The sequence below is a fragment of the Clostridium ragsdalei P11 genome (genome assembly GCF_001675165.1).
Taxonomy (GTDB): Bacteria; Bacillota; Clostridia; order Clostridiales; family Clostridiaceae; genus Clostridium_B; species Clostridium_B ragsdalei.
In genome coordinates, this window is sequence record NZ_LROS01000019.1 from 1 (window position 1) to 57,671 (window position 57,671).

The 57,671-nt window shown below is 31.5% G+C and carries 59 protein-coding genes; 17 read left to right on the forward strand and 42 right to left on the reverse strand.

Translation table 11 applies throughout. The features are described from left to right. Positions 1–317: 317 nt before the first annotated feature. The gene (oxlT, locus tag CLRAG_RS09345) at positions 318–1,607 is read left to right on the forward strand and encodes an oxalate/formate MFS antiporter (protein WP_065078194.1); all 1,290 of its coding nucleotides are present in this window, start codon (positions 318–320) and stop codon (positions 1,605–1,607) included. A gap of 301 nt (positions 1,608–1,908) precedes the next feature. On the opposite strand, the gene dinB is transcribed toward oxlT, so the two are convergent. Together dinB and lexA are read right to left on the reverse strand one after the other, a co-directional pair. Beyond that, positions 1,909–3,123, reverse strand: a complete 1,215-nt coding sequence (gene dinB / locus CLRAG_RS09350; protein WP_065078195.1) for a DNA polymerase IV — start codon at positions 3,121–3,123, stop codon at positions 1,909–1,911. A 45-nt stretch (positions 3,124–3,168) separates the two neighbouring features. Continuing rightward, positions 3,169–3,786, reverse strand: coding sequence for a transcriptional repressor LexA (gene lexA, locus CLRAG_RS09355; protein ID WP_065078196.1), 618 nt, complete (start codon positions 3,784–3,786; stop codon positions 3,169–3,171). Between the two features lie 123 nt (positions 3,787–3,909). Here lexA and CLRAG_RS09360 point away from each other — a divergent pair, with 123 nt between their 5' ends. Further along, entirely contained in the window at positions 3,910–4,329 is a 420-nt protein-coding gene (locus CLRAG_RS09360; RefSeq protein ID WP_065078197.1) for a hypothetical protein, read from the forward strand. A gap of 45 nt (positions 4,330–4,374) precedes the next feature. Here CLRAG_RS09360 and CLRAG_RS09365 read toward each other — a convergent pair whose 3' ends face one another. After that, positions 4,375–5,361: a tyrosine recombinase XerC gene (locus CLRAG_RS09365; protein ID WP_065078198.1), complete on the reverse strand. Its 987-nt coding sequence runs from the start codon at positions 5,359–5,361 to the stop codon at positions 4,375–4,377. Between the two features lie 879 nt (positions 5,362–6,240). On the opposite strand from CLRAG_RS09365, the gene CLRAG_RS09370 reads away from it, so the two are divergent. The 3 genes from CLRAG_RS09370 to CLRAG_RS09380 are packed head-to-tail and all read left to right on the forward strand — an operon-like array spanning position 6,241 to position 9,174. Continuing rightward, the gene (locus CLRAG_RS09370) at positions 6,241–7,140 is read left to right on the forward strand and encodes an acyl-CoA dehydratase activase-related protein (protein WP_065078199.1); all 900 of its coding nucleotides are present in this window, start codon (positions 6,241–6,243) and stop codon (positions 7,138–7,140) included. Beyond that, a complete protein-coding gene (locus CLRAG_RS09375) occupies positions 7,137–8,234 on the forward strand; it encodes a 2-hydroxyglutaryl-CoA dehydratase (protein ID WP_065078200.1) in 1,098 nt (365 codons plus the stop codon). The genes CLRAG_RS09370 and CLRAG_RS09375 overlap by 4 nt, the downstream gene beginning before the upstream one ends. Further along, the gene (locus CLRAG_RS09380; protein WP_065078201.1) at positions 8,215–9,174 is read left to right on the forward strand and encodes an acyl-CoA dehydratase activase; all 960 of its coding nucleotides are present in this window, start codon (positions 8,215–8,217) and stop codon (positions 9,172–9,174) included. Before CLRAG_RS09375 ends, CLRAG_RS09380 begins: the two co-directional genes overlap by 20 nt. Before the next feature lie 319 nt (positions 9,175–9,493). Here the strand turns inward: CLRAG_RS09380 and CLRAG_RS09385 are convergent, their stop codons facing one another. The 12 genes from CLRAG_RS09385 to CLRAG_RS09440 all read right to left on the reverse strand — a co-directional run bounded on the left by CLRAG_RS09385 (position 9,494) and on the right by CLRAG_RS09440 (position 18,269). Continuing rightward, positions 9,494–9,706: a DUF3006 domain-containing protein gene (locus CLRAG_RS09385; RefSeq protein WP_065078202.1), complete on the reverse strand. Its 213-nt coding sequence runs from the start codon at positions 9,704–9,706 to the stop codon at positions 9,494–9,496. Between the two features lie 85 nt (positions 9,707–9,791). Beyond that, positions 9,792–10,580: an SDR family NAD(P)-dependent oxidoreductase gene (locus CLRAG_RS09390; RefSeq protein WP_065078203.1), complete on the reverse strand. Its 789-nt coding sequence runs from the start codon at positions 10,578–10,580 to the stop codon at positions 9,792–9,794. A gap of 233 nt (positions 10,581–10,813) precedes the next feature. Beyond that, positions 10,814–11,020, reverse strand: a complete 207-nt coding sequence (locus CLRAG_RS09395; protein WP_065078204.1) for a DUF1657 domain-containing protein — start codon at positions 11,018–11,020, stop codon at positions 10,814–10,816. 20 nt (positions 11,021–11,040) lie between these two features. Beyond that, the gene (spoVAE, locus tag CLRAG_RS09400) at positions 11,041–11,394 is read right to left on the reverse strand and encodes a stage V sporulation protein AE (protein WP_065078205.1); all 354 of its coding nucleotides are present in this window, start codon (positions 11,392–11,394) and stop codon (positions 11,041–11,043) included. 17 nt (positions 11,395–11,411) lie between these two features. After that, the gene (spoVAD, locus tag CLRAG_RS09405; protein ID WP_065078206.1) at positions 11,412–12,410 is read right to left on the reverse strand and encodes a stage V sporulation protein AD; all 999 of its coding nucleotides are present in this window, start codon (positions 12,408–12,410) and stop codon (positions 11,412–11,414) included. After that, positions 12,411–12,890 carry a stage V sporulation protein AC gene (spoVAC, locus tag CLRAG_RS09410; RefSeq protein WP_065078207.1) on the reverse strand — a complete coding sequence of 160 codons (480 nt, stop codon included), beginning with the start codon at positions 12,888–12,890 and terminating at the stop codon, positions 12,411–12,413. An 11-nt stretch (positions 12,891–12,901) separates the two neighbouring features. Then, positions 12,902–13,762 (reverse strand): DUF421 domain-containing protein, encoded by an 861-nt coding sequence (locus tag CLRAG_RS09415; protein WP_065078208.1) that lies wholly within the window; start codon positions 13,760–13,762, stop codon positions 12,902–12,904. 16 nt (positions 13,763–13,778) lie between these two features. Continuing rightward, positions 13,779–13,985, reverse strand: coding sequence for a DUF1657 domain-containing protein (locus tag CLRAG_RS09420; protein ID WP_065078209.1), 207 nt, complete (start codon positions 13,983–13,985; stop codon positions 13,779–13,781). Positions 13,986–14,169: 184 nt separating this feature from the next. Beyond that, the gene (locus tag CLRAG_RS09425; RefSeq protein WP_242872125.1) at positions 14,170–14,802 is read right to left on the reverse strand and encodes a HutD/Ves family protein; all 633 of its coding nucleotides are present in this window, start codon (positions 14,800–14,802) and stop codon (positions 14,170–14,172) included. Between the two features lie 64 nt (positions 14,803–14,866). After that, positions 14,867–15,757 carry a potassium channel family protein gene (locus CLRAG_RS09430; RefSeq protein WP_065078210.1) on the reverse strand — a complete coding sequence of 297 codons (891 nt, stop codon included), beginning with the start codon at positions 15,755–15,757 and terminating at the stop codon, positions 14,867–14,869. Positions 15,758–15,842: 85 nt separating this feature from the next. Further along, entirely contained in the window at positions 15,843–17,258 is a 1,416-nt protein-coding gene (gene cysS / locus CLRAG_RS09435) for a cysteine--tRNA ligase (RefSeq protein WP_065078211.1), read from the reverse strand. 93 nt (positions 17,259–17,351) lie between these two features. Next, positions 17,352–18,269: a patatin-like phospholipase family protein gene (locus CLRAG_RS09440; RefSeq protein WP_065078212.1), complete on the reverse strand. Its 918-nt coding sequence runs from the start codon at positions 18,267–18,269 to the stop codon at positions 17,352–17,354. 138 nt (positions 18,270–18,407) lie between these two features. Between CLRAG_RS09440 and CLRAG_RS09445 the strand changes: the two genes are divergently transcribed. Further along, on the forward strand, positions 18,408–18,803 hold the full coding sequence (locus tag CLRAG_RS09445) for a hypothetical protein (RefSeq protein WP_065078213.1): 396 nt from the start codon (positions 18,408–18,410) through the stop codon (positions 18,801–18,803). Positions 18,804–18,892: 89 nt separating this feature from the next. Here CLRAG_RS09445 and CLRAG_RS09450 read toward each other — a convergent pair whose 3' ends face one another. Both CLRAG_RS09450 and CLRAG_RS09455 read right to left on the reverse strand, forming a co-directional pair. Beyond that, complete coding sequence (locus tag CLRAG_RS09450; RefSeq protein WP_065078214.1) at positions 18,893–19,282, reverse strand: hypothetical protein; 390 nt, start codon at positions 19,280–19,282, stop codon at positions 18,893–18,895. 116 nt (positions 19,283–19,398) lie between these two features. Next, on the reverse strand, positions 19,399–20,370 hold the full coding sequence (locus CLRAG_RS09455) for an ROK family protein (RefSeq protein ID WP_065078250.1): 972 nt from the start codon (positions 20,368–20,370) through the stop codon (positions 19,399–19,401). Between the two features lie 195 nt (positions 20,371–20,565). On the opposite strand from CLRAG_RS09455, the gene CLRAG_RS09460 reads away from it, so the two are divergent. Next, positions 20,566–22,416 carry an APC family permease gene (locus tag CLRAG_RS09460; protein WP_065078215.1) on the forward strand — a complete coding sequence of 617 codons (1,851 nt, stop codon included), beginning with the start codon at positions 20,566–20,568 and terminating at the stop codon, positions 22,414–22,416. 117 nt (positions 22,417–22,533) lie between these two features. Here the strand turns inward: CLRAG_RS09460 and CLRAG_RS09465 are convergent, their stop codons facing one another. Beyond that, entirely contained in the window at positions 22,534–23,859 is a 1,326-nt protein-coding gene (locus tag CLRAG_RS09465; RefSeq protein ID WP_065078216.1) for a cation:dicarboxylate symporter family transporter, read from the reverse strand. A gap of 307 nt (positions 23,860–24,166) precedes the next feature. Here CLRAG_RS09465 and CLRAG_RS09470 point away from each other — a divergent pair, with 307 nt between their 5' ends. Both CLRAG_RS09470 and CLRAG_RS09475 read left to right on the forward strand, forming a co-directional pair. Then, on the forward strand, positions 24,167–25,471 hold the full coding sequence (locus CLRAG_RS09470) for an ATP-binding protein (RefSeq protein WP_207644808.1): 1,305 nt from the start codon (positions 24,167–24,169) through the stop codon (positions 25,469–25,471). Between the two features lie 7 nt (positions 25,472–25,478). Then, on the forward strand, positions 25,479–26,405 hold the full coding sequence (locus CLRAG_RS09475) for a response regulator (protein WP_065078218.1): 927 nt from the start codon (positions 25,479–25,481) through the stop codon (positions 26,403–26,405). 61 nt (positions 26,406–26,466) lie between these two features. Here CLRAG_RS09475 and infC read toward each other — a convergent pair whose 3' ends face one another. From infC to CLRAG_RS09490, 3 genes are all read right to left on the reverse strand, one after another. Next, entirely contained in the window at positions 26,467–26,985 is a 519-nt protein-coding gene (infC, locus tag CLRAG_RS09480; RefSeq protein ID WP_065078219.1) for a translation initiation factor IF-3, read from the reverse strand. Between the two features lie 131 nt (positions 26,986–27,116). Beyond that, positions 27,117–27,962, reverse strand: a complete 846-nt coding sequence (locus tag CLRAG_RS09485) for a purine-nucleoside phosphorylase (protein ID WP_083985652.1) — start codon at positions 27,960–27,962, stop codon at positions 27,117–27,119. A 45-nt stretch (positions 27,963–28,007) separates the two neighbouring features. Then, a complete protein-coding gene (locus CLRAG_RS09490) occupies positions 28,008–28,643 on the reverse strand; it encodes a cobalamin B12-binding domain-containing protein (protein ID WP_065078220.1) in 636 nt (211 codons plus the stop codon). Positions 28,644–28,832: 189 nt separating this feature from the next. On the opposite strand from CLRAG_RS09490, the gene CLRAG_RS09495 reads away from it, so the two are divergent. Both CLRAG_RS09495 and CLRAG_RS09500 read left to right on the forward strand, forming a co-directional pair. Beyond that, complete coding sequence (locus CLRAG_RS09495) at positions 28,833–30,386, forward strand: PucR family transcriptional regulator (protein WP_065078221.1); 1,554 nt, start codon at positions 28,833–28,835, stop codon at positions 30,384–30,386. A gap of 49 nt (positions 30,387–30,435) precedes the next feature. Continuing rightward, positions 30,436–32,289, forward strand: coding sequence for an ASKHA domain-containing protein (locus CLRAG_RS09500; protein ID WP_065078222.1), 1,854 nt, complete (start codon positions 30,436–30,438; stop codon positions 32,287–32,289). Positions 32,290–32,336: 47 nt separating this feature from the next. Here the strand turns inward: CLRAG_RS09500 and CLRAG_RS09505 are convergent, their stop codons facing one another. The 8 genes from CLRAG_RS09505 to CLRAG_RS09540 form a co-directional block, all read right to left on the reverse strand. After that, complete coding sequence (locus tag CLRAG_RS09505; RefSeq protein WP_065078223.1) at positions 32,337–33,449, reverse strand: uroporphyrinogen decarboxylase family protein; 1,113 nt, start codon at positions 33,447–33,449, stop codon at positions 32,337–32,339. A gap of 1 nt (position 33,450) precedes the next feature. Continuing rightward, on the reverse strand, positions 33,451–34,077 hold the full coding sequence (locus CLRAG_RS09510; protein WP_065078224.1) for a cobalamin B12-binding domain-containing protein: 627 nt from the start codon (positions 34,075–34,077) through the stop codon (positions 33,451–33,453). 195 nt (positions 34,078–34,272) lie between these two features. Next, complete coding sequence (locus CLRAG_RS09515; protein ID WP_065078225.1) at positions 34,273–35,070, reverse strand: methyltetrahydrofolate cobalamin methyltransferase; 798 nt, start codon at positions 35,068–35,070, stop codon at positions 34,273–34,275. A 203-nt stretch (positions 35,071–35,273) separates the two neighbouring features. Continuing rightward, on the reverse strand, positions 35,274–35,828 hold the full coding sequence (locus CLRAG_RS09520) for a DUF2284 domain-containing protein (protein ID WP_065078226.1): 555 nt from the start codon (positions 35,826–35,828) through the stop codon (positions 35,274–35,276). A gap of 39 nt (positions 35,829–35,867) precedes the next feature. Then, positions 35,868–36,320 (reverse strand): hypothetical protein, encoded by a 453-nt coding sequence (locus tag CLRAG_RS09525; RefSeq protein ID WP_065078227.1) that lies wholly within the window; start codon positions 36,318–36,320, stop codon positions 35,868–35,870. Further along, positions 36,313–36,921 (reverse strand): GTP-binding protein, encoded by a 609-nt coding sequence (locus CLRAG_RS09530; RefSeq protein WP_065078228.1) that lies wholly within the window; start codon positions 36,919–36,921, stop codon positions 36,313–36,315. The genes CLRAG_RS09525 and CLRAG_RS09530 overlap by 8 nt, the downstream gene beginning before the upstream one ends. Before the next feature lie 47 nt (positions 36,922–36,968). After that, the gene (locus CLRAG_RS09535; RefSeq protein WP_207644809.1) at positions 36,969–37,649 is read right to left on the reverse strand and encodes a DUF1638 domain-containing protein; all 681 of its coding nucleotides are present in this window, start codon (positions 37,647–37,649) and stop codon (positions 36,969–36,971) included. Next, positions 37,642–38,439: a methyltetrahydrofolate cobalamin methyltransferase gene (locus CLRAG_RS09540; RefSeq protein ID WP_065078225.1), complete on the reverse strand. Its 798-nt coding sequence runs from the start codon at positions 38,437–38,439 to the stop codon at positions 37,642–37,644. The genes CLRAG_RS09535 and CLRAG_RS09540 overlap by 8 nt, the downstream gene beginning before the upstream one ends. A gap of 435 nt (positions 38,440–38,874) precedes the next feature. Here CLRAG_RS09540 and CLRAG_RS09545 point away from each other — a divergent pair, with 435 nt between their 5' ends. The 3 genes from CLRAG_RS09545 to CLRAG_RS09555 all read left to right on the forward strand — a co-directional run bounded on the left by CLRAG_RS09545 (position 38,875) and on the right by CLRAG_RS09555 (position 42,500). Further along, the gene (locus tag CLRAG_RS09545; protein WP_065078229.1) at positions 38,875–39,408 is read left to right on the forward strand and encodes a DeoR/GlpR family DNA-binding transcription regulator; all 534 of its coding nucleotides are present in this window, start codon (positions 38,875–38,877) and stop codon (positions 39,406–39,408) included. Then, on the forward strand, positions 39,408–40,316 hold the full coding sequence (gene pfkB / locus CLRAG_RS09550) for a 1-phosphofructokinase (protein ID WP_065078230.1): 909 nt from the start codon (positions 39,408–39,410) through the stop codon (positions 40,314–40,316). The genes CLRAG_RS09545 and pfkB overlap by 1 nt, the downstream gene beginning before the upstream one ends. 285 nt (positions 40,317–40,601) lie before the next feature. Beyond that, a complete protein-coding gene (locus CLRAG_RS09555; protein ID WP_065078231.1) occupies positions 40,602–42,500 on the forward strand; it encodes a PTS fructose transporter subunit IIABC in 1,899 nt (632 codons plus the stop codon). An 81-nt stretch (positions 42,501–42,581) separates the two neighbouring features. Here the strand turns inward: CLRAG_RS09555 and CLRAG_RS09560 are convergent, their stop codons facing one another. From CLRAG_RS09560 to CLRAG_RS09585, 7 genes are all read right to left on the reverse strand, one after another. Further along, the gene (locus CLRAG_RS09560; protein ID WP_065078232.1) at positions 42,582–43,724 is read right to left on the reverse strand and encodes a uroporphyrinogen decarboxylase family protein; all 1,143 of its coding nucleotides are present in this window, start codon (positions 43,722–43,724) and stop codon (positions 42,582–42,584) included. Positions 43,725–43,968: 244 nt separating this feature from the next. Further along, entirely contained in the window at positions 43,969–44,505 is a 537-nt protein-coding gene (locus tag CLRAG_RS21075; RefSeq protein ID WP_065078233.1) for a uroporphyrinogen decarboxylase family protein, read from the reverse strand. After that, positions 44,495–44,800 (reverse strand): hypothetical protein, encoded by a 306-nt coding sequence (locus tag CLRAG_RS21080; protein ID WP_065078234.1) that lies wholly within the window; start codon positions 44,798–44,800, stop codon positions 44,495–44,497. Before CLRAG_RS21080 ends, CLRAG_RS21075 begins: the two co-directional genes overlap by 11 nt. 4 nt (positions 44,801–44,804) lie before the next feature. After that, a complete protein-coding gene (locus tag CLRAG_RS09575; RefSeq protein WP_065078235.1) occupies positions 44,805–45,428 on the reverse strand; it encodes a cobalamin B12-binding domain-containing protein in 624 nt (207 codons plus the stop codon). A 292-nt stretch (positions 45,429–45,720) separates the two neighbouring features. Further along, positions 45,721–47,082, reverse strand: a complete 1,362-nt coding sequence (locus CLRAG_RS09580; protein WP_065078236.1) for an MFS transporter — start codon at positions 47,080–47,082, stop codon at positions 45,721–45,723. 150 nt (positions 47,083–47,232) lie between these two features. Further along, positions 47,233–47,394 carry a hypothetical protein gene (locus tag CLRAG_RS20165; protein ID WP_242872126.1) on the reverse strand — a complete coding sequence of 54 codons (162 nt, stop codon included), beginning with the start codon at positions 47,392–47,394 and terminating at the stop codon, positions 47,233–47,235. 201 nt (positions 47,395–47,595) lie between these two features. Beyond that, complete coding sequence (locus CLRAG_RS09585) at positions 47,596–48,114, reverse strand: DUF2284 domain-containing protein (RefSeq protein WP_207644810.1); 519 nt, start codon at positions 48,112–48,114, stop codon at positions 47,596–47,598. A 311-nt stretch (positions 48,115–48,425) separates the two neighbouring features. On the opposite strand from CLRAG_RS09585, the gene putP reads away from it, so the two are divergent. The 3 genes from putP to CLRAG_RS09600 all read left to right on the forward strand — a co-directional run bounded on the left by putP (position 48,426) and on the right by CLRAG_RS09600 (position 52,508). After that, positions 48,426–49,898 (forward strand): sodium/proline symporter PutP, encoded by a 1,473-nt coding sequence (putP, locus tag CLRAG_RS09590; protein WP_065078237.1) that lies wholly within the window; start codon positions 48,426–48,428, stop codon positions 49,896–49,898. A gap of 160 nt (positions 49,899–50,058) precedes the next feature. Further along, positions 50,059–50,421, forward strand: coding sequence for a BlaI/MecI/CopY family transcriptional regulator (locus tag CLRAG_RS09595; protein ID WP_065078238.1), 363 nt, complete (start codon positions 50,059–50,061; stop codon positions 50,419–50,421). 2 nt (positions 50,422–50,423) lie between these two features. Next, positions 50,424–52,508, forward strand: coding sequence for a M56 family metallopeptidase (locus CLRAG_RS09600; protein WP_065078239.1), 2,085 nt, complete (start codon positions 50,424–50,426; stop codon positions 52,506–52,508). Between the two features lie 50 nt (positions 52,509–52,558). Here CLRAG_RS09600 and CLRAG_RS09605 read toward each other — a convergent pair whose 3' ends face one another. The 6 genes from CLRAG_RS09605 to gabT all read right to left on the reverse strand — a co-directional run bounded on the left by CLRAG_RS09605 (position 52,559) and on the right by gabT (position 57,521). Then, positions 52,559–53,050, reverse strand: coding sequence for a DUF1097 domain-containing protein (locus CLRAG_RS09605; RefSeq protein WP_065078240.1), 492 nt, complete (start codon positions 53,048–53,050; stop codon positions 52,559–52,561). 14 nt (positions 53,051–53,064) lie between these two features. Next, on the reverse strand, positions 53,065–53,832 hold the full coding sequence (locus CLRAG_RS09610; protein WP_065078241.1) for a 5-oxoprolinase subunit PxpA: 768 nt from the start codon (positions 53,830–53,832) through the stop codon (positions 53,065–53,067). A gap of 15 nt (positions 53,833–53,847) precedes the next feature. Further along, on the reverse strand, positions 53,848–54,066 hold the full coding sequence (locus CLRAG_RS09615) for an acyl-CoA carboxylase biotin carboxyl carrier protein subunit (protein WP_065078242.1): 219 nt from the start codon (positions 54,064–54,066) through the stop codon (positions 53,848–53,850). Positions 54,067–54,101: 35 nt separating this feature from the next. Then, the gene (locus CLRAG_RS09620) at positions 54,102–55,085 is read right to left on the reverse strand and encodes a 5-oxoprolinase subunit C family protein (RefSeq protein ID WP_065078243.1); all 984 of its coding nucleotides are present in this window, start codon (positions 55,083–55,085) and stop codon (positions 54,102–54,104) included. 27 nt (positions 55,086–55,112) lie between these two features. Continuing rightward, a complete protein-coding gene (locus CLRAG_RS09625) occupies positions 55,113–56,096 on the reverse strand; it encodes a 5-oxoprolinase subunit B family protein (protein ID WP_065078244.1) in 984 nt (327 codons plus the stop codon). A 66-nt stretch (positions 56,097–56,162) separates the two neighbouring features. Next, positions 56,163–57,521 carry a 4-aminobutyrate--2-oxoglutarate transaminase gene (gene gabT, locus CLRAG_RS09630; RefSeq protein WP_065078245.1) on the reverse strand — a complete coding sequence of 453 codons (1,359 nt, stop codon included), beginning with the start codon at positions 57,519–57,521 and terminating at the stop codon, positions 56,163–56,165. Positions 57,522–57,671 lie beyond the last annotated feature (150 nt).

Sequence of the window (57,671 nt, forward strand, 5' to 3'; positions counted from 1 at the left end):
ATATATTAAATATCAAGGGAGATTTAGTCACCTGCAGCCAGAACATATCCAAAAGCTTCAACAATTTGCAAATCAACGTTTGAAGGAAGTTGGAGTAGAAAATACTATATCCCAAACAATAGAATAACATTTTTCAAATTGAGGGTATACTATACGTCTTGATTTCGCAAGGTCTTCAACAGCACTCAATTGTTGTGTAACCCCGGGCCAATATAACGGATCCGGGGTTATTTAACTAAGTAAATATATTTAATGTTAAGATATGTATTATTTTACATTAAATATAATTAAATATATATTTAAAGGGGGAGAAATGTATGTCTGATTTTAACAAAACTGAGTTTATAGCTAAAAATCAAAATGCATATGGGTCAATTTTAGGTAACCGTTGGGTTCAATTGATTTCTGCTTGTTTAGCTATGGTAATGATTGCCAATCTTCAATATGCATGGACTTTGTTTACTACTCCGTTAGTTAAGTCGTTACACTCGTCTCTAGTTGCTGTTCAGTACGCTTTTACTTTGTTTATAATGTTTGAAACCTTTGTTCAACCAATAGGTGGATTATTGCTTGATAAGTTTGGCACAAAACTGATGTTTGGTCTTGCAGGTATACTGATTGGTGGCGGATGGACTATGCTTGGTCAAGCAACTTCTGTTGCTAGTTTGTATTTCTTCTATGCTATGGCAGGTGTTGGAGCTGCAATTATTTATGGTGGATCTGTTAGTGTTGCAGTTCGTTGGTTCCCAGATAAACGAGGCCTTGCATCAGGTTTAATAGCAGGAGCTTTCGGAATAGGATCAATGCCTTTTGTTCCTGTAATTCAGAAAGTTTTAGATGCTAGTGGTGTTGCACAAGCTTTTGGTTTTACAGGTATACTTCAAGGTGTTATCGTTGTAATTATTGCATTCATTTTACGCTATCCTGTTGGTTCAAAAATGCCTAGCCAAAAAGCAAAGGCTGCTAAAGCAGATCCATCAAAAATTGGATTTAGCCCTAGTGAAGTGTTAAAAACTCCACATTTCTGGCTTATATGGACAATGTTCTTATCTATCAGTGTTGGTGGACTTATCATTACAGCAAACACAAAACCTTTTGGTAAACAATTAGGAATGGCTTCCTCAATTATTGTACTTGCAGTTATGATGAACAGCCTTGCAAATGGTGTAGGAAGAGTTTTTTGGGGATCAGTTTCAGATAAGTTAGGTCGTACAAGAACAATGTGTTTGTCCTTTGGTTTGAATGCAGTCTTCCTATTCTTGTTACCTATCTTAGGAAGCAAAAATAGTGTGTTGTATATAATTCTTTTGATGTGCGTAATGTTCACATGGGGTCAACTATTTAGTTTATTCCCATCATTAAATGCTGATATGTTTGGTTCAACTTATGCTGCTACTAACTACGGATTTATATATAGTGGTAAAGGATTTGCTTCTATTTTAGGTGGCGGTTTAGGAGCTGCTCTCGCTGCTCACTACAGTTGGTCTGTTGTATTTACAGTTGCAGCGTTGTTTTCACTGTATGCATGCATAATGTCTGTAATTTTACCTAAGATACCAAAGCCTACAAGGAAACAAATTAAAGATACAACTCCTATAGCTCCATAATATTTGGTATACAGCTACTAATCATTACATTTTAGCTAATTAAATTTCTCTCTAACAGAGGAAATATTTTGCCGAATACTTCCTCTGTTTCTTGTAGTATATCACAATATGGAAGTTATTACAATAGTATTTGGTATACCAAATACTATTGTAATATATAAATATTATATTAAATAGGAGGTAATTGACAATGTTGAAAAGATTAGACGATAACAATTTTCAAGGCTTCATAGAGGATAGTTTTTATTCTGCAATAGGTTTTTATTGCCCTTCTACACAAAACCAGGATAATCCTAAAAAACTAATCTTTATTATTTTTCTTCATTAATATTGCACGATTAATTATTGAATAGCCGTACTTTTTTCGTATACTATCAATGGCATTTTCTATTTTGTCAACTTTATCCGCAGATCTCATACAACTTTCTTCACGTTTGATTTTTTTCATATTAAAAATTGATATTTGCTGTATACTAGTATCTCCACTAAATCCACTAAGACTTATCCCTAATAATCGTATTGGCAATTGTAGGTCCCAATTTTTCTCAAGAAGTTTAATTCCTGTAGAATAAATTTCCTTAACTAAATAAGTTGCAGGTACAGTTGTTTGCCGAGTAATAGTTTGAAAATTAGAATATTTGATGCTAATTTGTATTGTATGGCCTTTTTTTTCGTATTTACGTGCAGTCATTCCAACTTCATCGGAAAGTTTCATCAAAATAATTTTTGCACGTTCCATGTCTGAAATATCTTCACCTAATGTAGTAGACTTACTAATTGATTTTATATCTTTTTTAAAATGTGGTTTTATAGGAGAGATGTCTATACCATTTGCAAGTTGATGAATCTCAGCACCTATTTTGCCAAGCTTTTTTATAAGATGTTGTCTACTAAAAAGTGCAAGATCACCAATAGTCTTAATTCCCATTCTTTGAAGCTTTTGTGCAGTTTGTCTACCAACTCCATACATAGATTCAATAGGAAGTGGCCATAGCTTTACTTTAATGTCCTGCCTCCAAAGTTCTGTAATGCCTGAAGGCTTTTTCATATCAGAAGCCATTTTTGATAAGAACTTATTTTGAGATATACCTATAGAACATTTTAAATCTAGTTCATGGTTAATGTGCTTCATAATTCTTTTAGCTGACTCAAATGGCTTCCCAAAGATTCCTTCGCAGCCTGTCATATCAAGCCAGGCTTCGTCAATACTATTCTGCTCAATAGAAGGAGTGTACTGCGAAAGTATACTCATAACTTCTCTGGATTTTTGCTTATAAAATTGATGATCTGGGGGAATAATAGCCATATCCGGGCAGAGTTTTAAAGCTTGATGTAGAAGCATAGTTGTTTTAACCCCAAATTTTCGTGCTTCATAATTTGCAGTTAAAATAATACCTGCTCGATTTTTAGGATCCCCAGCTACTGCAGCAGGCTTATTTATGATTTCAGGATGGCGTGTTGCCTCACAACTTATGAAAAAAGCATTCATATCTACAAGAAAAATAACTTTCTGCATATTTACACCTGTACTTTACCACTTTATATATTTGCATAAAAATATCTAATACCTTCTATATATTCCTACTAACCTACCAATTATTTTACAATCATTCACTATAATAGGAGACATACTTTTGTTTTCAGGCTGTAACCTTATATGGCCTTTTTCTTTAAAAAATCTCTTTAAAGTAGCTTCATTATCAATTAAAGCTGCTACTATATCTCCGTTTTCAGCAAAATTAGTCTGTTCTATTATAGACATATCTCCATCCAATATACCTGCATCTATCATACTTTCTCCTTGTACTTTGAGTATAAATAATTGATTTTTATTTTTTACATACTCTATTGGAAGGGGAAATACATCTTCTATATTTTCTACTGCTAAAATAGGCATTCCTGCTGTTATAGTTCCTACAATAGGTATATCTATTAGTTCTTTTTTAGTAGTTTTAGGAACGGATTTCTTAATAATCTCTATGGTTCTAGATTTTGAAGAATCCCTTTTTATAAATCCCTTTTTTTCTAATTTTTCTAGATGACTATGAACAGTAGAAGTAGATTTTAAGCCTACACCTGCACATATTTCTCTAACAGAAGGGGGATATCCTTTCTCCCTAATTTGAGTCTTAATAAATTCATATATTTGAAACTGTCTATCTCGATTGTGTTCTGTCATTAAAAACACCCCTCTAATTTACTTATGTGAATTATATCATATAAGTTGACAAATATCAAACTTATGTTCTATACTGATTTTATTAATATACATATTTATATAAAATTTAAAGGAGTACTATGTATGAATAGAGAATACTGCATATTTGATGAAAAAAAGCCCTGCAATAATTGCGGCGAATGTGAAATCTGCGATTTAGATTCAAACAAGAAGTGTGACAACTGCGGCAAATGCCTTGAAATGGAAGGGTACGATATGAAGGCCATAAAAATTGACCAAATTATAGATGATAAAGAGGAAGTAAAAGAGTATCAGGATGAAGATTTAGAAAACAGCACAGAAAATAATGATGACTCTCATTCTCAATTAGATGATGATGAAAATTCACAAGCAGATCTAAAAGACGACGAAATTGATGTTCAATTCATTGATGACATAGATGGATTAAAAGAAATTTTAGACGATAGAGAAAAATATCAAGATATAACTCATGAAGACTATCCTGGCCTTATAAGAATTAAAAAGAAAAAAGAAACTAAGTAAGAAGTACGTCTGTTCTTTGAAAGAGTAGGGAACAGACGTACTTCTTTATTCTTCTTCATTGCTTAAAGGATTTGAATTCACTGCTTCTCTCAATTGTTCATCATCTACATGAGTATAAATTTGAGTAGTAGATACATTTTCGTGGCCCAATATTTTTTGAAGGCTTCTAATATCTACATTTCCGTATTTGTACATAAGAGTTGCAGCTGTGTGTCTCAATTTATGTGGCGTATATTTGTTGCTATCAAGGCCTGCATTTTTTAAATATTTCTTGAGCATCATTTCTACAGACCTTTTATTTATTCTGGTGTGATTTTTACTTATAAAAAGGGCATCTTTATCTTTTATTTTATCACAATCCTTATTTCTAATTTCAAGATAATTATTTAAAGCCATTAGGCAGGCCTTGTTTAAATATATAGTTCTCTCTTTATTTCCTTTTCCAACTACAGTTAATGTGTCTTCCTTAATTTTTGATATATTTATGCTGCAAAGTTCTGAAAGTCTCATTCCACAGTTTAAGAAAAAGGTTATGATGCAATAATCTCTTTCTTTAAATTTACCATCTATAGAATTTAAAAGGACTTTGCTTTCCTTCAAACTTAAATAAATAGGGTTCCTCTTATCTATTTTAGGAGATTCTAGTTCTAAAGCTGGATTTGTATCTACTAGTTTAGCTTTGCTAAAAAGATACTTAAAAAATGATTTTAAGCAGGCTACTTTTCTAGCTCTGGCATAATTGCCATTATTTCTATAGTTTTCGGCAAAGGATATAAATGCATATAAATCGCTTAAAGTTATTTTACGTATAAAATCCGTATTTATATCACTTATATCTATATTTTCAAATTCATAATTTTCCTTAATAATTCCTCTGTAAATTTTTAAAAATCTAAAAAACATGGTCAAATCAACCTGATATCCATCCTGTGTATTTTTTGATTTACCTCGAATAGTTCCAAGGTAATTTAAAAAGTCATTCAGACATTGTGGAAGCTTAGGATTATAAATATTGCTTAAATTATACTGCATACGTCCATTCCCCTCTCTAAAATTAAGTGTAACTTCGCTAAATGGTTATTTAACGAAGTTAATATTCTATAAAACTAAGTCAAAATCCTCCTTATATGCCCTTATATTGTATGAATAATTTGTTAATTATATTTTATTCTTATATTTTATGATGATTAATGTCACAAGTTTTCTTTAAATTACGTGCTATTTCATGCTGCATGCTTTCTATGTATTAATTTGTAAAAATATATCCTATGCATTAAATTTATATTTCAATTGATAATATTCTCAATTTATATTTCAAATTTTGAAAAAGAATATTTCAAATTAAAATAATTCATTTTTTATTTAGGAATGTATGTATCTTATTGTATGAAAAATTAAATTTTTATCAAATTGAAATATTTCCACAATATGGGCATAACTTTGTGGATTCATTTTTCTACTTTATTCTTTCCTATTTATTGCCATTAATCTTTCTGCGTAATATTTGCAGAATTATGATTTATTTTCAGATATTATATTCCCTCTTATCTATAAAATTAGAAAATAGAAATACTCTCAACTTGTATTTTATAGTCGAAAACTTTTTTAAAAATATTTTTTTCAGTACAATCCGCATATTAATCAAGTGATTCTTAGACTCAGCTGGAAGATTAGAGTGTTGCGGATGGTAGCCATCGGATAACTTACAAAATAGCCTTTTTATAAGTTCATCTTTTAATTTACATAATATTTATTCCGCAAAGTAAAAAAATAATATTTTATAAGAATTGAATAAATTAAAGGAATTATGGCAAAATATACAAATGTAAATATTTAATCATAAAAGATTGGAGGAATCGCTGCTTATAAATTTCTATTTACTACTCCCCTATTAAAAGCAGCAACTTATATATGAAACTAGGTATTCCTAAAGGATTATTGTATTGTAAATATCACACTTTTATAGAAACGTTCTTTAAAGAACTTGGAGCTGAAATAGTAACATCCCAAGATACAGATAAATATATACTTAACCTTGGAACAAAATATTGTGTAGACGAAGCATGCCTCCCAATAAAAATATTTCATGGTCATGTAGCTTCAATAAAGGATAAATGTGACATCATGCTTATTCCTAGAATAATGCAAATACAAAAAAGAGAATTTATATGTCCAAAATTTTGTGGTCTTCCAGAAATGATAATAAATGACATTCCCAATATGCCCCTATCGTTAAACTACCCTATATATGCTTTTTCTAAGGTAAAACGTAGAAACTGGTTATTAAAATCTGGCTTGATATTTACTAAAAACATTTTTAAAATAAATGCTGCCTATAAAAAAGCTTTAAGTGCCCAAGAGAATCATAAGTTATTACTAGATACCAGTGGTTTTCCTATAAAAACTGCATTAGTAAGTCACCCTTACAACTTATATGACACTTTTATCAATATGAATATAGTAAAAAAATTAAACAAACTTGGTATGGGCATAGTTACAGAGGAAAGTATAAATGAAAGCATAATAAACAGTGAGGTAGACCATCTATTTAAAAAACCATTTTGGCATTTTGCTAGAAATTCTTATGGTTTTTCCATTTATGCAGCAGAAAATAAAAAAGTAGATGGCATAATATACATCTCTTCTTTTGCCTGTGGAATAGATTCCGTAGTAATTGAACTTATTAAAAATAGGTTAAAAGATTTTCCTATGCTCATATTAAAAATAGATGAACAAACTGGAGAAGCAGGCTTTAATACTAGATTAGAAGCCTTTTCAGATATGCTTAAAAGGAGGTGTGCAAATTTATGAAAGTAACCTTCCCCCACCTTGGCAATACCTGTTTTGCAGTAAAGGCTGTATTTGATGGACTTGGAGTTGATTATATAATTCCACCATTGAGCAACAGGAAAGCCTTAGAAATTGGATCATTTTATTCTCCAGAGGAAATGTGCCTTCCTTTTAAAATAATGATAGGAAATTATATAGAAAGTATAAAACAAGGTGCAGATACAATATTAATAGTTGGAAGCTGCGGTCCCTGCAGATTTGGAGAATATTGCGAACTCCAAATGAATCTATTGAAAAAATTAGGCTATAACTTAAATTTTATAGTTCTAGATTATCCAAAAGATATAGGATTGAAAGAACTTATGAGAAGACTGCTTTCTATTGGATCAGTTAGCAAGAAAAATGCCATAGAAAAGTTAAAAGTAGTACATCAAGGACTTAAAATAATAAACCTAATGGATAATATAGATAAAAAGGTAAAGTTATTATCAGGTTATGAAATAAAAAAAGGACAATGCAAAAATATATTAAAAGATTGCAAATTAAAAGCTTTTAAAACTACTTCACCAGAAGAAATGATATTTACTATAAAAAAACATATGGAACAGTTAAGCAAAGTACCAATCTCTAAAAATAAAAAGCCTTTAAAAATTGCTATAATCGGTGAAATATATACTATAATAGAACCTTTCTCAAATCTTTTTATAGAAGAAAAGCTTATGAATTATGGGGTATCTACAGCTAGATATCTTTCTCCAAGTTGGTGGATTAAAGACATGGCTCTATCTCCATTAAAGTTGAATTCACTTAGTTTGAGAAGGAATTCTAAAAAATATTTGCCTTATTATATAGGTGGTCATGCAAGGGAATGTATAGGAGAAGCTGTTTTAGCAGATAAAAACGGGTTTGATGGTGCTATACAGATTTTCCCTATGGGATGTATGCCTGAAATTGTATCAAAATCCATACTTCCAACTATATCAAAGGATAGAAATTTCCCTATACTTACATTAATAGTAGATGAAATGACCGGTGAAGCTGGATATATAACAAGAATAGAAGCATTTTTAGATTTACTTGAAAGGAGAAAAAAAAATGTATTATATGGGAGTTGACGTAGGCTCAGTTAGCACAGATATTGTAATAGTTGATGAAAATATGAACTTACTTGAATCACTTTATTTGAGGACAAAAGGAAGGCCTATAAGTGCAATTCAAGAAGGATTTAAATTACTGAAAAATAAATATAGAGACACGGACATAAGCGCAGTTGGAACCACTGGAAGTGGAAGACAAATTGCTGCTTCTATTATAGGTGCTGATATAATTAAAAACGAAATAACTTCTCATGCCGTTGCTGCCTTAAACCTAGATAAAGATGTTAAAACCATAATAGAAATAGGCGGTCAGGATTCTAAAATAATACTTTTGCAAAATGGCATTGTGCTAGATTTTGCAATGAATACAGTATGTGCAGCAGGAACAGGTTCCTTTCTAGACCGTCAAGCTGAAAGATTAGATATCCCTATTGAACAATTTGGAGAATATGCTTTAAAGTCTACTTCTCCTGTAAGAATAGCAGGGAGATGTGCCGTATTTGCTGAATCAGATATGATACACAAACAACAATTAGGTTATAGTAACTCTGATATAATAAAAGGCCTTTGCAATGCTCTTGTAAGAAATTATTTAACTAATGTGGCCAAAGGCAAAGATATAAAATCCAAAATATTTTTTCAAGGAGGAGTTGCTGCAAATATAGGAATGAAGACTGCTTTTGAAGAAATACTGAATAAAGAAGTAGTAATACCTCAAAATTTTAAAGTAATGGGTGCCATTGGTGCAGCTATTTTAGCAAAGGAAACCTTGGGAAAAGGTAATAAAATCACTAACTTTAATGGATTTAATTTAGCAAATGCTAGTTTTACATCTAAAAGCTTTGAGTGTGGAGGATGCCCTAATAGATGTGAAGTTGTAAAAATATCGGGTACCAAAAAAATTATAGGTTTTTTTGGTGGAAGATGTGAAAAATGGAATAAAACTATTTCTGCATAAATGCAGAAATAGTTTTATTCCATAAAATAAGGCATTTGAAAGAAAATAACAAGTCAAAGATACGACGAATATTTTTTATCCGATGACTACCCACTCTAATACTTACACTTTTCCAAGTGTGAGCAAAGAGTGGCTATGTCCCTGGATAACAATTTCTAAGCATCAGATGAAGTTTTAAACTTCATCTGATGCTTAGAAATTTGTTTATCAGACCCGCAGATAGTGAATCCTATCTAAGGGTTCTACCAACGCAGTATGATAAAAAATAGGCTAGCATACTGACTAGTTATTTCTTTGAAAATGCCTAAGTATATGAAAATTAATTCCACATATCTTTAGTTATATATTCCATATGTTTTTTCCTATTTTGAGTTTCTTCTAGATCTATAGTTATTTCATCTCCATATACATCAAGTACATATCCCTCTTTTGCCTCAATGGGTAAATTTATTCGTTTTATATCCATCATAGTTTTATCTTCTTTTTCACAAACGGCATAAGGTCCCTCAAACCTATCTATTATAACTTTCATAAAAATAATCCCCCATTTCATAGTATTATGCATTACCATTATATTACTATTATACTACCTATTTTTTAACTTTAAAGTGTTTATTTTAAAAATTTTTAGTTGCCTTTTCCTGTATTTTTCTAACAATGACCGCAGAAATTTTGCCTGGCAATAGCTTACAAAATAAAACAGCTATTTTATTAAAAAATCCTGGTATTATAATAGATTTATTTTTCATAAATCCTATATAAGCTATCTCAGCAGTTTTTTCAGCACTCATAGCAGTTTTCATATCTTTTTTACCTGCATTTTTAGAAAATCCAGTTTTAGTAGCTCCCGGGCACAGAGTACATACTTTTATGCCATATGGCTTTAGCTCATTTTCAAGGGCTTGAGAAAAGGATAGTACATATGCTTTAGAGGCATAATATACTGCAGTATAAGGTCCTGGTTCATAAGAACCCGTAGATGCCACATTTAATATACTCCCCTTTTTTAACTTTATCATCTCTTTTGAAAATAATTTCGTTAAATAAGTAATAGCTTCAATGTTTAACCCTATCATTTCTTCATCTTTGTCTATATCAATTTCATGAAAAAGTCCACAGTAACCTGTACCTGCATTATTAACAAGAGTAGTTACCCTTATGCCTAGTTGTTGTACTTTCAAAAATAGATCTTTTACAGATTCTTTTTTTGAAAGATCTTCTTTTATTATATGTACATTAATATTATATTTTTTTATTAAATTTTTTGCTATTTCTACTAATTTGTTTTCACTTCTAGCTACAAGTATTAAATTATACCCATCCTTAGAAAATAGTTTTGCAAGCTCAAGTCCTATTCCGTTTGAAGCTCCTGTAATTAGAACAGTCTTTTCATTAGTTAAAGTCATAATAAATCTCCATTGTATTTATTGCTAGTTTATATTTTTCATTTTAAGTAGTTTTGTTTCTATTTGCAACTGGTGTTTGTTATTATTTTTAGTTTACTTTATTTTTTATTTACATAATATTTATTATTTTAACAATTTATATTACATTACATCTTTCTTTAAATAAAAGTCATAATTATCACATTAATTGATAATTATGACTTTTAAGTCTTCTCTTAATTATATTTTTGTTATTAACATTGTTTATACTGTGGTTCTTCTTGCTGTATGAACTTTTGTCTTCCTTGAAGTATTTGAAGAGCGTCATCCAAATTTGTTGCTATTTGGTGAAAATCTTTTTTAGCACTTTTGTCCTGTGTCTCCAGTTCAAATGTCTTCATAGTTGCAGCCGCACTTTGAATTCCTGCTATTGCTTGCTGCATTTGAGTTCCAACTGTCATTTATTATCACCTCCTTTAAATTATCCTTTAGGTTTAAATATTAAAGCCCCTATAAATCCAAAAATCACAGCAGCAGAAATACCAGCACTGGTAATCTCAAAAATTCCTGTTAGCACACCTATTATTCCATATTCATCTGCTTCCATCATGGCTCCTTTAACCAACGAATTTCCAAAACTACTTATTGGTACAGAAGCACCGGCACCAGCAAATTTTACTAAAGGATCATATAATCCTAGCCCTCCAAGGATAGCTCCTACTACTACAAGAGTAGTTGTTGTATGTGCCGGTGTGAGCTTAAATACGTCCATCATTATCTGACCTATTACACATATTCCTCCACCTACTAAAAATGCCCAAAGAAATTTTTCCATATGAATGCACCTCTTTTCTATGCTTCTATAGATACTGCATGAGCTACAGATGGTATACTTTCTTTTTGTTGATATGACATAGGTGACATAAGGGCTCCTGTTGCCACTACCAATATTTTATTTAACTTTTTTTTCTTCATTTCCTTAAAAAAATGTCCATAGGTTACTGTAGCAGAACATGCACATCCGCTGCCACCTGAAAATACAGGTTGATCTTTGTTATATATTAGCTTTCCACAGTCTTTAAATACTCCTTCTTGAAACTTAAATCCATCCTTTTTTAAAATTTCTTCTGCTATGTCATGGCCTATTTTCCCTAAATCTCCTGTGGCTATTATGTCATAATAAGAAGGATCTCTATTTAAATCTCTAAAATGAGCTTCTATTGTATCTACTGCCGCTGCTGCCATAGCAGCACCCATATTAAATGGATCAGAAATTCCCATGTCTACTACTTTACCTATAGTAGCTGATGTAACTTTAGGTCCAGTACCTTTTCCAACTACTGCAGCTCCTGCTCCTGTTACCGTCCATTGAGCTGTAGGTGGCTTCTGTCCTCCATACTCTGTAGGGTATCTAAACTGTTTTTCTGTAGCAGCATTATGGCTGGATGTTCCACAAAGAACGTATTCTGCTGCACCATTATCTATGAGCAACGACGATATAGCTAACCCTTCCATAGAACTTGAACAAGCTCCAAATATACCTAAATACGGTATGCTTAAAGTTCTAGCAGCAAAACTACTGATAACTATCTGATTCATAAGATCTCCACTTATGAAAAAATTTATACTTTCTTTTTTTACTTTTGCATTTTTTATAGCAATCTGACAAGCTTCCTCCAATAACTTTTTTTCAGATTTTTCAAAACTATCCTGACCAAGCCATATATCTTCATGAAGCAAGTCAAAATCTTTAGCTAAAGCACCTTTTGCTTCAAACGGTCCTCCTACTGCACCACATCCAAGTATAGTCGGTTTAGATTCAAATACCCATGATTGATGACCTTGAATCATTTACATCCCACCTAACCATTTAATAATTACTTTTATAGTACCAACTACAAAAGCAGAAAAAACTCCAAAAGTTATTACAGGACCTGCAATTTTAAACATATTTCCTCCTACACCAAGAACGAATCCTTCGCTTCTATGTTCTATAGCAGCAGATGCAATGGAATTTGCAAAACCAGTAACAGGAATAGATGTTCCTGCCCCAGCCCATTGTGCAATATGATCAAACACTCCAAACCCTGTAAGTAATACAGCAATTATTATTAAAACTGCAGATGTCGGATTACCAGCGTTGGCTTCTGTAAATTTAAAATACTTTATAAATATAATTTGAAGTCCCTGACCAAAAGCACAAATACTTCCGCCAACCAAAAATGCCTTCAGACTATTTTTAAGAACATTTCTTTTTATCTCTTTTGTTTTAGCCAAGTTTTGATACTCCTGTTGTACAGGAGTCAGCTTTTTATTTTTTTTATTAGACATTTTATCACCTTCTATTTCAATAAATAGGGTTTTAACTTTATTAATACATTCTTTAAAATATCAGAGTCCTTTTTATACATATCTTTTACCTTTTTATCCTGAGTTTCAAGTGCAAATGACATCAAATCTGCCTGAGCCTTTTCCAGATTGGCATAGAGAATTTTTCTAACATTTGATTGGGGAGTTTGAATTAAATCATCAAATAAATCTATGTAGAGCTCGCCTTTTGAATTAACCTGACCTATAAATACATTATCCAAAGATACACCTTTAGATTCTAACTGTACATCAAGCCATCCTTGATTTAGTCCTAAATTGCTCAAAGATTCATTTATTACATTTCCGTCCAATATTACAGTCTGCGGTGCTCCTTCTTGACATACTTCTATCTGAAGATCATTTGGGGTAAGTGGCCTTTTATCTGATTTCATCAGTATATTTATATCTCCTGTAGACTCCATCATGGCAAATTCCACATCTGCTAAATTAAATACATTTTTTGAGCGAAGTTCCCTTAATAAGTCTTCACCGCTGCATCCAATTTTACTTAAATTTTCTTCCATTACTTTTCCTTCTTTTACAACTACAACTCCTTCACCCTTTAGCAAATTGCATATAAACTTACTTTTCATAGAAGCATATTCTAAAATTAATGGGAGTAACATCCATACAGCTATAGCCAGAATACCAATTACCCAGTTATATATAACATTTGTACACGTTAGTGCTATTAAAACCGCTATTACACTATAGTTTATAAAATTAAAAGGGGTTATCCTCCTGGGATGCTTTTTCCCAACTATTGTTATAAAAAATAAGGTAACAAAAAATAGTACCGTAGATTTTAACAAAATTATAATCCAAATTTTCATATATTATTCCCCCAAATCAGTTCTGTTTATATTGAGGCTCTTCATATTCTAAATATTTCAATCTATCATTTAGATTCTTTGTAACACCATCTACAGCATCCAGTGCCTCTTTGTACACATTCTTTACTTTTTTATCCTGTTCTTGAAGAGAATATACTCTCAAAGTACTTTCAGCACCTTTAAGAACAGCCAGTGTCTGTTTTACTTGAGATCCTACAGTCAATTTATTAAGCCCTCCCTCACATTTCTTATAAAATTGCTAACCAACTTTTCTAATATAGTTTTACCCTGTTTAAATAGAATTATTACACATAATTTATGTACACTTATATTTAAATTTTTTAAATAAAAAAAGGCCCAAAAAATAATAATATTTTTAAAGGCCTTTTTTTATTTAGTACATATAACTAATACGCTATTTCTGTCTTTATAACTTTAATGTCTTCTTCACCTTTATTGCAAAGTTTAATATTAAAAGGATCACCATTAACCAAAGTGGTTACAGCTAATGTATCTTTATTGTTAAGATACACCTTCATATCACTAATATAAGCTTCCACTTTTTCACCCAAAATATAAAATACATATGTAATTTGTTTTATATCTTTTTCTCTATTAATATGTTCACCTGGATTAAGTTTTTCTTCATACATTTTTTTACCTTCAAAAATGTATGTTTCTATTTTTCCCTGGCATCCAGGAGCCATCATTAAGTTAAAATCTGTTACCTTTCCAAAACTTTTAGTATTCCAATCGCCCATAAAATTATCCTGTTCAAAAGGCTTTAAATCTTTTTCATAGTGTCCCTCATGATGAAGAGTTAAATTCCCGTCTATACTCATTATGATTCTAGCAATTCCAGGTAAATGAGTGAATACAGATTCTTCATCTATAACCTTTGCAGAACTTAATCTCCATTTAAAATTTCTTTCAGCATATTTTGCTTCATAAGGATATATTAAAAGCTCTGTAGTAGTCCCTCCCGACCATCTGCTTGTCTTATATTCATCCGACCTTATAATTTTTACTGTATTCATCATATTACGCATCTCCTCATACATATAGATTTAATTCTAGATAAAGTATATCACAACAAATTTTATTTTAATTTCTATTCCAAAATAAACAGGAAGTAAATGTGCCTACTATTATTATCCCTAGTATGGTTTCCATAATTACCATAAAACGCACTATAATAGAATTAGGCAAAATATCACCATATCCCAGTGTGGTTATAGTTACAGCACTAAAATATATAAAATTCTCTATTGGATATTTGAAGTTTCCACAAACCACTGATTTAAGTACTAGAGGACTATTGTCCAAAAATGATATAGAATTTTCAACAAGCTTTGAAAAATAAAAGCTTAGTGGATAATAATAGTATTCTTCTTTGAAAAATTTACTTTTAAGCATAGTATAATCATTTACCCACATATATTTAGTATCCACTTTTCTTAACTGATTTGCTTGACTTTTTTTATAACACTTAAAGCTTTTATAGATTTCATTTTCATTTACTGTATAAAAGCATATTTTTAATTTACAACTGCTAAATTTACTATTAACCCTATCTTCTCCCATATCTTCTACACTTATATGGGTTACGCCCTTATCTTTTAACAATGTACTATAATAATTGGCCCATAATTTTCCTAAAGATTTATCAAAGGAAAATACCTTTATAGAAGAACCTGAATCGTCTACAATTTCTAAATTTGCAAAAGGTCTTTTGTATTCATCAGAATTTATTAAATCTTCCACAGTGCTTTTCAATTCTTTGCTTTTAATTTTAATGTTTAGATTTTTTTTAAATACATCTACTTTTGTAGTCATATTTACATCTTTTTGAAATACAAAAAAATCTCCCCTAGAATTATTTGCAATGCTCCAATAGATAAGCCCAAATAGAAATAATACAGTTACATAGGAAAATGCCAATACAGACAAAATGGTTTTCTTTTTAATTTTATATATACTAATAAACTTCTTCATAAACATACCTCTATCTATTGTATATATATTTATACTTTTTGAAAAAGTTTATTATCACATTTTCCTATTAATTTTTCACCCTAGTCTAACTGTTTCTAACCTTCACCTTAGTCCCTTCTTTTGAGTCTATTATATCTATTCCCATGGATTTAAGTTCATCCCTAATAACATCTGCCTTATGCCAATCCTTGTTGTTTCTTGCATCATTTCTTTCACATATGAGTCTTTTGATATCTTCTGAATCCAACTTTTCTAAATTATGATTGCTTAGCTTTAAAAGATCCAGTGAAAAAACAGTATCAAAACTTTCTATAAGTAAGCTTTTTTCCTTACTTGTCAATTCATTATCTTTTATAACTTCAAATAACACAGTAAATGCATTTGGTATATTCAAATCATCACTTATCTTTTCCTGAAATTTATTTTTATACTTATTAACAAGTTTCTCATCTGCCCTTTCATTTTCTTTTACATTTGAAACTATATCTGCAACTTTCTCCTTTAATTTTTTATAAGCTAACTGTGCCTGCCTTAATGCATCAAAACTAAACATAAGTTGTTTTCTATACCTAGATTGAAGACAAAAGTATCTATAATCCATAGGTGAGAAGCCCTCCTTTTCAATTTTAGAAAGAGTTAAAAAATCACCTTTTGATTTAGACATTTTGCCATCAGATAATACTAAAAATTCTCCATGCATCCAATAATTCACCCATTTGTGTCCAAGTACTGCTTCTGATTCAGCTATTTCATTTGTATGATGTACTGGAATATGATCTACTCCGCCGCAGTGTATATCTATTTTATCTCCTAAGTATTTTATTGACATAGCAGAACATTCTATATGCCAGCCAGGAAAGCCTTTTCCCCAAGGGGAATTCCACTGCATTATTTGATCTTTAAATTTAGAATTTGTAAACCAAAGTACAAAATCCAGCGGATTTTTCTTATTCTCATCCACATCTATTCTAGCTCCTGCCTCTAATTCTTCCATACTTAAATTAGCTAGTTTATTATAATCTTTAAATTTATCAATTTCATAATACACATTTCCATTTGATGTGTAGGTATATCCCTTTTCCTCCAGTGTCTTAATTATATCTATCATGTCTTGAATATGATCTGTGGCCTTACAAACTATATCAGGTTTTCTTATATTAAGTTTATGACAATCCTTAAAAAAAGCATTCTCATAAAATTTAGCAATCTCCCATACAGTTTTATTTTCACGTTCAGCCCCTATTTGCATCTTATCTTCACCTGTATCTGCATCAGATTGCAAATGTCCTACATCAGTTATATTCATAACATGCTTAACTTTGTAGTGACCATATTCAAAAGCTTTCTTTAATATATCTTCAAAAATATATGTTCTTAAATTCCCTATATGAGCATAATTATAAACTGTAGGACCGCAGGTATAAATTCCAACTTTTCCTTCATTTACAGGAACAAATTTTTCTTTTTTTCTACTCATTGTATTATAAACGTAAAAATTCATAGTATATCTCCCCTTACTAGGCATAAACTGTTAAAATTGTGTTATAAATAAATATTATCACAATTTTAATATAATTCAATAATCTCACATGTCCTATTTTACATAATCCCTTATATAATTGTGAAAATCCCAAAGATGCAAAAACCTTTCTGAACTACTATATCCTGATTGGAAAAGTTTCATCCTCATTTTACTGGATATATTAAATTCTGTGCTTCTAACTCCTAATGTTGGAATAAATACAGTTCTAACTGCATATTTATCCTTCACATACACTTCTTCATTTTTATCTACCATAGTCCCAAATATATCAAATAAGTAAGAAATAAAATCCATCTTTTTTGATTCTCCATAGCTTATATCCTCTTCCGCTAATTTAAATCCTATTGTAGGGAACTCCGGGACTTCCTCTGTATCAAATATCCATATTGGAAAATTACTGAGTATGCCCCCATCAACTATATAGCTGCATTCGCCTTTATAATAAAATTTTACCGGTTTAAAATAAAGGGGGATACTTATACTCATTCTAACTGCTTCTGCTATTTCAAACTTCATAGGATCTATACCGTATTCTTTTAAATCATCTGGTAATATTATCATTCTCTTTTTAGTTATATCTGATGCTACTATTTTAAGAGGTGACTTTCCATCTACACTTATATCTCCAAAAGTTCTTTTTCCCTTTTTAGATATGAGTTCTTCAATATATTTTTTTACAGCATCTGAAGAATATATTCCCTTATCTTTAAAAAGTGTAAAAGACTTTTTAATTAAAGAAAGTTCTCTTATCCATTTTTTTTTAAAGAATATATCTCTGTCTAGATTCATAGCTATGTTTTTCAACTCTTCTCCACTATACCCTACTGCTAAAAGTGAAGCTATTACCGCTCCAGCAGAAGTTCCTGCAAACTTGTTCCACTTATATCCCATTTTTTCAAAACAACATACTGCTCCTATAAGTCCTATTCCCTTCATTCCTCCACCTTCAAATACAGCATTTGCTATCATAAAACCACCTCAATATATAAATATGTAAATTTTCATATATTGGATACTTAAAAATCAATTATAGAATATTATTCAAAATAAGTGGGAAGCTATAATTATAATTATTGATGTTATATTAAAAGAAGGGAGATTGTCAAAATGCGAATTGAAATTTACTATAAAGGCATTAAAAACGCCAATGAAGCTGTAAAAAAACTTAAAAGTGAAGGATTTAGCCATACTGCTGTGGATTTAAATGACAATTATATAGACCCCTTAAGCTCTAATTCAGATTTTGGTATAAATTTTTCAAATGTAATAAATTCCTCAGGAGTTTCCTATACTTCATCCGGAAGGACTCTTCCATCTACAAGTCCTATGATAAGTGGTTTCGGTAGTTTTAGAGACCTTGAAAACACATCTTATAAAGTAATTGTAAATTCTAATTCTTTAGATAATGAAAAATTGAAAGAAACCATAAAAAAAACTGGTGGAAAAATCAAAAATTATATTTCAAATAATGAAAGTAAAATTGGAGATAATAGTTTACTTTAATTTTAAGTAAACATAATAATTTTTACGTTAATTAAAAACCTCACATAAGTATCTTAAAATTTTATAACTCATTATGTGAGGTTCTCTTTTTAAATTTTCTGATTATCATTCTGTGGAATTTTATCTTTGTCCTTATTTATTTCCCCTGCAACAGATTGTCTTAATTGTTCTATTTGAGCAGTAGTCAAATCAGGCAATATTTTTAATATTTCTTCTTCAAATTTTTTTTGTTTGTTAGAAATAGTACTTTTTATGTTTGAATTTATCCTAAAATATTCATCTACAACCCTCCACACTTCCCTGGCAACTTGCAGCCATCCATTATATCTATTAATACGTATTTTTTGTATAACCTCCTCTTTTCTTTTCTCAACTAATACTACAATGGCATCTCCAATAGCTTTAATTACTGCAACTAACACCCCTACTATGACAGTTATAGCTATAGGAACAATTCCATTAATAATACTCTGTAACATTTACAAGTTCCCCCTTAAATTTACTTCAAATGTCTGTTACCAATTAGTTTATTAATGTAATACACGTAATGTTCCTATTATTGTATACGTAAACATATATATTGATAAAAAATAGACTAGCATACTGACTTGTTATTTCTTTGAAAATGCCTTATAGCAAGAGCTGCAGCTCCAATAGCCCCAGAATCTTCTCCTAAAAGTGCAGAAAGTATCTTAGTGTTTTCACTTATAGATTGAAAACATCTTTTTTTCACAACCTGTTTTACTTTACTTAAAACTATACTTCCACCCTTGGAGACCCCTCCTCCTATTACAACTACTTCCGGATCAAAGCAAGTGACTACATTTGCCACACATATTCCAAGATAATTTAAAGCTATGTCTAATATATTTTTAGATACTCCATCTCCAAGTTCTGCCTCTTTAAACACTTCTTTTGAAGTTATATTCTTATATTTAGAAAGAGAAGTACATTCTCCTGTTTTTACTGCTTTTTTTGCTTCTCGTGCTATAGCAGTACCGGATGCAAGTACCTCTGCACATCCATAATTTCCGCAGTTACATAGGGGACCTTCTTTTTCTAAAGTCATATGCCCTACTTCCAGTGCATTTTTAGTATTACCTCTATATATTCTACCATTTAATATAGCTCCTCCCCCTATTCCTGTAGAAACTGTTATGAATACCATGTTTTCACTGTCCTTGCCTGAACCAAACATATATTCCCCTAGTGCCGCTGCATTTGCATCATTATCTAAATATACGGGAATCTTAAAATTATCCTTTATAGGTTTTACAATATTAAAATTTCTAAAAGGCAAATTTGGGGTGCATATTATCTCGCCTTTATCTATATTAAGCGGACCTGGAGATCCGATTCCCACGCCTACTATTGCTTTTCTGTCAACTTTACACTCCTCAATTACCTTCTCAATAATCTCTATCATTCTATTTAATATGAAGTTTTCCCCTTTTTCCGCTTCCGTTGGCAAAGTAGCCTTACATATTACTTGTCCCATGAAGTTTACAACAGCAGCACAAATTTTGGTACCACCTAAGTCAATTCCCACTACATATTTATCTTTCAAGTTATCTTCTCTCCTCTCCATATAATATCTCCATCAAAATATAATATATCACATATTTATATCATTAACTAATTTTTATAAAAAGGTATATATCTACATAAAGTTACTCAAAATAACTTAAATTAGAGTTATTAAGTTGGATTAATATACACATATTATAGATATGTATTTTTTATATATTTTGGAGGAAGTATTATGTTAGAAAAATTTGTAGATGTTTTAATTGGTAAACCACTGCCAAATGAACAAACATCACATGAAAAATATAATATTTTGTTTGGATTAGCAATTATGGCTAGTGATGCTATTTCATCAGTTGCATATGCAGCAGAAGAAATTTTAGTCGTATTAATAGGCGTATTAGGTTTAGTTGCCTACAACTGGCTTGGATGGGTTTCATTAATGATTATAGGCTTATTGTTTATTCTCACCATATCATATGTTCAAATTATCAGAGCATACCCTCAAGGTGGAGGCGCCTATATAGTTGCCAAAGAAAATTTAGGGATAAGACCAGGATTAGTTGCTGCATCTGCATTATTAATAGATTATATATTGACGGTTGCAGTAAGTGCTAGTGCTGGAGTTTCAGCAATAATCTCAGCTTTTCCTACTTTAGGAATTCATAAGATTTCACTAGTAGTGGGATTAATTATCATACTTACTATCTTAAATTTAAGAGGTGTTAGTGAATCATCTAAAATATTTAGTATACCTACTTATCTCTTTATACTGGGTATGATAACTATGATTATATATGGTTTTATAAAATACTCTATATATGGTGCAGCTGCACCTATGATAAATACTTCTATTAAGGCAACGGGAACATTAAGTATATTTTTAATTCTTAGGGCTTTTTCTTCAGGTTGTTCAGCGCTAACGGGATTAGAAGCAGTAAGTAATGCAGTTCCTAATTTTAAAGAACCTAGCCAAAAAAATGCTAAAATGGTTATGATATTATTATCAAGTTTAATATTGTTTATCTTTGGTGGCACTTCACTGCTTGCTAGATTTTATCATGCTGTACCAACAAAAAATGTTACAGTTCTATCCCAAATAGCACTTGGTGTATTTGGCAGAAACTTTATGTACTATTTTATACAGATTACTACATCCATAATATTAATAATGGCATGTAATACAGCTTTTACAGGATTTCCTATGCTAATGTACGTTGTTGCTAGAGATGGATTTGCACCAAGACAATTCACTATGAAAGGTAAGAGATTAAGCTTCTCAATAGGCATTGAAGTATTATCCTTTATTGCAGGAATATTAGTACTTATATTTAAAGCAGATGTTCATAGCCTAATCCCTCTATATTCAGTAGGTGTTTTCTTGTCCTTTACTTTAGCACAAACGGGAATGGTGCTGCATTGGAAGAGTAGTACTGAACCTGGATGGAAAAAGCGTGCTTTAATTAATGGTATAGGTGCCATAGTAACTATAATTACAACGCTTATAATTATATATGAAAAAGCATTAGCTGGTGCATGGATAGTTATTGCTTTAATTCCTATACTAGTTATTATTATGGCATCTATAAAGAGACATTATGATAAAGTGGCAGAACAGCTGAGGGCATCAAAAGAAGATATATTAAATATAGAGTTAGGTAAAAAATTTACACATATTTGCATAATTCCTATTGCAAGTTTAAATAAAGCAACGTTAAACGCTTTACAATATGCTAGGAGCATAACACCAGATGTAATAGCTTTAAATGTATCTATTGATAAAACTTCTACAGAAAAACTAAAAACTAAATGGGCTGAGTTAAATACAGATATATTACTAGTAACTAAGTATTCTCCTTATAGACAAATAATAACTCCATTACTTAAGTATATAGAGATCATATCAAATGCAGCTTCTGAGGATGAGAAAGTAACTATAATATTGCCACAATTTATAACACATAAGTGGTGGGGAAATTTTCTTCATAATCATACAGGATTTTTGCTTAGAGAAAACTTACTGAGAAATAAAAATATTGTAGTATCAACTTATCCTTATCATTTAAATGATGAAGAATTAGATTAACTTTAAGTGCCTGGCACCTAATGGGAACATTTTTATCCCACGGTGACAGGCACCATTATATAAAAAGTGCTTTCACGATTTCGTGAAAGCACTTTTTACAGAGACTATATATGACAACTATGCCTCTACACTTTTTAATTTATCTTTATGATCTGTATGATCTTTATGATTTATAATGGATTGGTAATACTTTTCACCTTTTTCTTTATCATATACATGCTGCCAATTAGCAACAAATATGCTAGCTAGAGAGTTTCCAACAACATTTACTACTGTTCTTCCCATATCTAAAAGACGGTCAATTCCAGCTATAAAAGCAAGACCTTCTATTGGAATACCACAAGTTCCAAGTGTAGCTAACAGTACTACAAAAGAAGCTCCTGGGACACCTGCTATTCCCTTTGAAGTTATCATAAGTACTATTACTAAGCTTATTTGAGCTCCAATGGAAAGATGCATACCATATAACTGTGCTATAAATATAGCTGCCATAGATTCATAAAGCGTGGAACCATCAAGGTTAAAAGTATAACCTGTAGGAACTACAAAAGATACAGTAGCACTTGGACATCCGTACTTCTCCATTTTTGACATCAACCTTGGAAGTACTGTTTCTGAACTAGCTGTACTAAAAGCAAGCAAAAGCTCATCTTTTAATATTCTTATTAGTCTAAATATACTATTTCCAACCAATTTTGCTGCTATTCCCATAAATACAAGTATAAAGAAAGCCATACCTGCATAAACTAATATCATTAGCTTTCCCAATGGAATGAGTGATTTAAGGCCAAAATTACATACAGTACAACCAATTAATGCAAATACACCTATAGGTGCAGTCTTCATAATCTGGTTAGTTACCCAGAACATTGTATTTGCTACACCTTGGAAAAAGTCCAATATAGGTTTTCCTTTTTCTCCAATAGATGCAACTCCAAGTCCAAACATAACAGAGAAGAATATAATTGGAAGCATATCTCCTTTACTTAAAGAATCCATAATATTCGTAGGGAAAATATTTATTATAGTATCTACAAATCCCTTATTAGTAGCCTTTTTTGCAGTATCAACGTAACTAGCAATGTTTGTCTTAGTCAAGCTGCTCATATTTACACCCGTACCCGGATGGAATATGTTTGAAAATAAGAGTCCAACAATTAATGCAATAGTAGTCATTATTTCAAAATATATTATAGTCTTTAATGCAAGAGCTCCTACCTTCTTCATATCACCTACTCCTGCAACACCTACTATAAGACATGATACTACAATAGGTATAACTATCATTTTAATCAGCCTTAAAAATATAGTTCCAAAAGGTTGAAGATATTTAGGTAGATTTGGATTACCATAAAAAATAGCACCAACTATAACTCCAAGTATAAGACCAATTAAAATTTGGGTGGCTAGTCCACCTTTAAGCTTTCTTTTCTTCTTTTCCATTTTAATCCCCTTCCCATATTTAAATAATTACATTGTTACTTTGTAAACGATTAATATATGCACATATTTCCAACACCTCAATATTACAACTTAACATACAAAAAACTATATTATTATACTGAAATATATAAAAATTTTTTATCAATTTTATAAATAAAGAATATATTTGAATATACTAACTTAAATTTCAAACTAATTAAAATATATAATTAATAATATTTTTGTAGAAGTTTGTCAATCTTATTTATTTAATTTATAATATATGGGGCTTTGTTTTTATAATATAATTAAAATGAGGTGTGTTTACTTGAGAAATACTACATCTGCCTTAAAAGAAGATTTATTTATTTTAATATTAATAATAGTTTCAATACCAATAGTTGGAGAATTTAAATTTTTTCCACTAAATAGTACTTTTCGTGTTAGCTTCAGTCCTGTACTATTTTTGTTTTTCCTATTTTGGGTTAAAAGGCTTCCCATACCTCTATATGGAATTGTAGCTGGTATATCTACCGTTATATTTAGAGTTGTTCTCGACTGCGTACTTCAAAGTGGATTTGAATTTCATCAAGCTTTTTTGATAAATTCTCCTGCATTTTTTTACTATTTAGTTTTTTCATGTTTATTTTATCTAACAAAAATAAATAACTTACACAATAATCCTCTTTTGATGGGTACTTTAGCTGCCTGTATAGACATACTTTCCTCAACTTGTGAACTTGTAGTGAGGTTTTTAGTACTTAGAAATTCTATTTCAGTTTATGCCTTTGGTTTGGTTTCCGTAATTGCAATTATACGATCTTTTTTTGTACTCGGGTTTTTCAACATAATACAATTAAATGAAATAAGAACAGCCGCTAACCAACAAAAAGAGCAAAATAGATATATGCTGTTGCTTATTTCAAACTTGTATGCAGAATCTGTACAATTAAAGAAATCCTTAACGTTTGCGGAAAGTATTACGAGAGACTGTTATAATTTATATGAATCTCTAAAAAACAATTATTCAAAATTAAATGAAGATGAATTGTCACAAAGTTTATTAAAAATTGCAGGTCAAGTGCATGAAATCAAAAAGGACAACCAAAGAATATATTTTGGACTTTCTAAAATGATTTTATCTGAAAATTCTAAGGACTATATGAATATTGAGGAGATTGGCAATATAATAATAGATACAAATAAAAAATATTGTGTGGCTCTTGGAAAAAACATTGATTTTTCAATAAATATAGCATCTGGCCACATTCCTGATCTTCATATTTATACTGTACTGTCACTTATAAATAACTTAGTATCAAATTCTGTAGAATCCATAGAAAATGCCGGTACTATAAAAATCTATATAAGCAAAATAGAAGACTTAATTAAATTTCAGGTCTCTGATAATGGCATAGGAATACCTGAAAAGAAAAAGGATCTCATTTTTAAACCCGGCTATACAACAAAATATAATAAGCTAGGAAAGCCGTCAACAGGAATAGGTCTTTCTTATGTAAAACAAACAGTTACAAATTTGAAAGGAAGAATCCTGCTTGAAAGCACATATAGTTCAGGTGAAACTACTTTTACTATTGAGCTTCCAATTAAAAGTTTGATAAAGGAAGGATGATACAACCATGAAATTTTTTATTGTAGACGATGATGAAGCTATTCGTTCAATGTTATCTGAAATAATTGAAGACTACAATTTGGGAGAAGTTGTTGGTGAAGCAGCAAATGGTGTTCCCATATCAACTAGCTTTCTATGTAATAAAAAAATAGATATACTTATAATTGATCTTTTAATGCCAATTAAAGATGGTCTTCAAACTATAAGCGAACTTGACCCTTCTTTTAAAGGTAAATCAATAATGCTATCCCAAGTAGAGAGCAAAGAAATGATAGGAAAAGCTTATTCTTTAGGCGTACAGTACTATATTACAAAACCAATAAACAGACTTGAAGTAATTGGCGTTATAAAAAAGGTAATTGAACAAATAAAGATTGAAAAGTCCATAAATTATATTCAAGACACCTTAAACTTTTTAAAAACGGATACACTTGATAATAAAAATAGTTCAAAATCAAATAAAGGTATTTTAGAATACAGTGAATTTATATTAAACCAATTAGGTATAATTGCTGAAAGCGGTAGTAAAGATCTACTGTCCATTGTAGAATACTTATATACGCGTGGAAACAAAAAAACTATTGAAAAGGATTTCCCATCTTTAAAGGAAATATTTATTAAAACCTCTGAAAAAAAACTTGGACAAAGTTCTTCTTCAATTGATATAAAAAAAGAGATAAAAGCGTCAGAGCAAAGAGTTAGGAGGGCCGTACTTCAGTCACTAAATTATATAGCCTCCCTTGGGCTTACAGACTATTCCAACCCAAAGTTTGAAGAATATGCTGCTGAGTTTTTCGATTTTACAGAAGTGAGAAAAAAAATGCTAGAATTAAAAAATAATACTCCCCTTAGTCAACCTATACATATAAACGTTAAAAAGTTTATCAAGGTTTTATACATAAAATCAAAAAACTATAAAAGCAATGATATATAAAAAATAGTATCAGAATTTTTACTAAAATTCTGATACTATTGTTCTATTTTTACTAAGTACTCTATTTCTTAGGGGCTAAAATCATAAACATATTATTCCCTTCTAATTTAGGTGCTCTTTCCACTACTGAGTTTTCATCTAATTTACTTAAAAATGTGTCGAAAACTTTCCTACCTAAACTTGTATAATTATTTTGTCTCCCCCTAAACCTTATAGAAACCTTCACTTTATTTCCTTTGGTCAAAAATTTTCTCGCATTATTTGCCTTGATTTCTATATCATTTTCCTCAATAGTAGCACTTAATCTAACTTCCTTTAATTCTACAATTTTTTGATTCTTTTTAGCTTGTTTTGCTTTTTTAGATTGCTCATAAAGAAATTTACTATAATTCATTATCTTACATACAGGCGGTTTAGCCTGCGGCGAAACTGCTACTAAATCCATACCCTGCTCTCTTGCCATATTTAATGCATCTCTGGTATTTACAATTTCGCTTTCTTTTTCTCCTACCAATCTAACCTTTTCTGCCCTAATTTCTTCATTTAAGTTATTTTTTTTATTAATAGTATACACCTCCACAAATTAAAGTTTACCTATTTACTATTATATATAAGCATTCAATCTTGTGCAACCACAAAATATGGTTATTCATCTCATTTTCTCAATATTTTTCAATTATAATAATAAATATGCTTTTTAGTTTTCCCAATCTATATACTTCCTATTACTGCTTTAATCAGTCTTGTAAATTTTTCACTTGCATAGAGGGAATTTTTTATAACTTCTTCATGATTTAAGGGTTGTTTCAATATTCCTGCTGCCATATTAGTTATGCAAGATATTCCAATAGTTCTCATATCACTGTGATTTGCCACAATCACCTCAGGAACTGTGGACATTCCCACTGCATCCCCTCCTAATACACTTAACATTTTTATTTCAGCTGGCGTTTCATAGCTTGGCCCACTCATGTAAGCATATACTCCTTCTTTAATAGATATGTGCAATTCACCTGCCACCTTTTTTACCATTTCTCTAAGATGACTATCATATGCATCAGACATATCTGGAAACCTAGGTCCAAATTTCTCAAAATTCTGTCCTATTAAAGGATTTTGTCCTGATAGATTTAGATGATCCCTTATAAGCATCAGATCTCCACTTTTATAACTTTTATTTATTCCCCCTGCAGCATTAGTTACTATTAGATTGTGAATTCCCAACATTTTCATAACTCTAATAGGAAAAGTCACTTCTTTCATTGAATATCCTTCATAATAATGAAATCTGCCCTGCATTGCAGCTACTACCTTACCTTGAAGCTTTCCTATAACAAGACAGCTTTTATGACCTTCCACTGTAGAAATAGGAAAGTTTGGTATTTCACTATAAGGATAAATTTTTTTGTCTTCAATTTCATCTGCAATATGTCCAAGACCCGATCCAAGTATAAGTGCTATCCCTGGCTTTACCTTTATACCAGAGCTTATATAACTTGCAGCTTCCTCTATATTTGAGTTTAAATCCGTACCATTTTGTTTAAACATTAAATGCATTTCACTTCCTCTCTGCTAAATTTTATTATAGCACAAAATTTTCAACTATTTTATAGATTTCATCCCATATATTTCTTTACAGTATTGTACTGTTTCATGAATAGTTCTAGGAAAAAAGTCTGCCTTTACATATTCACAAACCTGTTTATCCAATACTCCCCCTCCAATTAATATCTTAATCTCTTTTCCAAACTCTGTATTCCTTATAGATTGTATGCATTCCTTTAAATTTTCAAAGCAATTCGTCAAAAGACATGAAATGGCTACAACCTTAGGATGATATTCTTTAATTGCTTTAATAAATTTTTCAGTTGATACATCCGTTCCTAGATCAATTACTTTAAAATCATTACTGCTCATGGCAGTACATACTATGTTTTTACCTACATCATGTATATCTCCGTAAATAGTTCCCATAACAAATACTCCATGTTTAGCTGTGCCAGATGGCATTAAATCTTTAAGTATTTGTGAAACTTCTTTAAATATTTCTCCTGATATAATAAGTTCAGACATAAAGTATCTTTTTTCTTGAAATCTTTTTCCTACAATTTCAATACCCTTTTGCAAATAGCCTACAATATCCATTACAGGTATATTTGCTTTTATAAGAGCCTTTACTTCTTCAATGACTAAATCTTCATCAAGTTCTGCCATTGCGTCTATAAGTACCTTGCTCATAAAAAATATCCCCCTCATAATTTATACTTATGTATATAAACTACCATAAATACACCCATAAAGCATCATACAATATGAAGAAATTTTAACTTAAAAGTATACAATATGTATAAAACGTTTTTCTAATAACAAATTAGCACTTTTATTATGTCAAATAATAGGTTATTATGATATTGAGAGGTGTTTAATATGGGAATGAACCTACATACTTTCCTAGGCAAAATAAAAAATTATAATCCTAGGTTATATATTTCACAAACAGAAGGAATAACAATTAAATATGTTAAACTCCTTGAAGAAAATCAAACTTTATTTGAACCAGACCATTTATACGTATGTGAAACCTTTAATTTTAAAAAAATCCCACCGCAAAAAGGTGCTATAAATATACTTTGTATTAAAACTGACGATCTTCAATATAAACCAGATAAAAATTCCATAGTAAATTTAATAGTGTTGAATACTAATATGGATATATTTAAAACTTTCAATGAAATACAAAGCATCTTAATAAAGTATCAGGAATTTAGTATAGCTTCAACAAAACTATTAGATGCTTTAATAAGTGGAAAGGGGCTTGAATATATAGTAAATACGGGATGTGAGATTCTTAAAAACCCTATATGTATTCTAGATCTTAGCTTTAAGCTCATTGCATCTTCTAAAGATATTAAAGTAGAGGATCCTGTATGGATTGAACTTTTAACTAAAGGCTACTGTTCCTACAACTTTGTACCTATGTCAAATGTTCGAAATTTTATTGATGTAGTACATAAAAGCAGTTCTCCTATTTTTATAGGAAAAGATAAATTTAGAATTCCACGTATAATATCAAATATTAAAATTAACGATAAAGTAGTTGGATATGTAACTGCGTTGGAATGTCAAAAACCATTTTCTAGAAATGACATAGAATTTATCTTTCTTTTATGTAAAGTAGCTGCTTCTGAAATGCAAAAAAACGGTTCCCTGCAAAACATAAAAGGATTGAAATATGAAAATTTTATCATGGATTTACTCAATGGAAAAGAAACTGACACACGGGTTATTGAAGAAAGGTCAAAATTTTTAGATTTACATTTCAAACCTAATCTCTATATACTTGTAGTAAATGTACCTCAAAATAATTTTGTAACCATCCCTCTTCACAGGGTAAGAGATGCTATTGAATATATGCTAGTAGGAAGTAAGTCTGTCATATATGAAAATTCTGTTGTCATACTAATAAGCCAAAAAAATAAAATATCAGATATTGAGCACAGTTTTAGTAAAGTCATAGACTTCTTTAAAAAAAATAATATACATGGCGGTTTAAGTAGATGTTTTCATGATCTAGCTAATACTAGGAAATACTATGAGCAATCTTTAAAGGCTATTACACTTGGTATGGGACTGAAAATAAATAAGTTTCTTTTTTTCTATGAAGATTTAGCAATATTTCATTTATTGGAAACATGTTCTTCAAAAAGTGATTTGAAAAATTTTTGTCATGATTCAATATTTAACTTAATGAGATATGATAAATCCCACAATACCAAATATTTAAAGTGTCTTCGTTTTTATTTGTCAAATGAAAAAAATCAGTTAAAAACATCAAAAACTTTAAATATTTGCAGGAGTACTTTAGTCCATCGTATAGAAAAAATCCAGGAAATTATGGGTGTTAATTTAAATGATGTAAAAATTACATTTCATCTCAATTTAAGTTTTATTATACTTGAATATATTGATGAATTTAAATAAGTTGTTTATATTTATCAATATAAATTTTATATTATTGGGGGGATATTAAATGAACAATTACACAGTTACTTTTAAACATGAAAACCGCAAAATATCTGTCTGTGAAGGAACTACCCTTAAAGAAGCTATCACAGCTGAAGGATTAGATTTTGATTTTCCCTGCGGTGGAATGGGCACTTGTGGTAAATGTAGAATTAAAATATTAGATAAAAACTTAAAGGCTACAGAAAAGGAACTTAAATTTTTAGAAGGAAAAGAACTTAAAGAAGGTATACACCTTGCTTGTGAAACTAAGGTATACAGCGATATAACCGTTCAACTAAATCAAAAGAAAAATGAAGTCTATAATATACTACAATCATCTACAGAAAGGACTTTTACTATTAAACCTCTTATTGAAAAAGTTTACGTAGAAGTAGACTTGCCTTCTTTAGACAAGCAGAAATCTGATTTAAAACGTTTAAAAGAAAAATTAATGCAAAAAAAACCAAATTATAAAAATATTAAAATGAATATTTCTGTTCTAAGGGAACTGCCCGTGAAACTTCGTGAAGCAAACCACCATATAACTGCAGTTATCCACGGCAATGAGATTATTGGTATAGAAATGGGAAATACTGAAAAGAGTATGCTTGGTATAGCTTTTGATATTGGTACTACTACTATTGTAGCTTATCTAATGGATCTATATACTGGAAAGAAACTTGCTGTTTCTTCAGCAATGAACCCTCAAATAAAGTTTGGGGCAGACGTAATCTCACGTACAACTTTTGCCAATCAAAATGAAAATGGTGTTAAACTAATGCAATCTACTCTCTTGGATGTATTAAATAAATTAATTGAAGATAGTGTACATAAAGCAACCATGTTAAAGGAAAACATATATGCAATTACCATTGTGGGAAATACCTGCATGCACCATCTATTTCTAGGTCTTACTCCAAAATATATTGCATATATACCTTATGTTCCTGTAATAAGTGAAACACTAGAAGTAAAATCATCAGATCTTAACCTTCACATTAATCCATCAGGTAAGGTATTTGTGCTTCCAAATATCGCTGGGTTTGTAGGGGCAGATACTGTAGGTGTAATTTTAGCCTCAGAAATGGATAAAAGTAAGGATATAAAATTAGCTATCGACATAGGTACTAATGGCGAAATAGTCCTAGGATCTTCAAAGAAACTTGTCTCCTGTTCTGCAGCAGCAGGCCCCGCTTTTGAAGGAGCTCAAATAAGCAGCGGTATGAGAGGGGCAAAAGGTGCTATAGATCATGTAAGCTTTGGTGAATCTCTAAACTACACTGTTATAGGAAATGAAAAACCTGAAGGTATTTGCGGATCTGCTCTACTTGATATTGTGGCAGGACTTGTGAGACTTGGAATAATAAATAAAAGAGGAAAGCTTTTATCCCCTGACAACTTTACAAATCCAAATGCACTTCCATTTAGAAATAATATAGTAACTTATGAAGGTACAAATGCTTTCTTAATAGTTCCTCCGTCGGAAACAGCACATGGACGTGCTATTATGCTTACTCAAAATGATATAACTTCACTTCAGCTAGCAAAAGGAGCTATATCTGCAGGTATAAGCATACTTGTGAAAAAGTGTAATATAAATACATCCGATATAAAAGAAGTAATCTTAGCTGGTGCTTTTGGTAACTATATGGACCCACATAGTGCCTGTACAATAGGTTTAATTCCACCAGAGCTTGAAAATAAGATACAATTAGTAGGGAATGCTGCTGGTACAGGCTCAATGCTTGCCCTACTGTCAAATGACGAATATGAGCATTCTAATGCTATAGCTAGTAAAGTAACCTACATTGAATTAGGAGCACAAAAAGATTTTAACAGGGAATTTGCTCATGGAATGCAATTTCAAGATTATAAGTAGAATAAAAGAATTCACCAGTTAATTTAAACTGGTGAATTTTTTTATTTCTATCTGCCTGTAGCTGCAGAAATCATTGCTTTTACATTTTCAACTTTTGCATTTGGAGGTACACTACATCCACTTGCTAAAATAAATCCATCTCCCATATCTTTAACAAGTTTAGAAGCATAATCATACACTTCATCAGGAGTACCAAGAACAAGCTTCCCAGCAGGTACATCTCCTTTAATGCACATACGATCTCCAAGCTTTTCTTTTATTTTATAAATATCTGTTACACCATCTGTTTCAAATACAATCTTTCCCTTTGGAAAATCTTTAAAGTAGTCAAGGTCACGCTCCCAGTTTCCATCAATGTGGATGCTACATATTGTACCTTCTTCTATAACAGCATCTGCTGTCTCCTTAATATATTTCCATACAAAACGCTCCCATAACTTAGGAGAATAGAATTCACTAGCTCCACGTGCTGGAGAAAGGAAAAGTACATCTGGTTTAGTAGCTCTTATTTGCTTCCTTATTCCTTCAACTACTTCTGCCTGAATAACATCCAAAGTTTCCTCAACTTTATCGGGCATTCTAAATAAATCTCTCATAAATTTTGCCATAGAACGTCCACCACTTAAATATTCATTTACAGTTATAACTGCAGCAGGACTATATACTACAAATCCAGCATCTTTGACATTCTGATCGGCTTGTGGAGCATAAGCTGCATCTGCCATAATTTCATCAACATTAATTCCCAATCTATCTTTTAAGTAACTAGGCATAAAATTGTTCCAGCCTTTATTTATAATGGTATCATAATCCTCTGGCTTCATCATTTCTGCTTCATCAATTTGCCAAAGCATGTCATCTGCAAGCTCTCGTCCTGGAAGCTTAACTCTTGACATAAATTCTAATGGAAATAAAGGTCCTACAGAGTAGGATGAATTAACTCCATCCACATCTCCCAAATCTTTTAGAGAATCTATTATAACTTTATTCGATACTTTAACACTATCTTTTCCACAAATATCTGCCAACTTCAATCCCATATGTCTAGCGGCAAAAGAATCGTTCATAAGTATAACAGGTGTTCTATCTGTTTTTTCTAATGCTAATGTTTTTCTAAATCTATTTAAACGTTCATCATATAACTCTTTTGTAGTTTTCAACTTACTTAACCCCCATAGCTTTTTTACAGAAATCTACTGTCTGCTGTGCATCTTTGCAAACTAAATCTGCACCCATGTATTTTCCTGCATTTTCATCTACAGGACCACCTCCAACTAGAATCTTTAAATCCTTTCTAAGTCCTGCATCTTCTATTTCCTTTATACATTGTTTTACATTATCAAAGCAAGTAGTCAAAAGGCAAGATATTCCTATCACCTTAGGCTTGTATTGCTTTATAGCTTCAATATATTTTGATGTAGGTACATCAACTCCAAGGTCTTTTACGTCAAAGCCATTGCTTTTCATTACAGTAGTTACAATATTTTTTCCTATATCATGTATATCATCATAAATAGTTCCCATTACAAATATTCCGTTATTTGGTCCTGAAGCTTCTCCTAATCCTCCAATGATCTCTGATGCTTCATTAAACACTTCTGCCGACATTATAAGTTCAGATAAAAAATATTCTTTTTTTTCAAATCTGCTTCCTACAATTCCCATTCCTTCCTGTAAATCTGCTATTATATCTAATACTGGTGTTCCGTTTTCCTTTTGTGCTTTTACCTCTGCTAAAACAACATCTTCGTCCAAATCTGCCATTGCATCAACTAACTTTTTATTCATTTTCATATCCTCCCTTTTAATGCTAAAATAAATATAATATCTTTCAAGCACCTCATTATTTGTTAAAACAAATGCTTTGAAAGTTTTTTCTAATCTCTAAAATAAAAACATATCTATTTAAAATAAATCGGTTTCACTAGTTGTCCTATTCAATTATTATTAATAATCCTGCATACCACTACAACAGTTCTTATATTACTCATATAATCCCTCACGGAATGCTTTAATGAACTTTCTTGAGAACCTATCTTGTCCAAGTAATGTTTGTGATGCAAGTAAAGCACCCCTCATTTCCTTGTTTGTTGGATCCATAATGTATGAGTCCATTCCACGAGCCATAGTTTGAACCATAAATAATCTATTCAATACTTTTCTTGCTGGCAAGCTATAGGATATATTACTTAATCCACAGGTAGTATGTACTCCTGGATAGCTTTCCATTATTTTTTGTATTGCAGACAATACTTCTATTCCATTGTTTTGTCCTGCACTTATTGGTTTTATAAGTGGATCTATATATATATCATCAAGAGCTATTCCTTCTCCAGTAAGTTTTGTTATAAGAGAATCTGCTATCCTAAGCCTGTCTTCCTGTGTCTTTGGCATTCCTGTGTTGTCAATACAAAGTGCTATTATTTTGGAATTAAACTTTTTTACCAGTGGAAGTATTGTATTCCACCTTTCATCCTCTCCTGTTATCGAATTGATCATTGGTTTTCCATTTTTTACTTTTTTTAATCCAGCTTCTAGAGCTAGAGGGTTAGGACTATCTATACATAATGGAAGGTCTGTTGCCTGAAGAATATTTTCAACCAGCCATTCCATGGTTTCCACTTCAGTTTGCATAAATGTTCCACAGTTTACATCTATATAAGTTGCCCCTGCTTCTTCTTGTTTTTTTGCAATTTCCTGTATGTAGTTTCCATCTTTCTTTTCTACAGCTTCACGTATAAGCTTTCTGCTTGTATTTATTAATTCTCCTATAATTAACATACTTTAACCTCCTTTTATTTTTACATCATTTTCATAATTTCCTAATAAACAATTTAATTAAAACATTTACAATTTAACTTATAATAATTATTTCTTTTAACATTAAATAGCAAATAGCTGCTTACAAATCGTTATCCAGGGACGTAACTGCTCACAACGTACACTTGGAGAAGGAGTATTAGAGCAGGTAGTCATCGAATAAATCATTCATTAAAAAATATAAGTCCTACATAAGAAAGTGTATTTAAACCATTGTAATATGGAATTCCTGCACCTTTTTCAAGTGCCATAACATCAATTCCATAAGCCTCAACAGATGAAAGTGCTTTATCTGGGTACCTGCACTCTTTTCCATCAAGATAAGTACATCTTTTACACACTGTACAACATCCTGCATTTAGAGATAGAATATCCTCAAACTCATATTTGTCTTTTATGCTGTTAACAATGTTTCTAAATATTTTTTCATGAACATCTTTAGAAGAAGCCATACCCCTCCAGTCAAAAGAATTAGACAATTTATGAACTGTCTGTATTAAAAGTCCTTTTCTATACTGTTTAACTTTCTCCATTAATTCTGAGATAGGGCCAATAGCTGGTGGACCCATCCAGTTGGTGTCATAATTGCCACAAACATTTTTCTCACAGGCTTTTCTGTAATCTTCGTGAAATTTAATTTTTGATGTATCTATAACTGCCGCATAACTTGCATCTAACTCAAGTGCATCTTTGACCAAATCGTCAGAATTAATTTTCATATATTAGCTCCTCCTAAACTAGAAAATATTAAAATATATTTAATTTATGTAGCACAAAAGCTCTTCATCTAATTTTTTTAACACTACAGATTTTAAAGTTTCTTCATCAGTTCCAAAAACAATGGCTGTCATATTCACTGTAATATTTTTTATATCATAATCATTATTTTCAGAAAAGGTTTTAACGTTAATTTTCTTGCCTGTAGTAGCAACCCATAAATTAAACTCCTTTTCATCCTTTACAAAGATTTTAATATGACCTATAAAATACTTATTTTCTATAGCCCACTGTCTTAAACTTTCAATCCAATGTACAAAAGATTCCTGTAACTTATCTCCTTTAGCTTCTTTTTCAAGTTCAAAAGACTCTGTATATGAAAAAACAGCTGGTACTTCATTTAATTCTCCATATAAATCTTCTTCAGTTTCATCGCAATGATGATGGTGGTGATGTTCCTCACAATGGGAATGGTCATGTTCATAATTATTCATTGCTTTTAGCCACCTCTTTCCATATACTATCATTTATATTTTTATTTGCAGATACCTTATATAAAGTAGCCTTTGGATTAACTTCTTTTACAGAATGTTCTATATTTTTTAATTGCTTATCTGTAACTAGATCTATCTTATTTACAAGAATTGTATTTCCATCTGATATCTGTGATTTTATAAGTACCGGTGCTATTTCAGTAAGTTCTTCAAATCGTTCTGCATCAACTACACTTACAATCCGTATGCTTTCTATTCCCTTACCATATTTATTAAGTGTACCTAAAATCTTACCAGGATAAGCTAGTCCCGTAGTTTCAATAATTACCCATTCGGGATCAACTTTTTCACGAAGATCATTTAAAGTAATTACGAGATCAGATGAAAGCTGACAACAAATACACCCAGAAAATAATTCTTTTACACTTAATCCTTTACTTTTAAGCACTTTGTCATCAATACCAGTTTCTCCAACTTCATTTTCAATTATCACAAGATTTTGCTTATTAGGACTTTGCTTTTCAACTAAAAAATGTGCTAGTGATAATATTAAACTTGTTTTACCAGAGCCAAGAAATCCTCCAAAAATAATTAAATTCATTTAATTACACCATCCTTTTCATTGGAACTAGAGTTCAAATTATTTTTTTAAACTTCAGACCTACCATATATATGTTCCATTGATACCGTTTCATAGGGGTTAATTACTACAAATTCATCATTATTCCAAGGACCAGTTAAAAGCTTTTTAATATAGCTAATTGTTCCAGGAATTACTTCCTGTGTTAATTTTAAATCTGCTGCAATCTGATGAGTTATTTTTATAAAGTCTTCTGATTCATCAGTTTCTGTTTCAATAACTCCAAGTCTTTCATAATTTCCTAGCATTATTTTATATACCTTATCTGCTTTAGCTTTCCCAAATCTTTTTACTGTATCCTTGTACTCAGCCCATATGTTTCTTTCAGAATTCAGCCACCCTTTAGTGAGAAAATAAGTTTCCTTTTCTTTTGAAATATTTTTTCGTCTTTCACTAGAACCAAGTAATAAAGTAATACAATCATCTGCTCGTGGAAAAATAACTTTATAATCTAGTGATTTTAATCCAATGACGGCATTTCCGCAGTAACCAAAAGCTAAAAGCACCTGATCTACATTTGATATACTATCTAATTTTTTTTGTATACACTCTCTTAATTCTCCTGTATTAAGGTGCAGCCCTGATTCTATCCATAATATAGGATAATCACAATGAATTTCATTAATTACCCTTTCTAATTCCTCTTTAATAGTCCTGCATGCCACCACAACAGTTCTTATATTACTCATATAATCCCTCACGGAATGCTTTAATGAACTTTCTTGAGAACCTATCTTGTCCAAGTAATGTTTGTGATGCAAGTAAAGCACCCCTCATTTCCTTGTTTGTTGGATCCATAATGTATGAGTCCATTCCACGAGCCATAGTTTGAACCATAAATAATCTATTCAATACTTTTCTTGCTGGCAAGCTATAGGATATATTACTTAATCCACAGGTAGTATGTACTCCTGGATAGCTTTCCATTATTTTTTGTATTGCAGACAATACTTCTATTCCATTGTTTTGTCCTGCACTTATTGGTTTTATAAGTGGATCTATATATATATCATCAAGAGCTATTCCTTCTCCAGTAAGTTTTGTTATAAGAGAATCTGCTATCCTAAGCCTGTCTTCCTGTGTCTTTGGCATTCCTGTGTTGTCAATACAAAGTGCTATTATTTTGGAATTAAACTTTTTTACCAGTGGAAGTATTGTATTCCACCTTTCATCCTCTCCTGTTATCGAATTGATCATTGGTTTTCCATTTTTTACTTTTTTTAATCCAGCTTCTAGAGCTAGAGGGTTAGGACTATCTATACATAATGGAAGGTCTGTTGCCTGAAGAATATTTTCAACCAGCCATTCCATGGTTTCCACTTCAGTTTGCATAAATGTTCCACAGTTTACATCTATATAAGTTGCCCCTGCTTCTTCTTGTTTTTTTGCAATTTCCTGTATGTAGTTTCCATCTTTCTTTTCTACAGCTTCACGTATAAGCTTTCTGCTTGTATTTATTAATTCTCCTATAATTAACATACTTTAACCTCCTTTTATTTTTACATCATTTTCACAATTTTCTAATAAACAATTTAATTAAAACATTTACAATTTAGGTTATAATAATTATTTCTTTTAATATTAAATAGATGCTTACAAATCATTTATTAAATATAATATAGCACATATTTTTTTCAAATTCACCTTACATAATGCAGAATTTGACATTGTTAATTTATACACACTGTGTACATACTTAGTTTTCTAAGTAAAAATAATTCATCCATATTAAATATTTTATTAAATTTAGAGGAAGAATTTCTCTTTATGATTGCTTTTGAAATATTTATGAATTATTTTGAATGTTTTTGAACTAAAATGATTGTTTTTTAGAAAATTTTATATTATTATGTTTACATAAAATACATTTAATGATTAATAATAAATTTTATCTAGGAAAGAAGGTGAGCAATTTTGCTAACAGAACAGCGCCATAAGATAATATTAGAGAAATTAAAGCAAAATGGAATTGTAAAGGTTAACGATTTAGTAAACCTTTTAAATACATCTGAGTCTACTATAAGACATGTAAATAAAAAATCTTTGATAGTAGTAACTAATGGATTAAATCATATAAATGCTATTATTGAAAACAATATAAATGGATATATACTAGGAGGAAAAGTTAAAAATAGTACAAAAGCTGTTATAGGATGCGATGCACTTAAAAGTATTGAAAAATTTAGATTTGACAAATGCTTTTTAGGTATAAATGGCATTCATCTAAAATACGGATTTACTACTCCCGATTCTGAAGAAGCTATACTTAAAGAAAATGCCATTAAACATTCAGATCAAAGCTACATCCTTGCAGATGAGAGTAAATTTGGAGAAGTAAGCTTTGTAAAAGTAGGAAATTTAGATCAAGCTTCTATAATTACAGACTGTAAAATAGAAAATTATGAAAAATATATACAAAAAACTAAAGTAAAGGTTGTGACAGATTAATGATATATACAGTAACCTTAAATCCTTCAATAGACTATGTTATACAAACTGATAACTTAATTTTAGGTTCCATAAATAGAGTTGTAAATGAAAAAAAATATGCCGGTGGAAAAGGAATAAATGTGTCCAGAGTTCTAAACAATCTTGGATCATCAAGTAAAGCATTGGGATTCATAGGTGGATTTACTGGCAAATTTATAGAGGATTCTCTTAACGACTCTGGTATCCTTACAGATTTTATACAAGTTAATGAAGACACAAGAATAAATATAAAACTTAAATCCAATAAAGAAACTGAAATAAATGCTGCAGGGCCACATATAGATAGCTGCAATTTAAATGAATTATTCAAAAAAATAGAAAATTTAGGACATGAAGATTTTATAGTACTTGCAGGAAATGTACAAAAATCTATACCATCCAATATATATTCTATAATTCAAGAAAAATGTAAAAACAGTAAAGTTATAGTAGATACTACTGGAGATGCCCTTACTTCTACATTGAAATATAAACCATTTTTAATAAAACCTAATATACATGAACTTGGAGACATATTTGATGTAGAAATTAAAGATATGAAAAATTGTATTTATTATGCCAATAAATTAAAAGATATGGGTGCCCAAAACATAATAATTTCAATGGGAAAGCATGGTGCCCTGCTTTTATGCGATGAAGGTATTTACACTGCTTCTGCACCAAAGGGAGAAGTAAAAAATTCCGTAGGTGCTGGTGATTCCGTTGTAGCTGGTTTTCTTGCCCAATATACAAGAAATTTTAACATAGTTGAAAGTTTTAGATATGGTGCTGCTTCAGGAAGTGCAACTGCTTTTTCTAAAGACTTGTGCAAAAAAGAGGATGTTGAGAATTTACTTTCTGATGTACACATAGCTAAACTTTTTTAGTTGAAAGTTGATATTGGACAATTGACAGTTAAGGTTGATTTTTGGCTATCGCAAAAAATCTTTAAATTTATACAAATCAACTCCAGTGATGTTTTGCTTTAGCAAAACCAGCTTTCAAAAATTTAATTAAAGATTTTTTGTAGTGTAACGGAAAAAAATCCACCTTCACTGTCCACTATCAATTGTCAATTTTCAACTAATCAAATTGTTTCACAATTTTTTATATTAAATCAAAATTTTATATGTGCAAAAGTTGAAATATTAATTTACAATGGAGGTAAAATTATGAAAATCACTGAACTTTTAGAAGAAAGTACAATAAAGCTTAAATTAGACTCAAACACCAAATTAGAAGTAATAGACGAACTTATAAACATACTTGATTCAGCTGGAAAATTAAACAATAAAGAGGAATATAAAAAACAAATACTTAAAAGAGAATCTGAGTTTTCTACAGGAATAGGAGAAGGTATAGCAATTCCCCATGCAAAAACAGCATCTGTAAAAATTCCTTCCTTAGCTTTTGGAATAAAAAAGGAAGGATTAGACTACGAATCCTTAGATGGAACCGATGCCAAATTATTTTTTATGATAGCAGCAAGCGAAGGTGCTGATAATGAACATTTAGATACCCTTGCCAGATTATCCAGTATGCTTATGAATGAAGAATTCAAAAACAAACTTATAAATGCAAAGTCTAAAGATGAAGTATTAAATCTCATAGATAAACAGGAAGCTGAATATGTAAAATCTAAAAATCAAAGCACTGTATCTAAAGAAAACAATGTAAATGAATCCCCTAGTAAATTAGTATTAGCAGTTACAGCTTGTCCTACAGGCATAGCACATACATATATGGCAGCAGACGCTTTAAACAACAAAGCTAAAGATATGGAAATTGAAATTAAGGTAGAAACAAACGGATCTACTGGTGTGAAAAATAAGCTTACTGATGAAGACATCCAAAAGGCAGATGGCATAATTGTAGCTGCAGATAAGCAAGTTGAAATGACAAGATTTAATGGCAAAAAATTAATCCAGGTATCCGTATCTGATGCCATTAAAGATCCTGAAGGACTCATAAATAAAGCTTTGATGGATGATGTCCCTACATATCATTCAGATAAAAAAGTTGAAGGATCTAAATCAGATAAAAAGCAGCGAACAGGTTTTTATAAACATTTGATGAATGGTGTTTCAAATATGCTTCCCTTCGTCGTAGGTGGAGGTATACTTATAGCTATATCATTTATGTTTGGCATTAAAAGCTTTGATCCTAAAGATCCGTCTTTTAATGTTGTGGCCAAGCTATTGCACGATATAGGCGGTACTTACGCATTCCCTCTCATGGTACCTGTACTTGCTGGCTTTATTGGAATGAGTATAGCAGATAGACCTGGTTTTGCACCTGCTATGGTTGGCGGTTTTATAGCAGCTAATAATGGAGCTGGATTTCTAGGCGGATTAATTGCTGGATTTTTAGGTGGCTATGTTGTTATATTACTAAAGAAAGTCTTTTCTAGGCTGCCTGATTCACTTGAAGGTATAAAGCCTGTACTCTTATATCCGTTATTTGGAATATTAATTACTGGAGCTATAATGCTTTTGTTTATTGTAAATCCTGTAAAAGCTATAAATACAGCTCTAGAACAGTGGCTTGGATCAATGGGAACAGCCAATAAAGTTATTTTAGGAATTATATTAGGTGGAATGATGGCTGTAGATATGGGAGGCCCTGTAAATAAGGCAGCTTATACTTTTGGAATAGCCATGATAGCTGCAGGTAAATTTACCCCTCATGCTGCAATAATGGCAGGCGGAATGGTTCCTCCTCTTGGAATTGCTATTGCTACTACATTTTTTAAGCATAAATTTACAAGAGAAGAAAGGGATGCAGGCAAAACTTGTTATATAATGGGAGCTACTTTTATAACAGAAGGTGCTATACCCTTTGCAGCTTCAGATCCTGCAAGAGTAATTCCTGCATCTATAGTTGGAGCTTCTATTGCAGGAGGACTATCCATGATGTTCAATATAGGACTACCTGCTCCTCACGGCGGCATATTTGTAATACCAATAGTAAGCGGAAATCCACTTTTATATATATTTGCTATATTAGTAGGTTCTTTTGTAACTGCAGCCTTGCTTGGATTTATGAAAAAACCTTTGGATGAAAAATTATAATTATTATTTCTTATAAGAAATGTTCCTGGAAATCCCCCAGGAACATCTTCTATTTTTTAAAATTAAATATTCTAATTTAAATTACTTACCAAGAGTTGCTAAAATAACAGCTTCTATATTTTTTTGTTTTGCATTAGGTGGAACACTGCAGCCTGAGTTCATAATAAAGCCATCATGATCTTTAAATAATTCTACAAGATCCTTAGCATACTTGTAACAGTCTTCAGGTGTACCAACTGATGTAAATGCCGGAGGCACGTTGCCGGTAATACACATCTTGTCTCCAAGTATTTCCTTAATTTTGCGAATATCAGTTACATGATCAGGATCCCATATACACTGAGCTTTAGGAAATTCCCTAAAGTAAGGTAAAAATGCTTCCCAATTGCCATCCATATGGAACCAAGTTTTTACATTGTTTTCCTGCATTACAGGTACTAGCTTTTGATGATATGTGAAATAGAATTTTTCAAAAATCTTCGGCGATATAAAGTCACATCCGCAGCGGCTTCCACCTATGAATCCATATACACCAGGCATAGCTTTCATAGCTTTAACCGTATTTTTTAATTCTGCCTCTTCCATAACATCTAATGCCGCCCTAACTTTGTCAGGCATACGATATAAATCCCTAAAGAACTTGGACAATTTACGTGCACCACTTAAAGTTTCAAATGGTGCTATAGGTAATAATCCACCGGACATACCAACAGTTGTTTTTCCAAGAGATGCTATTCTTTTTTGAAGTTTTCCAGCATACTCCATATCCATTTGAGGAAGCTCTTCTGGATGATATCCAATTCTATTATAGAGTTCTTTCTTCATGTATTCCCAGCCTTTGTCTATAATTGTATCATAGTCTTCTTCCGTCATAGGTCCTTGTTCATCAATCTGCCATAATACATTATCACCTAATTCACGTCCAGGCACTTTCATCTTTGCAAACCACATAGCTGCAAAACTTTGCAGAAAAGTTTCCATAGGTATTCCTGTACATGTGGGAGCTGAATCCATTTCATCAAGTATAGGAAGCTCTGCAGCCTCTATAAGTTTTTCATCCACTAATTCAGGTCTTCTCCAATAATCAGCAATAGTCATTGTAGGATCTATAAAATTGTAATACATCTGTCCAGAAAGAAATATTGGAATTCTATCTGTTTTCCCCATATTAAGTGCAGCCATAACCCTTTTATTACGTATTTCAGTCATTTCTTGTGGTATCATTTTATTACACCCCCATAATTTTTACATTTCATATACAATTAGTTGTTCATTATTTTTCATTTCAATTGCCTCTATTACAATTTTAGTTGTTGACACATTTAATTTATTTTGAGTATAATTTATCTGAGTACTTTAACTGATATTATTAATTTAGAATAAGTCTGGCAGGATTTATACCAAATCGTATCAGTATGTACTCTTTTTTAATAACATTTGTATACAAACCAAATCCCTATCTCTTATATTATTTTCCACAAGTTGCAGAAAGCATTGCCTTTACATTTTCTACTTTAGCATTTGCAGGAAGCATACACCCTGCAGCCATAATAAATCCGTCAGGTCCAATTTCTTTCATAAGTCGCATACAGTAAGCATGTACATCATCTGCTGTACCTAACGTTAAAAGCGATGGAGAAACATCTCCCATAATGCACATATGACCATCTAAAACTTTTTTTGCCTTAAATATATCTGTTGTACTATCTGGCGAAAAGATGCACTTAGCTTTTGGGAGTTCCAAAAAGTAGTCTAGAAAACGATTCCAACACATATCTAAATGGAGATATGCAAATGATCCTTCATCCACTACTACTTCAACTATCTTTTTAAGATATGGCCACATAAATCTGTCAAATAATTTTAATGATAAAAAATCTCCATCTGCACGAGCTGCTCCAACAAACACTGTCAAAGGCTTAACCTCACGTATCTGTTGTCTTAAACTCTCCAAAGTATCTTCTAAAATTACATCAAGGGCAGCTTGTACTTTATCAGGTATCACAAGGAAGTTCTCTACCTGGAAGCTTAGTTGGTGAAAGGTACACAGTGCCCATCATAGGTGGAAAGTCTGCTCCACCTTGTATACAATCTACTACTCCAAGAGATTTTACCGCCTTCAAAATTAAAGAGTTTCCATATTCTACATTAGTAACCATATCCGATAATTTTCCACCTGCATATTTAACACAAAAGGCAGATGAATTCATAGAAAAAGGAGGTCTATCATTTTTTTGCAATGTTATGGCTGCCTTTATTCTATTTAATCGTTCACTATACAGTTCTTCTGCAGTTTTCATTTTATTATACCCCCATAGCTTTTTTACAGAAATCTACAGTTTGCTGTGCATCTTTACAAACTAAATCTGCACCCATATATTTTCCTGCATTTTCATCTACAGGTCCACCTCCAACAAGAATCTTTAAATCTTTTCTAAGTCCTGCATCTTCTATTTCTTTTATACACTGTTTTACATTATCAAAACATGTAGTCAAAAGACAGGATATTCCTATTACCTTTGGTTTATATTGTTTTATAGCCTCAATGTACTTTGATGTAGGTACATCAACGCCTAAATCCTTTACATCAAAACCATTGCTCTTCATTACTGTAGTTACTATATTCTTTCCTATATCGTGTATATCATCGTAAATAGTTCCCATTACAAATATACCCTTGCTTGATCCAGAGGACTCTCCTAATCCTCCAATGATCTCTGATGCTTCATTAAACACTTCTGCTGACATAATAAGTTCAGATAAAAAGTACTCCTTTTTCTCAAATCTGTCTCCTACAATTCCCATGCCTTCCTGTAAATCTGCTATTATATCTAATACCGGTGTTCCATTTTCCTTTTGTGCTTTTACCTCTGCTAAAACAACATCCTCATCCAAATCTGCCATTGCATTAACTAATTTTTTACTCATAACATTTCCCCCTTTAATATAAAGTAATTACTTGTCTAATAACAGAATAACATATATATTATGGGAATTCACCCTGCATAATGACTAAATATACCATGTTTATTTATACATTATGAGTATTTTGAATAATCATTATTTTTAATTAATTATCAATGAATCCTAATTAGTTGGAGTGTTACAGCAGACAAGCCATCATATAAAAATATGCTTCCTTGAAATAAACAGTTTTATTATTTTAACTATTCATCACAAAGGAAGCATATAGAAGTTTTAATTTTCTACTTTTTTTACTTTAATTTTTTCTTGCTTTAATTTCTTCTTGCATCTTTTCAAGACTATCAGGTGTAATTTTATAAAGTAACACAATAAAAATCAATCCTACTATCATAATAATTGCTGGAATTAATGCCATTCCATTCTTTATACCTGATACTAATTGGGATGTAGGCTTCATATTTGCAACATATCCTGCCCCCACAAGAACAGCTGTTATAATAACACTTCTTAAAAATATTGCAATTTTAATTGGGAAACTTATTAATGACATAATAAATCCTCGTGCATTTTTTCCAGTTTTCCATTCGCCATATTCCACAGTAGATGAATACATAGCAACACCTAATGCATCAGGAATTCCATATCCTAAATATGCTACAAACATCAATACCATAAATGACATATAATTCATTGGTAAAGCCCATACAATAAGTAATCCAATTATAAATATTGCAAGTGATAAAATATAAGTATTTCTTTCTCCAATTTTTTTAGCCAGCGGATTTGTGATAACAGCACCCAAAAGACATACTATACTAAGACCTGTAAAAAATACAGTAACTACTGCCAAATTATTAACAACATATTTAAAATAGTAAAATGCCATTCCAAAAATAATAAACCTTCCTAAATATCTTCCAAGTTCACCTAATAACAATCCTATAAGAGGTGGATTTACTACTATTTGTTTTAACATCTCACCTATAGACATTTTTTCTTCTGATTTACCTGTTTGAGTTGAAACTCCAGCATTTGCATAGTCTTTAGTCATAAAAAATAATATATAATAGCATCCCATCATAAGAATACCTGCAATTGCAACGGTAAAAGTATATCCATACGCAGGATTGCCGCTAGCTTTGCCTATCATCAATATTAAAGGCATACTTAACAAAGAGAAACAAATAGTACCTAATGAATTAAACATACCTCTGTTTGATGCCATAGCAATTCTTTCTTCCCTTACTTCTGTCATAGAAGAGTTCATTGCTACATGTCCTGCATAAAAAATATTCCAAATTAAATGACTTACTATAAATCCTATTGAAATTATAATTGCATTTACCCCTGCAGAACCTATCTTGGAAAACTGTAAAATATAAAATAGTACTGCAAAAGGAGGTCCTACTAATAGCCATGAACGATATTTCCCCCACTTCAGGTTGGTTTTTTCCAATATAACTCCTGCAGTAGGAACCCATACAAGATCAAATATACTTGTAATCATCAATACAGTGCCTGCTAGAGCCGCCGATATTTTTGCGTAATCAGTTAAGAATGCAGCAAAATAATAAATTTCCACATTTACAAATAACTGAAATCCAAAAGATGGTACCCCATAAAAATTAATAATAGATTTTTTCAATTTCTTTTCCATAATATTCTCCTTTCATAATATATTTTAGAAAAGTATAAACGTTAGTTGAATTTATACTTTACTTGCCTATTTCAGCTGAAATCATAGTATTTTGATGTAGACACATCAACACCTAAATCCTTTACATCAAACCCATTGCTCTTCATCACTCTAGTTACTATATTCTTTCCTATATCGTGTAATTCCCACTTCTTCCTGTAAATTTGCTATAATATCTAATACCGGCGTTCCATTTTCTTTTTGTGCATTTACCTCTGATAAAACCACATCTTCATCTAAGTCAGCCATTGCATTAACCAATTTTTCATTCATAACACCTCCCCCTTAATAAAATTAAACATTTTTGTTAACTTATACTAATAATAGCATACCATGTATATTTTCATAATTCAACTTATATAGTGTTAAATTTATCATATTTATTTATATATTATGAACATTTTTATTATATACTGTTTTCAGTAAATTATAAAAATACAATATATAATAAGAGGAACTATTAAAAATAGCCCCTTATTCAATCAATATCAATCCATAACAATTTATTTCATTTTTGCTTTTATTTTTCTCACCTTTCAATACCTCTATAGGGAAACCACTTTCCCTTACAGTTGCAAATACATCTATACCACAAGCTTCCATAGAAGGTCTGGCTTCCTGTGGATGTGCACAATGTTCCATATTGCATTTCTCACACAATCTGCAAGGCCCTGCACCAAATCCAAATGCCTTATAATAACCTGAAAGGAAAATTTCGTTTTCTAATTTATTTATAATTTTTGTAGTAGCTGCAAGATCTGACTTAGATTGTACAATCAATCCGGTACTATAACAATCAATTATATTTTGAGTTTCCTTATAAGAAGGGGTCTTCGGAGGACAACAATAACTTGTATTATAATTTTTACAACCATACCTACACTTTAATATTGTCCATGCCCCTGTTTTTATAGTATCTGTACTTATTATTTTAGCATTATAGGCCCCAAGTTCTTTTGCTTTTTCTACATATTTTATCATTTCACTTTTCATTTTAAATTTCCCCTTTCCCATAAATATGATTTTTACATATATATTATAACATTTCACAATTAATGTGGTTAATTTATCCTAATATATGATGCTGCCTTTTTGCATAAAATGCTTTTAAAAATTCATATTTAAAATTTTCATGTACATTCTTATGTATAAGTTAGTTCCATATTCTTAGCCATGTACTTTAAAATCATATAATAATTTAAAATTTACTTAGAATGTGATATTATACTTATATGACATTCTACTAATTTAAAAATTCATAAATCAATTTTAACAAAACTTAAATTATAAAAAGGAGAATTTATATGAAATACTATTCACTTATGGCTATCGGGCTGTATTTAATTATCTTACTTTCAATAGGCTATTATTCTTACAGGAAAACCCACGACATTTCAGACTATATGCTTGGGAGTAGAAGTCTAAGCCCTATGGTTACAGCATTATCTGCCGGTGCAAGCGATATGAGCGGTTGGATGCTTATGGGGCTTCCTGGTGCTGTATATACTACAGGTATTTCCAGTATGTGGCTTGGAATTGGTTTAACTATAGGAGCTTATTTCAATTATCTCTTATTAGCCCCACGTTTTAGAATTTATACAGAAGTCTCAAATGACTCTTTAACCGTGCCAGATTACTTACAAAACAGATTTAAGGACAATGCTAATATGCTTAGGCTTGTATCCGGAATAATAATTCTCGTTTTCTTCACTTTATACGTTTCTTCAGGTATCGTAGCCGGCGGAAAATTATTTAGGGACATCTTTGGATTTACATATACATCAGGAGTAATAGTTACACTGTCTATAGTTGTAATATATACATATTTTGGTGGTTTTTTAGCAGTAAGTCTCACTGACTTTTTCCAGGGAAGTCTTATGTTTGTAGTTCTCATCATGGTACCTGTAGTTGCATACATGAATATAGGGGTAGATCCTGGAACCTTTGTAAGTAAAGTAAAACATATTAATCCAGCACTATTTGACATACTTAGAGGAACAAGTTTCTCTACTATTATTGGATTTTTAGCCTGGGGACTTGGCTACTTTGGACAACCTCATATTATTGTACGTTTTATGGCAATAAAATCTGCAAAAGAGTTAAAATCTGCAAGGAGAATAGGTATAAGTTGGATGGCTATTGGCCTTTTAGGTGCAATAAGCAGTGGACTTATAGGTCTTGTATATTTTACAATGCACAATCAGCCTCTAAAAGATCCTGAAATGGTATTTTTGCGTCTTGGTGATATATTATTCCATCCATTTATTACAGGTATAATACTATCTGCAGTACTTGCTGCTATTATGAGTACTATTTCTTCCCAGCTTTTAGTTTGCTCTAGTTCTATTACAAAAGATTTTTACCTTACATTTTTAAATAAGGAAGCACCTGAACACACTCAGGTATTTATAGGAAGAATATCTGTACTTGTCGTTGCCGCTGTTGCAGTTTTATTTGCTTATGTTCCAAATAAAACTATCTTAAGTATAGTAGGACAGGCATGGGCAGGTTTTGGTTCTGCTTTTGGTCCAACCCTTTTAATAAGTCTCTACTGGAAGAGAATGACCAAATGGGGAGCTTTATCTGGAATGGTTGTAGGTGGATTAACTGTTATAATATGGATTGTATCAGGGTTATCTGCTCATTTATATGAGATGATTCCTGGCTTTACCTTATCTCTAATATCCATCATAGTTGTAAGTCTTTTGACTAAAAAACCTGATGAAGCTGTAAATAAAGAATTTAAATCTATGGAAGAAAAGTTGAACTTGATGTAATTATTTAAATAAGAGATACTTAACATCATAAAGTTGGGTATCTCTTATTTTATTACCATCATACTCATAATATAGTATTATTTATGTTGACATTGTTGGTCTATAATGATAGACTCAAAATATAGCAAGTCTATTACTATAGACCAAAAGGAGATATATCGTGGAACAGTTTAACCTTTGTGAAAGTGAATATCGTTTTGCAAGTATTGTTTGGGAAAATGAGCCCATTGGCTCTGGTAAGCTTGTAAAACTTTGCAAACAGATTCTTGGATGGAAAAAGTCTACAACATATACAGTTTTAAAAAAATTATGTTGCCGCAAAATATTGAAAAATGAAAATACAATAGTAACATCATTGATAAAACAAAAACAAGTACAAAAATTTGAAAGCGAGCAATTTATAAATAAGACCTTTAACGGTTCACTTCCTCAATTTATAACAGCATTTATGAATGATAAAAAATTAAGTAAAAAAGAGGCTGAAGAGCTTAAAAATCTAATCGACAGTTATGAGGAGGAGTAAAAATGGAACTTTTACTACAAAGCTTATTTGTTGATGTAGTCAATATGAGCCTTACAGCAAGTTATGTTATCTTATTTGTTCTTGCTGCCAGATTAATTTTAAAAAGAGCTCCTAAAATCTTTTCTTACGTCCTATGGATAGTTGTACTATTTCGTCTCATCTGTCCTTTTTCCTTTTCCTCTGCTTTCAGCTTTTTACAAGGAGCAAGTTTAGATTCAGGCAAAATGGAGTATATTTCTTCAAATATTGTAATGACTCCTCAACCACAGATTGATAGTGGAACAAAAATGGGAACTTCGTCCATTAACACCACTCTACCTGCTGCTATAAGTCATACCAGTGCCGATTCCATTCATATGGTTCTACTTGCCATCTCAGTTATTTGGTTTTTAGGTATACTTGTGCTAATTATTTACACTATAGTATCCTATGTGAGGTTGAATCATAAAGTTTATACTGCAGTACTTGTAAAAAATAACATATTTGAATGTGAAACTATTTTATCTCCCTTTGTACTTGGATTTATAAAACCTAAAATATATCTGCCTATAGGTCTTAACAAAGTAGAACAAAGCTATATTCTAAAGCATGAGCAAATCCATATAAAAAGATATGATTATATGATAAAACTTATTGCCTTTTTAGCCTTGTGCCTTCACTGGTTCAATCCTCTTGTATGGCTTAGTTTTATGCTCATGAGTAAAGACATGGAAATGTCCTGTGACGAGCAAGTTCTAAAAGAACTAGGTACAGATATAAAAAAAGATTACAGTTCGTCCCTATTATCTATGTCAATAAATAATAGGACTGTAAAAGGAATCCCCACTGCCTTTGGAGAAAATAATACAAAAACAAGAATTAAGAATGTCCTTAATTACAAAAAACCTGTTTTTTGGGTACTTTTAACTGCAGTAATTGCTGTTATATGTATCAGCATTGGACTTATGAGCAATCCAAAAAATATTCAAAGCTCTCAAAACAACTTTGCCACAAAAATATATAAATACCGAACTCCCTACACGGGGGATAACAGCAAAGTAGTTACTATAGTAAAAAATTTGCTTGTGCCAGAAATATTAACCTATAAAAAAGTACAACTTTTTACAGATAAGGAGCCCTATACTATACAGATAACTTATGAAACCACCCGCCAAGCCAGACGATATTTTTTAACAAAAGATAATCAAACTGTTTTTGATCAAAACGCTGCTTTAATTTTTGCTTTGATAGGTAACGTAAAACAAGTAAACTTCATCTTAAGTAATGACGGTGATTATGATCAAACAATCCAGCGAACTAGAACTTGGGCAAATAGCACTATGACTAAAGATGTATATGGAATCTCTTCTACCCTTGAAGGATTCATTACTTTATACAAAAATATCATGAATAAATTTATAACATATAATTCTCTTCCTACTTTACTTGAAAGTGGTAAAAAAACAAATATTAAAAATATGAATAATGCTTCACAAACATCCAATTATGATAAAGTAAAAGTAAATGACCAATTCTACTATATGTATAAAAAAGATGGAAAATATTATGTAGAAAAGCCTCACAAATTTATCAATGAACTCACAGAAGAAACATATAAAAAGATTTATACACTAACTGTCTACCAACACCGCTGTGAAAATATTAAACATGAACTACTTCTGGATTCAAGAAAATACTCCATGCAAAATACGCTTAATGACAGTTGTATTCTTGATGTCGATGGCTGCATTAACTCTGGTGGTGAAATAGCAAATAAATTTGTCTCTGATGCTAAAAAGGGTAAAAAGTCATCTCTTAAAATTGTTCACCCCACAGGAGCTGGTTATACAACCTTTACCAAAATAATTTATGACGGTAAAAGCTATTATGGAGTTGAGTATACTTTAATAAATTCATATGCAGGTAACCACAGCTGCTATTATGAATTTAACTATAAATATCTAAAAACATTTGACTTTTCAGGCTATAAATTTGCCTATTTGTTGCAAGATAATGATGTAACATTTGGGAATATAGATAAAAGTATATCCTCGAAAAATTCCAATGACTGGATAGACTTTTACTCTCTTTTTTCTTTTGTAAAATAAATATAGGGTCGTTACACTAAAGTCTAATGTAACAACCCCATTATTTAACTTTAATTCTTTTTAAATGTTGTAAATTTAATACTCATCCACCCAAAAATCAATCCAATGAAATTTGCTCCTGTAATCCAAATTGCTGCATTAAGCAGAGCAGGCATTCCTTTAATTGTCATATATGCTCCTGCACCATAGCCTATGAACATACATGAATAAGCATTAAATGACATAAGTGAAATATTCAAGGCAGGTATTTTTAGTGATATCATTAATAAAAATACTGTAATAAAAACTGAAACTACCGTAGCTGCCATAGCTGGCATAAATCCCGTAAATACATTGATAAGGACAAATGCTAAAATTGCAAGTACTGATCCGGTAATCATCGGTGGTATTGCCTTTGCAATAAGGTCTGGAGTTGCCCCTAAAGTAAAGTACCATGCCCAGCCTATAAACAAAGCCCAAACAGGAACTTTTATATACATAAAGAGACATGATACTGCTGCTAAAATTGCTACCGATACATCTAATGCTTCAATTTTTTTCATCTCTACTCCTCCTCCTATGTTTGTCCAAAGTATCCATTAAGGTTTGTAACTGTTACACCACTGCTTTCTAATGATTTTTTAACTGCAGTTGCCACCTCAAAGGCATTAGGTGAATCACCATGAATACATACTGTGCATCCATCAACATCAATTAGTTTTCCATCAATAGTATCGATCTTTTTCTCCTTTGCAACCTTAACGGCCCTATCAGCTACTTGCTGAGGTGAACGTGCTTTCTTAACTCTTTCAAGCATCCAGTTTCCATTTTCATCATAGCCAAGATCAATCAATACCTCTGGTGCTGTCTTTAAGCCTCTCTTTTCTGCACGTTTTAAAGCCTCGCATCCTGTATGAAGCATGATATAAAGATCTTTATTATATTCTTCAATGGTATCGAGAAAAGTATCAATATATTTCTCCTGCTCACCAACCATACGGTATAATATTCCATGAGGCTTTACATGCTGCATTTTAAGACCCTGCAATTTTAAAAATGCATCCATTGCTCCTAACTGGTATAACATGTCAGATCTAAGTTCTTCAACTGAAATATCCATCTGTCTTCTTCCAAATCCTTGCCTATCAGGAAGGCCTATATGTGCACCTATTGCTACTCCATACTTTTTTGCCCATTTTATGGTACGTTCCAAAACAAGTGGATCACCGGCATGAAAGCATGTTGCAATATTTGCAGATGTTACATAAGGCATAAGTGCTTCATCGTCTCCAAGAACATAACGTCCGAAGCTTTCACCCATATCAACATTAATATCTATCTTCATACTGCTTCACCTCCATTAAACTTCTAAAATAATCATAGGAGATCCTATATCCATTTCATCCCATTCAGCAACAAGAACTTTCTTTACTACCCCTGCTTTTTCTGTCTGGCAGCTCATTTCTGTTTTCATACAGTTAATAACTGCAAGCTCCTGTCCTTCTTCAACCTTGTCACCAACACTTACTACTACTCGAGCTACAAGCCCAGGCATATGTGCTTTTAATGTATATTCCATAATTTTATCCTCCATTTTCTTATTTTTTGTTTTTATTAACCAATCACTAAATCAACTGATTCAAACATTGCTTCTCTTTCTTTACGTGCTTTTATTGCATCTTCTACAGTAACCAGCTTAAGTTTTACTTTATCTCTTGCAGGTATCCCCTGGCCAATTTTCCAAAGGTCCGCATTAATAACATTTGCAACGCATACAAAACCACCTAATGTAGGTCCATCTGCAATAAGCAAAGAAGGGGTATTTCCAGTTACATTAACTGCGCCGCGCATATTGTAACCATGATCAACAATATTTGAAGGATGGCTTCCGCCTTTTCCACCATCCTCACGTGCCCAAAAATAATCTGGTACTTCTTGCAAACGATAAGCCGCTCTGTTTGCATTATGTGAGATTTTCATTGGTGTACTAAACAAATAATCCATTCCACTTTCCGTTACATAGTCAGGTACTGAATTAGGACCTGGAATAGTTCTTAATTCCCATTCATTCACGTATTCAGGTATATACTTAGGATTTAATTTTCTGCCAGCAATTCCTGAAGCATCTTTTTTGTTCACCTTTATAACGTCATCTTTTGCAAGCTTGCGTCCTTCAAAACCACCATAGCTTCCAAAAAGACAAGTTGATTTACTTCCAAGATATTCTGGGACATCAATTTCTCCTGCTATACACACATAAGTTCTGAAGCCAGCTTGTCCAAAGTGTGAAAATTTAAGTATATCACCTGCTTTAACTGCAATTGCTTCCCACATTGGTACAACACTTTCATTAATTGTAGGGCTCATGTCACTTCCTGTTATTGCAATAACTCCGTCTTCTACAATTTCAAACTGGCAATAACCACCGGCAATTTCTAGAGCTGCATCACCTTTTTTATTTCCTAAAATTAAGTTTCCAAGCTGTAATGCAAGGTTGTCCATTGCACCTGCAGCAGCCATTCCAAGTCCCATGTATCCAAGTCTTCCTGGCCAATCTTCTACCAAAACTTCAATTCCACCGTTTATAACTTTAATCATATTTTTACCTCCTTCTTATATTATTTATTAGAGCTTAGGTGCTATTTTGGAGCCTTGTTCCTGGCGCTTCGCAAATTCTTTGGCACCTTTAACAACTTCTGGTTTTGCAAGGAATTCCAGATAATCCTTAACAACAATCTCACTTTCCTTGATATCATATACGTAATCTGTTTTCTCATGAACATGATCATATATATCTAATATTTCTTTTTCTGAAACTTCTACAAATTTTATGCGATCCCCTGATGGACGATATAAAAATGGTCCGTCTTTAAATTGTGGATGTTTCATTGATAACTGGAATGTAGGAATAGTACGTCCAAATAATTGATATCCACCACCAGTTGCTGTAGTGTAAGTAAATAGGCAAGCTCCACCAATACCAACTGCTCCTTCTGGAGTCCATATACGGGGAGGATTGTATTTTGGTACAATCATTTTGCACCTTGGATCCATTGGCCAGAAAAATCCACCACCCGGCCAGAAACCGCATCCGCTGTTATACCAATAAGTATCTAATAACATATGTTTAATATCATCTACAGTGCATCCATTACATAGGGCCATATAATCAAGATTATATCCATCCTTGCAGTTTGGTGCATCAGGACGAATCTGTTTTAAATACATTTCAACTGCCTTTTTAGTCTGGCTATCCTCAAAAGCAATTGGTAATGTAATGATTCTTGAATCAATTACCATATCATCAACACCAGCAATAGATTCTTCTGCATCTTTAATTTTGTCAATAAGTTCTTGTGGGGAAATAATGGTAGGATCAAAATGTATCATATTTGCTCTTAAACTTGGCAATGTCTCAATTAATCCCTTGATATTCATTTTCTTAACCTTTGAATCTACTGCCAGAATTCTAAAGGAATCCAACAGTTCCACCCTCTGTTCATAACCATATTCTACTTGAATAAAGCCATCACCTGCCTGACGGAATAATATTTCAATTCTGTCGCCTTTAGCAGGAAGAGTATCAATAATAACATCATACTTGCTCATACTTTTTCCTCCCTTTTTACATTTAATTATTTGATTCAATTGTGTAATTTATAACAGAAAAGTAACTTACTTTTGTATACACTTACAAATTGCCTTTTCAAAAATATCTAATCCTGCTTCAAGCTGCCTATCTGTAATTACAAGTGGTGCTAAAAAGCGGATAACATTTCCATAAACACCTGAGTTTTCAATCATAAGTCCATTTTGGGCTGCTTCTTGAATAACTGCTGATACAATTTCAGGATTTGGATCTTTCTTTTCTTTATTTTTTATAAATTCTATTCCAACCATTCCGCCTAGTCCTCTTACATCTCCAACAATCCCATACTTTTCTTTCCATTCCATATAGCGTTTCATTACTTTCTTACCTATTTCCATAGAACGGTCAGCCAAATTATCTCTTTCCATAATTTCTATCACCTTTAATGCTGCTGCACATGCTACTGGATTTCCACAGAAGGTGCCTCCAATCGTTCCAGATCTTACTGCCTCCATAATCTCTTCCCTTGCTGTTATTGCACTTAATGGCATACCAGCTGCAATAGATTTTGCAGTTGTTATTATATCTGGAGCTGCTCCTACTTCCTTCCAATATTCAGAAGCAAACATTTTACCCGTACGGCAGAACCCACATTGTACCTCATCTGCAACAAGCACTATACCATATTCATCACAAATAGTCCTTACTGCTTTAACCCATTCAATTGGAGCTGGAATAAATCCGCCTTCACCCTGAAGTGGTTCTACTACTATAGCTGCTACGTACTCCGGTGGTGAAGCTTGATCAAATACTTTTTTAATACTTTCTATATAATAATTAATGGTTTCACTCTCTGGCATTCCTTCAGGTTTTCTATATAAATATGGGAATTCTGCACGGTATACACCGTCTGGAAAAGGTCCCATTCCATAGGCATAAGATTTTTTCGACGTCATTGCCATGGTCATAACTGTACGTCCATGAAATGCTCCTGAAAATACAATTATATTGGGTCTATTTGTAAAAGCTTTTGCTATTTTTACTGCATTTTCATCAGCCTCTGCTCCACTATTTGCGAAAAACGTTTTTTTCTTATTTCCCTTTACAGGAACAATGGAGTTCATTTTCTCTGCTAGCTTAACATATCCTTCGTGTGTAACAATATTAAACATACCGTGGAAATATTTTTCTGACTGTTCTTTCACAGCTTCAACCACTTCTGGATGGGAAAATCCAACGTTTAGTACGCCTACCCCACCAGTCCAGTCAAGAAAATAATTTTCATCAACATCCTCAATCACCGCACCTTCTGCCCTTTTTATTACAACAGGATATACACATTTAATTGCAGATGGTACTGCATCTTCTCTTCTTCGTATTACTTCTTCTGCTTTCGGTCCAGGGACTTTATCAGTTATTATTTTAGGTAATTGTTCCTTCAACATTTTTAGACCTCCTTAAATCGGTAATTAATTTTTTAAACATGGCATTTTGTATTTAATTATTTTATTATTAAATTATCAATTTCAAATCATGTAAACTGTTACAATTTTTTATGGCTATTTTTGCAAGAACTAAATTTGTAAAATTCAAAT

Excerpts from the sequence above, each read along its gene's own strand:
- CLRAG_RS09530 (WP_065078228.1), bottom strand. The coding sequence starts at position 36,921 with ATGAATTTAATTATTTTTGGAGGATTTCTTGGCTCTGGTAAAACAAGT.
- CLRAG_RS09430 (WP_065078210.1), bottom strand. The coding sequence starts at position 15,757 with ATGAAGAAGTTTATTAGTATATATAAAATTAAAAAGAAAACCATTTTG.
- CLRAG_RS09385 (WP_065078202.1), bottom strand. The coding sequence starts at position 9,706 with ATGAAAGTTATAATAGATAGGTTTGAGGGACCTTATGCCGTTTGTGAA.
- CLRAG_RS09615 (WP_065078242.1), bottom strand. The coding sequence starts at position 54,066 with ATGGAATATACATTAAAAGCACATATGCCTGGGCTTGTAGCTCGAGTA.
- CLRAG_RS09600 (WP_065078239.1), top strand. The coding sequence starts at position 50,424 with ATGGAACTTTTACTACAAAGCTTATTTGTTGATGTAGTCAATATGAGC.
- pfkB (WP_065078230.1), top strand. The coding sequence starts at position 39,408 with ATGATATATACAGTAACCTTAAATCCTTCAATAGACTATGTTATACAA.
- spoVAC (WP_065078207.1), bottom strand. The coding sequence starts at position 12,890 with ATGTCTAATAAAAAAAATAAAAAGCTGACTCCTGTACAACAGGAGTAT.
- CLRAG_RS09425 (WP_242872125.1), bottom strand. The coding sequence starts at position 14,802 with ATGATGAATACAGTAAAAATTATAAGGTCGGATGAATATAAGACAAGC.
- CLRAG_RS09475 (WP_065078218.1), top strand. The coding sequence starts at position 25,479 with ATGAAATTTTTTATTGTAGACGATGATGAAGCTATTCGTTCAATGTTA.
- CLRAG_RS20165 (WP_242872126.1), bottom strand. The coding sequence starts at position 47,394 with ATGAATGAAAAATTGGTTAATGCAATGGCTGACTTAGATGAAGATGTG.
- CLRAG_RS09525 (WP_065078227.1), bottom strand. The coding sequence starts at position 36,320 with ATGAATAATTATGAACATGACCATTCCCATTGTGAGGAACATCACCAC.
- CLRAG_RS09620 (WP_065078243.1), bottom strand. The coding sequence starts at position 55,085 with ATGATTAAAGTTATAAACGGTGGAATTGAAGTTTTGGTAGAAGATTGG.
- CLRAG_RS09560 (WP_065078232.1), bottom strand. The coding sequence starts at position 43,724 with ATGATACCACAAGAAATGACTGAAATACGTAATAAAAGGGTTATGGCT.
- CLRAG_RS09370 (WP_065078199.1), top strand. The coding sequence starts at position 6,241 with ATGAAACTAGGTATTCCTAAAGGATTATTGTATTGTAAATATCACACT.
- CLRAG_RS09395 (WP_065078204.1), bottom strand. The coding sequence starts at position 11,020 with ATGACAGTTGGAACTCAAATGCAGCAAGCAATAGCAGGAATTCAAAGT.
- CLRAG_RS09360 (WP_065078197.1), top strand. The coding sequence starts at position 3,910 with ATGAATAGAGAATACTGCATATTTGATGAAAAAAAGCCCTGCAATAAT.
- CLRAG_RS09540 (WP_065078225.1), bottom strand. The coding sequence starts at position 38,439 with ATGTTAATTATAGGAGAATTAATAAATACAAGCAGAAAGCTTATACGT.
- oxlT (WP_065078194.1), top strand. The coding sequence starts at position 318 with ATGTCTGATTTTAACAAAACTGAGTTTATAGCTAAAAATCAAAATGCA.
- CLRAG_RS09610 (WP_065078241.1), bottom strand. The coding sequence starts at position 53,832 with ATGAAGATAGATATTAATGTTGATATGGGTGAAAGCTTCGGACGTTAT.
- CLRAG_RS09460 (WP_065078215.1), top strand. The coding sequence starts at position 20,566 with ATGTTAGAAAAATTTGTAGATGTTTTAATTGGTAAACCACTGCCAAAT.
- CLRAG_RS09520 (WP_065078226.1), bottom strand. The coding sequence starts at position 35,828 with ATGAAAATTAATTCTGACGATTTGGTCAAAGATGCACTTGAGTTAGAT.
- CLRAG_RS09580 (WP_065078236.1), bottom strand. The coding sequence starts at position 47,082 with ATGGAAAAGAAATTGAAAAAATCTATTATTAATTTTTATGGGGTACCA.
- CLRAG_RS09515 (WP_065078225.1), bottom strand. The coding sequence starts at position 35,070 with ATGTTAATTATAGGAGAATTAATAAATACAAGCAGAAAGCTTATACGT.
- CLRAG_RS09440 (WP_065078212.1), bottom strand. The coding sequence starts at position 18,269 with ATGATAGCAAATGCTGTATTTGAAGGTGGAGGAATGAAGGGAATAGGA.
- CLRAG_RS09535 (WP_207644809.1), bottom strand. The coding sequence starts at position 37,649 with ATGAGTAATATAAGAACTGTTGTGGTGGCATGCAGGACTATTAAAGAG.
- CLRAG_RS09365 (WP_065078198.1), bottom strand. The coding sequence starts at position 5,361 with ATGCAGTATAATTTAAGCAATATTTATAATCCTAAGCTTCCACAATGT.
- CLRAG_RS09495 (WP_065078221.1), top strand. The coding sequence starts at position 28,833 with ATGGGAATGAACCTACATACTTTCCTAGGCAAAATAAAAAATTATAAT.
- gabT (WP_065078245.1), bottom strand. The coding sequence starts at position 57,521 with ATGTTGAAGGAACAATTACCTAAAATAATAACTGATAAAGTCCCTGGA.
- dinB (WP_065078195.1), bottom strand. The coding sequence starts at position 3,123 with ATGCAGAAAGTTATTTTTCTTGTAGATATGAATGCTTTTTTCATAAGT.
- spoVAE (WP_065078205.1), bottom strand. The coding sequence starts at position 11,394 with ATGGAAAAATTTCTTTGGGCATTTTTAGTAGGTGGAGGAATATGTGTA.
- CLRAG_RS09485 (WP_083985652.1), bottom strand. The coding sequence starts at position 27,962 with ATGCATTTAATGTTTAAACAAAATGGTACGGATTTAAACTCAAATATA.
- CLRAG_RS09445 (WP_065078213.1), top strand. The coding sequence starts at position 18,408 with ATGCGAATTGAAATTTACTATAAAGGCATTAAAAACGCCAATGAAGCT.
- CLRAG_RS09510 (WP_065078224.1), bottom strand. The coding sequence starts at position 34,077 with ATGAATAAAAAGTTAGTTGATGCAATGGCAGATTTGGACGAAGATGTT.
- CLRAG_RS09415 (WP_065078208.1), bottom strand. The coding sequence starts at position 13,762 with ATGAAAATTTGGATTATAATTTTGTTAAAATCTACGGTACTATTTTTT.
- CLRAG_RS09575 (WP_065078235.1), bottom strand. The coding sequence starts at position 45,428 with ATGAGTAAAAAATTAGTTAATGCAATGGCAGATTTGGATGAGGATGTT.
- spoVAD (WP_065078206.1), bottom strand. The coding sequence starts at position 12,410 with ATGATTCAAGGTCATCAATCATGGGTATTTGAATCTAAACCGACTATA.
- CLRAG_RS09500 (WP_065078222.1), top strand. The coding sequence starts at position 30,436 with ATGAACAATTACACAGTTACTTTTAAACATGAAAACCGCAAAATATCT.
- CLRAG_RS09450 (WP_065078214.1), bottom strand. The coding sequence starts at position 19,282 with ATGTTACAGAGTATTATTAATGGAATTGTTCCTATAGCTATAACTGTC.
- CLRAG_RS09490 (WP_065078220.1), bottom strand. The coding sequence starts at position 28,643 with ATGAGCAAGGTACTTATAGACGCAATGGCAGAACTTGATGAAGATTTA.
- CLRAG_RS09380 (WP_065078201.1), top strand. The coding sequence starts at position 8,215 with ATGTATTATATGGGAGTTGACGTAGGCTCAGTTAGCACAGATATTGTA.
- CLRAG_RS09465 (WP_065078216.1), bottom strand. The coding sequence starts at position 23,859 with ATGGAAAAGAAGAAAAGAAAGCTTAAAGGTGGACTAGCCACCCAAATT.
- CLRAG_RS21080 (WP_065078234.1), bottom strand. The coding sequence starts at position 44,800 with ATGAAAACTGCAGAAGAACTGTATAGTGAACGATTAAATAGAATAAAG.
- CLRAG_RS09555 (WP_065078231.1), top strand. The coding sequence starts at position 40,602 with ATGAAAATCACTGAACTTTTAGAAGAAAGTACAATAAAGCTTAAATTA.
- CLRAG_RS09390 (WP_065078203.1), bottom strand. The coding sequence starts at position 10,580 with ATGACTTTAACTAATGAAAAGACTGTTCTAATTACAGGAGCTTCAAAC.
- CLRAG_RS09605 (WP_065078240.1), bottom strand. The coding sequence starts at position 53,050 with ATGAAAAAAATTGAAGCATTAGATGTATCGGTAGCAATTTTAGCAGCA.
- CLRAG_RS09625 (WP_065078244.1), bottom strand. The coding sequence starts at position 56,096 with ATGAGCAAGTATGATGTTATTATTGATACTCTTCCTGCTAAAGGCGAC.
- lexA (WP_065078196.1), bottom strand. The coding sequence starts at position 3,786 with ATGACAGAACACAATCGAGATAGACAGTTTCAAATATATGAATTTATT.
- CLRAG_RS09375 (WP_065078200.1), top strand. The coding sequence starts at position 7,137 with ATGAAAGTAACCTTCCCCCACCTTGGCAATACCTGTTTTGCAGTAAAG.
- putP (WP_065078237.1), top strand. The coding sequence starts at position 48,426 with ATGAAATACTATTCACTTATGGCTATCGGGCTGTATTTAATTATCTTA.
- CLRAG_RS09585 (WP_207644810.1), bottom strand. The coding sequence starts at position 48,114 with ATGAAAAGTGAAATGATAAAATATGTAGAAAAAGCAAAAGAACTTGGG.
- cysS (WP_065078211.1), bottom strand. The coding sequence starts at position 17,258 with ATGAATTTTTACGTTTATAATACAATGAGTAGAAAAAAAGAAAAATTT.